At 33.2% G+C, this 57671-nt stretch carries 48 protein-coding genes, 1 tRNA gene and 1 pseudogene (1 of these 50 cut by a window edge); 28 read left to right on the top strand and 22 right to left on the bottom strand.

Annotated features, from left to right (window positions below; translation table 11 throughout):
* From lip (CM54_RS09200) to CM54_RS09190, 3 genes are all read left to right on the top strand, one after another.
* A protein-coding gene (gene lip, locus CM54_RS09200; protein WP_030058830.1) for a YSIRK-targeted triacylglycerol lipase crosses the window boundary here: on the top strand, nucleotides 1-2170 show its 3' portion. 161 nt of this gene lie to the left of the window's left edge; the window shows 2170 of its 2331 coding nt (coding positions 162-2331); its start codon lies off the left edge, out of view; its stop codon occupies nucleotides 2168-2170.
* A 234-nt stretch (nucleotides 2171-2404) separates the two neighbouring features.
* A complete protein-coding gene (locus CM54_RS09195; protein ID WP_002434924.1) occupies nucleotides 2405-3745 on the top strand; it encodes a sugar porter family MFS transporter in 1341 nt (446 codons plus the stop codon).
* A 171-nt stretch (nucleotides 3746-3916) separates the two neighbouring features.
* Nucleotides 3917-5626, top strand: coding sequence for an ABC-ATPase domain-containing protein (locus CM54_RS09190; protein ID WP_037550720.1), 1710 nt, complete (start codon nucleotides 3917-3919; stop codon nucleotides 5624-5626).
* A gap of 220 nt (nucleotides 5627-5846) precedes the next feature.
* On the opposite strand, the gene CM54_RS09185 is transcribed toward CM54_RS09190, so the two are convergent.
* Entirely contained in the window at nucleotides 5847-7505 is a 1659-nt protein-coding gene (locus CM54_RS09185; protein ID WP_037550716.1) for an FAD-binding dehydrogenase, read from the bottom strand.
* A gap of 224 nt (nucleotides 7506-7729) precedes the next feature.
* Between CM54_RS09185 and CM54_RS09180 the strand changes: the two genes are divergently transcribed.
* Both CM54_RS09180 and CM54_RS09175 read left to right on the top strand, forming a co-directional pair.
* Entirely contained in the window at nucleotides 7730-8152 is a 423-nt protein-coding gene (locus CM54_RS09180) for a MarR family winged helix-turn-helix transcriptional regulator (RefSeq protein WP_030058836.1), read from the top strand.
* A 42-nt stretch (nucleotides 8153-8194) separates the two neighbouring features.
* A complete protein-coding gene (locus tag CM54_RS09175) occupies nucleotides 8195-8689 on the top strand; it encodes a MepB family protein (protein WP_030058838.1) in 495 nt (164 codons plus the stop codon).
* 2 nt (nucleotides 8690-8691) lie between these two features.
* Here CM54_RS09175 and CM54_RS09170 read toward each other — a convergent pair whose 3' ends face one another.
* A complete protein-coding gene (locus tag CM54_RS09170; RefSeq protein ID WP_037550714.1) occupies nucleotides 8692-9840 on the bottom strand; it encodes an MFS transporter in 1149 nt (382 codons plus the stop codon).
* Between the two features lie 125 nt (nucleotides 9841-9965).
* On the opposite strand from CM54_RS09170, the gene CM54_RS09165 reads away from it, so the two are divergent.
* The 5 genes and pseudogenes from CM54_RS09165 (at nucleotide 9966) to rarD (ending at nucleotide 14028) form a co-directional block, all read left to right on the top strand.
* Nucleotides 9966-10781, top strand: coding sequence for a LysR family transcriptional regulator (locus CM54_RS09165; RefSeq protein WP_030058841.1), 816 nt, complete (start codon nucleotides 9966-9968; stop codon nucleotides 10779-10781).
* Nucleotides 10782-10936: 155 nt separating this feature from the next.
* Nucleotides 10937-11446 carry a YfiT family bacillithiol transferase gene (locus CM54_RS09160; RefSeq protein ID WP_030058842.1) on the top strand — a complete coding sequence of 170 codons (510 nt, stop codon included), beginning with the start codon at nucleotides 10937-10939 and terminating at the stop codon, nucleotides 11444-11446.
* 209 nt (nucleotides 11447-11655) lie between these two features.
* A complete protein-coding gene (locus CM54_RS09155) occupies nucleotides 11656-12645 on the top strand; it encodes a DUF418 domain-containing protein (protein WP_030058843.1) in 990 nt (329 codons plus the stop codon).
* 96 nt (nucleotides 12646-12741) lie between these two features.
* Entirely contained in the window at nucleotides 12742-12951 is a 210-nt protein-coding gene (locus CM54_RS09150) for a zinc ribbon domain-containing protein (RefSeq protein WP_002434976.1), read from the top strand.
* Between the two features lie 175 nt (nucleotides 12952-13126).
* Nucleotides 13127-14028 (top strand): annotated as a pseudogene (gene rarD / locus CM54_RS09145) (EamA family transporter RarD).
* A gap of 75 nt (nucleotides 14029-14103) precedes the next feature.
* Here rarD and CM54_RS09140 read toward each other — a convergent pair.
* Entirely contained in the window at nucleotides 14104-15522 is a 1419-nt protein-coding gene (locus CM54_RS09140; RefSeq protein ID WP_037550712.1) for an anion permease, read from the bottom strand.
* Between the two features lie 178 nt (nucleotides 15523-15700).
* Entirely contained in the window at nucleotides 15701-16165 is a 465-nt protein-coding gene (locus CM54_RS09135) for a bacillithiol transferase BstA (protein ID WP_030058850.1), read from the bottom strand.
* Between the two features lie 155 nt (nucleotides 16166-16320).
* On the opposite strand from CM54_RS09135, the gene CM54_RS09130 reads away from it, so the two are divergent.
* On the top strand, nucleotides 16321-16890 hold the full coding sequence (locus CM54_RS09130; protein ID WP_030058852.1) for a tubby C-terminal domain-like protein: 570 nt from the start codon (nucleotides 16321-16323) through the stop codon (nucleotides 16888-16890).
* 174 nt (nucleotides 16891-17064) lie between these two features.
* Here the strand turns inward: CM54_RS09130 and pcp are convergent, their stop codons facing one another.
* Both pcp and trhO read right to left on the bottom strand, forming a co-directional pair.
* A complete protein-coding gene (gene pcp, locus CM54_RS09125; protein WP_030058854.1) occupies nucleotides 17065-17703 on the bottom strand; it encodes a pyroglutamyl-peptidase I in 639 nt (212 codons plus the stop codon).
* 125 nt (nucleotides 17704-17828) lie between these two features.
* Entirely contained in the window at nucleotides 17829-18791 is a 963-nt protein-coding gene (trhO, locus tag CM54_RS09120; protein WP_030058856.1) for an oxygen-dependent tRNA uridine(34) hydroxylase TrhO, read from the bottom strand.
* Between the two features lie 414 nt (nucleotides 18792-19205).
* Between trhO and CM54_RS09115 the strand changes: the two genes are divergently transcribed.
* Nucleotides 19206-20183, top strand: coding sequence for an SMP-30/gluconolactonase/LRE family protein (locus CM54_RS09115; protein ID WP_030058858.1), 978 nt, complete (start codon nucleotides 19206-19208; stop codon nucleotides 20181-20183).
* A 167-nt stretch (nucleotides 20184-20350) separates the two neighbouring features.
* Here CM54_RS09115 and CM54_RS09110 read toward each other — a convergent pair whose 3' ends face one another.
* On the bottom strand, nucleotides 20351-20866 hold the full coding sequence (locus CM54_RS09110; protein WP_002434930.1) for a YceI family protein: 516 nt from the start codon (nucleotides 20864-20866) through the stop codon (nucleotides 20351-20353).
* 249 nt (nucleotides 20867-21115) lie between these two features.
* Here CM54_RS09110 and CM54_RS09105 point away from each other — a divergent pair, with 249 nt between their 5' ends.
* Nucleotides 21116-21640, top strand: coding sequence for a VOC family protein (locus CM54_RS09105; RefSeq protein ID WP_037550710.1), 525 nt, complete (start codon nucleotides 21116-21118; stop codon nucleotides 21638-21640).
* 303 nt (nucleotides 21641-21943) lie between these two features.
* Here the strand turns inward: CM54_RS09105 and lqo are convergent, their stop codons facing one another.
* Nucleotides 21944-23476: an L-lactate dehydrogenase (quinone) gene (gene lqo, locus CM54_RS09100; protein ID WP_269320000.1), complete on the bottom strand. Its 1533-nt coding sequence runs from the start codon at nucleotides 23474-23476 to the stop codon at nucleotides 21944-21946.
* 320 nt (nucleotides 23477-23796) lie between these two features.
* Nucleotides 23797-24291 (bottom strand): tubby C-terminal domain-like protein, encoded by a 495-nt coding sequence (locus CM54_RS09095; protein ID WP_023350936.1) that lies wholly within the window; start codon nucleotides 24289-24291, stop codon nucleotides 23797-23799.
* Between the two features lie 362 nt (nucleotides 24292-24653).
* On the opposite strand from CM54_RS09095, the gene CM54_RS09090 reads away from it, so the two are divergent.
* The 3 genes from CM54_RS09090 (at nucleotide 24654) to pbp4 (ending at nucleotide 27952) form a co-directional block, all read left to right on the top strand.
* Entirely contained in the window at nucleotides 24654-25172 is a 519-nt protein-coding gene (locus CM54_RS09090; protein ID WP_023350937.1) for a GNAT family N-acetyltransferase, read from the top strand.
* 253 nt (nucleotides 25173-25425) lie between these two features.
* Nucleotides 25426-26559 (top strand): polysaccharide deacetylase family protein, encoded by a 1134-nt coding sequence (locus CM54_RS09085; protein ID WP_231469460.1) that lies wholly within the window; start codon nucleotides 25426-25428, stop codon nucleotides 26557-26559.
* 226 nt (nucleotides 26560-26785) lie between these two features.
* On the top strand, nucleotides 26786-27952 hold the full coding sequence (pbp4, locus tag CM54_RS09080) for a penicillin-binding protein PBP4 (protein WP_030058870.1): 1167 nt from the start codon (nucleotides 26786-26788) through the stop codon (nucleotides 27950-27952).
* 431 nt (nucleotides 27953-28383) lie between these two features.
* On the opposite strand, the gene CM54_RS09075 is transcribed toward pbp4, so the two are convergent.
* The 4 genes from CM54_RS09075 to CM54_RS09060 form a co-directional block, all read right to left on the bottom strand.
* Nucleotides 28384-28971: a TetR/AcrR family transcriptional regulator gene (locus CM54_RS09075; RefSeq protein WP_002435036.1), complete on the bottom strand. Its 588-nt coding sequence runs from the start codon at nucleotides 28969-28971 to the stop codon at nucleotides 28384-28386.
* Nucleotides 28972-29313: 342 nt separating this feature from the next.
* Entirely contained in the window at nucleotides 29314-29808 is a 495-nt protein-coding gene (locus CM54_RS09070) for a TetR/AcrR family transcriptional regulator (RefSeq protein WP_231469439.1), read from the bottom strand.
* A 765-nt stretch (nucleotides 29809-30573) separates the two neighbouring features.
* Entirely contained in the window at nucleotides 30574-32829 is a 2256-nt protein-coding gene (locus tag CM54_RS09065; protein ID WP_030058872.1) for an ATP-binding cassette domain-containing protein, read from the bottom strand.
* Nucleotides 32830-32878: 49 nt separating this feature from the next.
* A complete protein-coding gene (locus CM54_RS09060) occupies nucleotides 32879-33664 on the bottom strand; it encodes an arylamine N-acetyltransferase (RefSeq protein WP_030058874.1) in 786 nt (261 codons plus the stop codon).
* Between the two features lie 408 nt (nucleotides 33665-34072).
* Between CM54_RS09060 and lip (CM54_RS09055) the strand changes: the two genes are divergently transcribed.
* A complete protein-coding gene (gene lip, locus CM54_RS09055; protein WP_037550705.1) occupies nucleotides 34073-36442 on the top strand; it encodes a YSIRK-targeted triacylglycerol lipase in 2370 nt (789 codons plus the stop codon).
* Between the two features lie 185 nt (nucleotides 36443-36627).
* On the opposite strand, the gene icaC is transcribed toward lip (CM54_RS09055), so the two are convergent.
* The 4 genes from icaC to icaA are packed head-to-tail and all read right to left on the bottom strand — an operon-like array spanning nucleotide 36628 to nucleotide 40061.
* Nucleotides 36628-37701, bottom strand: a complete 1074-nt coding sequence (gene icaC / locus CM54_RS09050) for a polysaccharide intercellular adhesin biosynthesis/export protein IcaC (protein ID WP_002454230.1) — start codon at nucleotides 37699-37701, stop codon at nucleotides 36628-36630.
* Nucleotides 37694-38557: an intercellular adhesin biosynthesis polysaccharide N-deacetylase gene (gene icaB / locus CM54_RS09045; protein ID WP_030058879.1), complete on the bottom strand. Its 864-nt coding sequence runs from the start codon at nucleotides 38555-38557 to the stop codon at nucleotides 37694-37696. Before icaB ends, icaC begins: the two co-directional genes overlap by 8 nt.
* Nucleotides 38554-38859 (bottom strand): intracellular adhesion protein IcaD, encoded by a 306-nt coding sequence (icaD, locus tag CM54_RS09040; protein WP_023350944.1) that lies wholly within the window; start codon nucleotides 38857-38859, stop codon nucleotides 38554-38556. Before icaD ends, icaB begins: the two co-directional genes overlap by 4 nt.
* Nucleotides 38823-40061, bottom strand: a complete 1239-nt coding sequence (gene icaA, locus CM54_RS09035) for a poly-beta-1,6 N-acetyl-D-glucosamine synthase IcaA (RefSeq protein ID WP_030058883.1) — start codon at nucleotides 40059-40061, stop codon at nucleotides 38823-38825. Before icaA ends, icaD begins: the two co-directional genes overlap by 37 nt.
* Before the next feature lie 165 nt (nucleotides 40062-40226).
* On the opposite strand from icaA, the gene CM54_RS09030 reads away from it, so the two are divergent.
* Both CM54_RS09030 and CM54_RS09025 read left to right on the top strand, forming a co-directional pair.
* Nucleotides 40227-40787: a TetR family transcriptional regulator gene (locus tag CM54_RS09030; protein ID WP_030058885.1), complete on the top strand. Its 561-nt coding sequence runs from the start codon at nucleotides 40227-40229 to the stop codon at nucleotides 40785-40787.
* 537 nt (nucleotides 40788-41324) lie between these two features.
* The gene (locus tag CM54_RS09025) at nucleotides 41325-41969 is read left to right on the top strand and encodes a hypothetical protein (RefSeq protein ID WP_030058887.1); all 645 of its coding nucleotides are present in this window, start codon (nucleotides 41325-41327) and stop codon (nucleotides 41967-41969) included.
* Nucleotides 41970-42231: 262 nt separating this feature from the next.
* On the opposite strand, the gene CM54_RS09020 is transcribed toward CM54_RS09025, so the two are convergent.
* Nucleotides 42232-42321, bottom strand: a tRNA-Thr gene (locus tag CM54_RS09020).
* A 99-nt stretch (nucleotides 42322-42420) separates the two neighbouring features.
* The gene (locus tag CM54_RS13055; RefSeq protein ID WP_002435053.1) at nucleotides 42421-42552 is read right to left on the bottom strand and encodes a hypothetical protein; all 132 of its coding nucleotides are present in this window, start codon (nucleotides 42550-42552) and stop codon (nucleotides 42421-42423) included.
* A 382-nt stretch (nucleotides 42553-42934) separates the two neighbouring features.
* Between CM54_RS13055 and CM54_RS09015 the strand changes: the two genes are divergently transcribed.
* Nucleotides 42935-44104: an MFS transporter gene (locus CM54_RS09015; RefSeq protein WP_002434998.1), complete on the top strand. Its 1170-nt coding sequence runs from the start codon at nucleotides 42935-42937 to the stop codon at nucleotides 44102-44104.
* Between the two features lie 80 nt (nucleotides 44105-44184).
* Here the strand turns inward: CM54_RS09015 and CM54_RS09010 are convergent, their stop codons facing one another.
* From CM54_RS09010 to CM54_RS09000, 3 genes are all read right to left on the bottom strand, one after another.
* Nucleotides 44185-44562, bottom strand: a complete 378-nt coding sequence (locus CM54_RS09010; protein WP_037550702.1) for an iron chaperone — start codon at nucleotides 44560-44562, stop codon at nucleotides 44185-44187.
* A 12-nt stretch (nucleotides 44563-44574) separates the two neighbouring features.
* Complete coding sequence (locus CM54_RS09005; protein ID WP_030058891.1) at nucleotides 44575-46110, bottom strand: bifunctional metallophosphatase/5'-nucleotidase; 1536 nt, start codon at nucleotides 46108-46110, stop codon at nucleotides 44575-44577.
* A gap of 168 nt (nucleotides 46111-46278) precedes the next feature.
* Nucleotides 46279-47838 (bottom strand): Gldg family protein, encoded by a 1560-nt coding sequence (locus CM54_RS09000; RefSeq protein WP_030058893.1) that lies wholly within the window; start codon nucleotides 47836-47838, stop codon nucleotides 46279-46281.
* A 234-nt stretch (nucleotides 47839-48072) separates the two neighbouring features.
* Between CM54_RS09000 and CM54_RS08995 the strand changes: the two genes are divergently transcribed.
* From CM54_RS08995 to CM54_RS12940, 8 genes are all read left to right on the top strand, one after another.
* Nucleotides 48073-49038, top strand: a complete 966-nt coding sequence (locus CM54_RS08995) for a phosphate/phosphite/phosphonate ABC transporter substrate-binding protein (RefSeq protein ID WP_030058895.1) — start codon at nucleotides 48073-48075, stop codon at nucleotides 49036-49038.
* 119 nt (nucleotides 49039-49157) lie between these two features.
* Entirely contained in the window at nucleotides 49158-49931 is a 774-nt protein-coding gene (gene phnC, locus CM54_RS08990; protein ID WP_030058897.1) for a phosphonate ABC transporter ATP-binding protein, read from the top strand.
* Nucleotide 49932: 1 nt separating this feature from the next.
* Nucleotides 49933-50739: a phosphonate ABC transporter, permease protein PhnE gene (gene phnE, locus CM54_RS08985; protein ID WP_002435050.1), complete on the top strand. Its 807-nt coding sequence runs from the start codon at nucleotides 49933-49935 to the stop codon at nucleotides 50737-50739.
* Nucleotides 50736-51545 (top strand): phosphonate ABC transporter, permease protein PhnE, encoded by an 810-nt coding sequence (gene phnE, locus CM54_RS08980; RefSeq protein ID WP_002434989.1) that lies wholly within the window; start codon nucleotides 50736-50738, stop codon nucleotides 51543-51545. Before phnE (CM54_RS08985) ends, phnE (CM54_RS08980) begins: the two co-directional genes overlap by 4 nt.
* 192 nt (nucleotides 51546-51737) lie before the next feature.
* Nucleotides 51738-52388: an SDR family oxidoreductase gene (locus CM54_RS08975; RefSeq protein ID WP_030058899.1), complete on the top strand. Its 651-nt coding sequence runs from the start codon at nucleotides 51738-51740 to the stop codon at nucleotides 52386-52388.
* Nucleotides 52389-52728: 340 nt separating this feature from the next.
* Nucleotides 52729-54057: a membrane protein gene (locus CM54_RS08970; RefSeq protein ID WP_030062705.1), complete on the top strand. Its 1329-nt coding sequence runs from the start codon at nucleotides 52729-52731 to the stop codon at nucleotides 54055-54057.
* Between the two features lie 494 nt (nucleotides 54058-54551).
* On the top strand, nucleotides 54552-55280 hold the full coding sequence (locus CM54_RS13095) for a KxYKxGKxW signal peptide domain-containing protein (RefSeq protein ID WP_197018902.1): 729 nt from the start codon (nucleotides 54552-54554) through the stop codon (nucleotides 55278-55280).
* Nucleotides 55183-57671, top strand: a 2489-nt coding sequence (locus CM54_RS12940) for a lectin-like domain-containing protein (RefSeq protein WP_331280361.1), incomplete at its 3' end; no start/stop codon positions are given. The genes CM54_RS13095 and CM54_RS12940, both read left to right, overlap by 98 nt.

The raw sequence follows: 57671 nt of genomic DNA, 5'->3' as shown, positions 1-57671 counted from the left end.
AGATAATGAAAATTTAAGTGAGCCACAAACGAATGATCAAAAAGATAGCCAAACAGTAGAAACTAAGAATGATACTTCATCAGCTATACATAAAGATGAAACACAAAACCAAGCGCAAACAAACACTGCGAACCATCCATCAAACAATGATAATCAATCTAATGAAGACCTAACGACAGATCAATCTACTTCGGAACAGACAGATAAAGATCAATCAAAAGAACAACCAGTTGATAATCAAACTACAGAAGATAAACAATCAAAACAAGATATTAATCAATCAAACTTACAAAAGCAATCACCTGAAAATAATGATGGACAAGAAAGTAAAACTCAACAAGATACAGTCAATAAGCAGGAAAGTGCAGCTGTAACGACACCTGCAAAAGAAAATCAAGATAATAAGCAGCAAAATTTAGATGAAACTGCTAATAAAACAACACAAGAGTCAAGTTCAGAAGTAGCAAAGGTTCGTAATAATGAGGAAACTGCAAAATCTGAAGATACTCAATCAGATAATGAAAAAGAGCAAACAACCTCTGAGGACGTGAAAGATCAAGCATCTTCATATGAAAATACATTAGAGTCTTCTCAAAATAATAAAGCTGATGCAACAACACCTAATAACGACAAAGATAAAACAAATAAAACTCAACCAGAGCAACGTAATCATAAAGTATCAACTTCAACTCAAAATAAAGAATTAAATCGTGAAACAACACAGCAATCTAAAGATAATGAACAACAAAGCGATGTTGCAGAAAAAGAAGCTCCAGTAGAAGCTTTAAATAATGATCAACAGTCAAATTCATCTCAAAAAGATGCAAAAGATAAACAACTTAAAGTAAATGATTTAAAGAATGATAAAGCGACAGACCATTCTTCACCTAGTGACAAAGATGATCAATCTAAAAAAGGATTAAATACGTTAACACGCAATGCGATTGCTACACCTAAAAAGAAATCAGCACAACAATCTGAAACAAAAGTTAAAAAGCAAGGCGATAAATCCTTCCCACAAATTCAATATAAAAACCATGATCCAATCATACTTGTTCATGGCTTCAACGGATATACTGCAGATAATGGTCCAGTACTAGGTCATAACTACTGGGGCGGTAAACGAATTAAACTTACACAAGAGTTAAGAGCTAAAGGTTACAACGTTAGTGAAGCGAGCGTGAGTGCATTCGGCAGTAACTATGATAGAGCCGTGGAATTATATTACTATATTAAAGGCGGTACAGTTGATTACGGTGCTGCACATGCTGCTAAATACGGTCATGATCGTTATGGTAAAACATATGCTGGGGCGTATCGCGATTGGAAGCCTGGTCAAAAAATTCATTTAATTGGTCATAGTATGGGTGGACAAACTGTTCGTTTACTAGAAGAAATGCTTCGAAAAGGTAATCCTGAAGAAGTTAAATATCAAAAGAAACACGGTGGCGACATTTCTCCTTTATATAAAGGTGGCCAAGATAACATGGTTTCTTCAATCACGACATTAGCAGCACCACACAATGGTACTCATGCAGCTGATATCGGCAACGAACCATTTATTCGCCAACTTGCATATGATTACGCTAAATTCCAAGGTAGTAAACATTCAAAAGTTGACGTAGGTTTAAAACAATGGGGTCTTGCTCAAAGAGACGATGAAACGAATGCTGAATATCTAAAACGTGTTAAGAATACTAGTAAGATATGGAAAACGAAAGATAATGCATTCTATGATTTAAGTCGTGAAGGTACAAGTAAGTTAAATCACCATACGTCACTCAATCCAAATATTGTATATAAAACATACAGTGGGGAATCAACAAGACCAGCATTGAATGGTAGACAAAAAGCTGATATTAATATGGGTATGTCCTATATCGTTACAGGCAATGTGATTGGTAAAGTTCCTGAGAAAGAATGGAGAGTGAATGATGGCTTAGTTTCAGTTGTTTCAGCACAACATCCATTTAACCAAGCATACACACCTGCAACGAAAGATATTAAAAAAGGTGTATGGCAAGTAATGCCTGTAAAACATGAATGGGATCACGGTGATTTCGTTGGATCAGATGGTACAGAAGCACGTATTTCAGTAGATGATTTAAGAGCATTCTGGGACAGCATTGCTGAAGAAATTGTTCAAAATGAAAAAGTAACAGATAAATAACGTTTCAATATATGCACGTCGTTGATATAGAGGACCTTTATCTTCGGCGTGTTTTTTTATGTAAGAAGCTATATGAAGATCGCAATCAAACAACACGATATATTGTGTCTAATTATATTTAATATCTAAAAGACTAAATAAACTAGTCGTAATTAAATTTTAATAAATTATAAATTGAAACGCTTTCATTTTAGGCGTATAATTGCTTTAGTTTTTAAAAAAGGGATGATTTACATGAAAGTGAATAAGTATTTAATATTCATATTGGGAGCATTGGGAGGTTTATTATACGGTTATGACAACGGTGTAATCTCTGGTGCATTACTTTTTATACATAAAGATATACCTCTAAACAGTACGACAGAAGGGATTGTCGTATCATCCATGTTAATTGGTGCTATTATCGGGGCAGGAAGTAGTGGTCCATTAGCCGATAAACTAGGACGTCGTCGTCTTGTAATGTTAATTGCCGTCGTCTTCATTATTGGTGCATTAACACTTGCATTCTCTACAAATCTTGCACTTCTAATTGTGGGACGATTGATTATTGGTTTAGCAGTCGGTGGTTCTATGTCTACAGTACCAGTGTATCTAACTGAAATGGCCCCTACAGAATATCGTGGCTCACTCGGTTCATTAAACCAATTAATGATTACTATTGGTATTTTAGCAGCATATCTTGTGAACTATGCATTCGCTAATATTGAAGGTTGGCGTTGGATGCTTGGTTTAGCAGTTGTACCATCAGTGATTCTACTTATTGGAATTTACTTTATGCCTGAAAGTCCAAGATGGTTACTTGAAAATAGAAGCGAAGAAGCGGCTCGTAAAGTTATGAAGATTACTTATGACGATAGCGAAATTGAAAAAGAGCTTAAAGAAATGAAAGAAATCTCAGCTATTGCTGAATCATCATGGTCAGTAATAAAATCGCCTTGGTTAGGTAGAACACTTATTGTAGGTTGTATCTTTGCGATATTCCAACAATTTATCGGTATTAATGCGGTTATCTTCTATTCTTCATCTATCTTCGCTAAGGCTGGTTTAGGTGAAGCGGCATCTATTTTAGGTTCAGTTGGTATAGGTATAATTAATGTTCTTGTTACAATTGCAGCATTATTTGTAGTTGATAAAATTGACCGTAAGAAATTATTAGTCATTGGTAATATTGGGATGATTGCATCACTTATCATCATGGCAGTATTGATTTGGACAATAGGTATAGCATCGTCAGCGTGGATTATTATCTTATGTTTATCTCTATTTATCGTTTTCTTCGGTATTTCATGGGGACCTGTGTTATGGGTCATGTTACCAGAGCTTTTCCCTATGCGCGCTCGTGGTGCAGCAACTGGTATCTCAGCATTAGTGCTTAATATTGGTACATTAATTGTGTCATTACTATTCCCAATTTTAAGTGATGCGTTAAGTACCGAATGGGTCTTCTTAATCTTCGCTGTAATTGGTATACTTGCAATGCTATTTGTTATTAAATTCTTACCTGAAACACGTGGACGTAGTCTTGAAGAAATTGAACATGATTTACGCGAACGTACAGGCGCTAAAACACATTAAAACATCTAAATTACACTCCGTTTTCAATTTATGATTGAGAACTTGGAGTGTTTTTTTAATTTTAAGTATGCGCGCATAGTTTAATTATTATTAATGAAAAGAACGTTTAATAGTTTTCATGTTCAGGGTAAAAAATGAAAGTTGGAAATATATTGAATGGAGGTGTCTATCTTGAAAAGTGCTCAAGCGCTAGAACGCACTTTAAAGTCATTAGATGGGCAAAAATATGGTGCCTATAAACGTACGAAAGGTGTGTATGAATTCGATCAATTTAGACTTGCTATAGACCATGTACAAGTCGATCCGTTTGCACCACCTTCTAAAATGAGATGTATCGTAGCTAGGGATGAGGCAGGCATACCTGATCAATTATTAGATGACAAATATAAACGTATTGCTGTGAGTGATTTCTTAACGCGAGCAGTGCACAATAAGGTGAGAGAGCTAACAAAAAAGGATAAAAAATCTGGGAAGATACAAATCGATCGCTGTGGACAAGAGATGTTAGAGCGCACCTCTGTGGTGATTAATGATACTGACATTGAAGCGCGTATCGAAGTGGGATTACCTGCAGCAGGTCGTAAAATTCTTGGTAAAGCAGCTGCACATACAATTATCGATACCTTACCAGAAATTGTTGATCAAGCATTACACTATCAACATCTTGACCATTCTAAACTTCAAGATCAAGTCAATCTCATTAAAGATCAGATGTATATTCGAGAAGAATTAGACAAACGCAACCTTGTTTCGTTTGTTGCTAACGGCGCAATCTTACCTCGACAAAGTGGAGTATCTGACCGTCCTATGCACCACGCTATTCAGTTTCAAAGTCCAGAAAAATTTGAGATTCAATTAGACTTGCCTAGTGGAAAATCTATTAAAGGTATGGGCATACCTAAAGGAATTACTTTAATCGTAGGTGGCGGTTATCATGGTAAATCCACATTACTCGAAGCACTTGAGCGTGGTGTATATAATCACATTGACGGAGATGGTAGAGAGTATGTCATCACACAACATGATGCGATGAAGATTCGTGCTGAAGATGGCAGAAGTATTGAGAAAGTCAATATTCAACCATTTATCGATCACTTGCCAGGTAAGAAAGATACTACGGAATTCTCAACAGAAAATGCAAGTGGCAGTACGTCTCAAGCAGCAAATGTGATGGAGGCTTTAGAAGCTCAGACATCGCTTTTACTTATCGATGAAGATACATCTGCGACGAATTTTATGATTCGAGACGGACGTATGCAAAAGTTGATTGCTCGTGAGAAAGAACCGATTACACCATTTTCAAATAAAGTTAAACCATTATACGAGGATTACGATGTCTCAACAATTCTTATTGTTGGTGGCTCAGGAGATTACTTTGATGTGGCTGACCAAGTATTAATGATGGATGAATATCATTTGAAAGATGTGACAGTTGAGGCAAAAGACATCGCACAATCTACAGGATATGAAAGACTTGATATGTCCAACAGTGAATTTGGTAGCATTCCGTCTAGAGTCCCTCTTAAATCTAGCTTCAATAAGAAAGGCAAAGATGGTCGTTTTAAAGCTAAAGGGCTTCATGCAGTTACTTATGGTAAAGAACCTATCCAAATCTCTGGTTTAGAGCAACTTGTCGATGATAGCCAGACTAATAGTTTAGCAGTGATGTTAGATTATCTTAACAACGAATTACTCAATGATAATGATACATTGATTGAAGCAACAGATCGTTTATATCAACGTATTGAAGCAGAAGGTTTAGAAGTTATTTCACATCATCAAGGTCACCCAGGTAATTTAGCCTTACCACGTAAACAAGAGTTGATAGGTACAATTAATAGATATAGAGGATTACACATTCGTAGCGATAAAACTGAATAGAGATAATGATTAAGCGTATTGTTAAATCTCACTTTGTTGAGTAAATTAACAATACGCTTTTTATGGTCCATTATGTATGCTATTTATCGCTCGGTTTTTCGCATCGTTGATTTCACTATTATCTTAAATTAGAAATAAAATTGCGAGTAAAAATTCGAGGAGTATAAAACCTAAAAAAAGGTTACCCATATCCTAAATGAGTAACCTTGATTTCAAAATATTATAAGTTATGTTTATCGATACCTTCAGCAGCTCTAATACCACTAAAGATACAACCACCTAAGAAGGTACCTTCAAGTGCACGATAACCGTGAAGACCACCGCCACCAAAGCCAGATGCTTCACCAGCAGCATATAATCCTTGTATAGGTTCACGTTGTTGGTTGATAGCACGTCCATCTAAATCGGTTTGAATACCACCTAGTGTTTTACGACTAATAATGTTAAGTTTTACTGCAATTAATTTACCACTTTGATTACTTAGGAAAGGTTTAGGTTTTGCAGTTCGTACAATTTTATCTCCTAAAAACTGTCGTGCATTATGAATAAATGCTACTTGAGGGTCTTTACTAAATGAATTGGTAATTTGCAAATCACGTGATTTAATTTCAGCTTTAATATCTTCGTATTTTAAAAGATCATCATCTACGAGTTCATTCATTTTCTTAACGAGCGTGCCTAAATCATCGGCAACCACAAAGTCTTCACCTTTTTCCATAAATGCATTCACTGGTGAAGTCGCTTGTTTGCTTAATCGCTCTTTAATTAACAACTGAATGTCTTTGTTAGTTAAATCTGGATTTTGTTCTGAACCTGATAACACAAACTCTTTTTTAATGATATCTTCAGTCAAAATAAACCATGAATAGTCATATCCTGTTTTCATAATAGTTTCCAACGTGTGTAAAGTATCAAAACCAGGATAATCTGGTGCAGACATACGATGTCCTTCAGCATCAAACCACATTGATGAAGGACCAGGAATGATACGAATCCCATGTTGAGTCCAAATTGGACTATGGTTTTTAACGCCTTCTGTATAATGCCACATACGATCTTTATTAACGATGTTGACGCCTGCATTTTCAGAAATACCAATCAAACGTCCATCAGTAGAGTCTGGCACACCTTGAATCATATGTTCAGGGGCTTGGCCTAGACGTTTAGGCCAATACTTCTTAATTAATTCGATATTTGCCCCAATACCGCCTGATGTAATAACAAGATGTTCGACATCATATGAAAATGTATCAATCACTTGTCGAGAGGAAGGGGTGCCACGTTCAACATCACTATCTTCGAGAATATTCCCAGAGATATGGCGTACTTGATTATCTTCAATGTCGATAGATGTGACTTGATGTCTAGGTAAGAAAGTGACGCGACCTTCTTGCTCTTGTTGAAGGACATAATTACTAAATGGTTCTACAAGTCCAGGGCCTGTTCCCCATGTAATATGGAAACGAGGAACTGAATTACCGTGACCCGATGCTGAAGCGCCACCACGTTCAGCCCAACCTAGAATTGGAGTTAATTTAACGCCCATACGATTTAAGTAGTCTTCCTTTTCATATGTTGCGAATTTAACATAAGCTTTTGCCCATTGTTCAGCCCAATAGTCCTCTCCATCAAGACGGTCAAACTGTGCTGAGCCTAACCAGTCATTGAGTGCTAATTCATAAGAATCTTTGACACCATAACGACGTTGCACTTTTGAATTGACTAAGAATAAGCCTCCGAATGACCAGTATGCTTGGTCACCAATAGCTTGTCTAGGTTCTTGGTCGATTAAAGTCACATGGTATCCCTTCTTAAGAAGTTCCGTTGCAGCTACGAGACCACTTAAACCGGCACCGATGATATGTACAGTTTTAGTCATGAATATACTCCTTTATAAATTTTCAATTTTTATATGTAATATGCACAAGTTAACACATATTTTATCATTAAGTTCCCTTGACGTATAACCTTTATATGAAAATGAACACCACTATTGTGAACTTCATTTTCAAATGAATAAAATAATCCATGTTTATTTCTACAAAAGAAGCAACAATGTATAATAAGAATTAACCAACTAAAGACATCAATGGAGGTGCAAGAATGACACAAATCAACGGAATAGACGAGTGGGTTGAAGTTACAGAATATTTTCGATACATCGAGGACATGATTGAGCGTAATTTCAAACAAAACTATGGTGTTAGTTTAAGAGAGTTCTATGTACTTCATGAATTATATAAAGCGAAAGACAAAAAGTATAAAATTAATGATTTAATAAAAGAAGTGAAATTGAGTCAGAGTGCGATGTCGCGTCTCATAGATCGACTGCGATCTCCGAAGAAAGCATTAATATGTAAGGATATAAGTGATGAAGATCAACGTGCGACGTATATTTATCTTACAGGCAAAGGCAATTCTATTGTTCAACAACTCATGAAAGATTATAGAAAGTTAATTAGCAAAGTCGATATCGAAAGTATTGAACGACAAATACAAAGAGCTAAACGTGCTAATTTATCTTAAGTCATAATAGCGTTAATTATTAAACAAAAGGTGCGACTGTAAATGACATTTAAGTCTGTTCAATTGATGGAAGATTTAGTGAGAAATTTAAATATAAACTTTGAAATATATGCTAATGAAAAATGGAATAAAGAATATGAAGCACTTGATTTGAGTATTAATCATATAAAATGTAAAAGCAGATTAGCTAAGAAAACGAATAAAAAACAGGGATATTTCGTAACATTATGGACTAAAGATTCGATGTCAGTTAATCAACCATTTGAGTATGCTAATTTTCCTGAGAAATTAATAGTAAATGTGATTGATAAGGACAAACTTGGCCAATTTATCTTTCCAAAAGATGAATTATTAAAACGAGAGATATTAAGTAATCATTTTAAGAAAGGTAAAATGGCCTTTAGAGTTTATCCTAGTTGGGTTACACACTTAAATTCTACTGCCCTAAAAACGCAAGCATGGCAGAGTAAATATTTTATAGACTTAACGGAAAACATTGATAAACAGACTATATTAAGGTTATATGGGGAGATATGAATTTAAAATGACTGCTTTTTATCTATTAATATATTTGTTAGTTGGACTAATAAACCAATACCACAAATAAAAATAGATAGATAAACTAGCATGTTTATATTGTGAGTGATAAATAATAATGAACCACATAAAGCTGATCCAATACTACTTCCCAAGTAATTAACTGAGCTATTTAATGCTACTGCAGTCTCACCATAACTTTTATAATTTTTAATAAGTATATGTTGTTGAGGAGCCTGTGTAGCCCAACCCATAGCGCCCCAAAGTAAAAAAGGGAGGCAGCTCGCGATAGGTGTGTGGATTGAGATAGGTAGAAGTATGAAGCTAAATAAAAGAAGTATCATTATACTTAGCACAATTAGGTTAGTAAACTTAAACATATCTATAATAAACCCGATACTAAAGCTTCCTATCAAGCCTCCAATACCCCACAACATCAAATAAGTAGTAAGAGAATAGATACTTTGATAATGTTCAACAATTTTACTTAAATAGGTATATAAACCTAAACTAGCGATTGCTGCACACACTGTAACTGTCATTATTCGAATAATATGAGGATGTATAAATAGCTTAAATCTTTCTTTGATACTTGGTGGAGTCGGGGCAAATATTGCTCTAAAGTGAATAGCTATAAGTACACACGTTAGGGTACTTATTAAGACAATAAATAATAAAGTGACTCTCCAAGAGCTTAAATTTGATATTTGGATACCTAAAGGTACCCCGATGACAGTACCTATACTCAAGCCTCCAACCACAGTCGCAAGAGCTTTCCCTCTATTTTTATTCTCTACTAATTGACTGCCTGTACTAACTGCCATTGGAGAAAAGATGCCTGCACCTAATCCAGCAATTGCTCTTGCCAAGAGATAAATAGGTAAATTAACTGCCAAAGATGTCATGATGTTCGCAAAAATAAAGATGATTAGAGCGAATATAAGTGTTTGCTTAACATTAATTTTAGCTAAAAAGATAGAAAATAATGGCGCAGAAATTGCAAATACAAGTGTAAATATTGTTACACCTTGTCCGATTGCAGTACTTGATTGATTTAAACTTCTACTCATTTCAGGGATTAAGCCTGCGACGATATAAGTATCCATACCTAATGAAAACATTCCCAAGGCTAATATTAGTATTTTCTTCATAATAACCTCCTGTGCAAAACTAAATAGTTTTTAATAATGTAAATTAAGGTTAGTATTTAAATATAAAACTTGGAATAATAAAAGAGTTTCATGGTGTATTAACTAAAAGTTTCAAGGGGATTAATATGGAGACAGATTATATTAGAGATATATTGGAAGTGGCTAAATATAATAGCTTTAACAAAGCATCAGAGGTAATGAATATCAGCACGCCTGCAATACGAAAAAGAGTTACTTCAGTCGAAAATGAATTAAATCAACAAATATTCATAAGAAACAGAAAAGGTGTGTTCTTAACTAAAGAAGGTCAATCAATACTAGAGAAACTAAATAAAATTTATGAAGAAGTTGAAAAAGTAAAAATTAGTAACTCACAGATAAACAAAAGAGACATAAAAGTAGGATTACTTCCGAGTATTAACCCACATAATATTAAAAAAATTGAAGAAACTGAGGATTTGAATTTTCAATATATAATTAATGATAATACAGCTAGCTTGATAGAATCATTAAAAATTAAAGAAATAGATGTAGCTATTGGCGATATCGGTAACATGTCGATAAAGAACTTTTATGCTCAAAAGTTTTATGAAGAAGATTACTTCATAGTCTATTCTGAAAGACGAGAAAAGTTGAATAATTCTTTGTTAAATCTTGGTAATGAAAGAATTTACATTCAAACACCACCATGTGACACACTGCATTTTTTAAACAAAGTTTTAAAAATTAAAGAAGATCTATTAGTTTACAACGATTATTTTGAGACAATTTTAGCCAATGTCTCTGCAAATAAAGGTATAACTCTTTTACCAGAATCATACTTGGATAAGGTAAGTGATAACCTTAATTATATAAAGCTTGAAGAATACGTACGTGAAATAGGTCTCATATCATCTAGTGAATCGTTAAACGCGTATGTAAATGAGATATTAAGCAATTAGTTTATACAAAGATTTCAGCGTAAAAGCAAACATTATACAAAAGTTTTAATGAAAATTATATCTATGATAAATGCCTTATTCGGTAAAGTGTAATCTTTCTTTCGCTCAAATTATTCCTTATACTAGATGTGTAATTATGAAAAGGGGTGGAGGATATGGATGTTAGATTTCCTATAGGAGAATTAGAGTTACCGAACAAAGTAACTTTAGTTGATGTGAAACAATGGATGAGTGAAGTAGAAACATATATTGATCAACTAAAAAATGTTGTTGATGACCTATCAGATGAGCAACTAACTAAAAAATATCGAGAAGGTAGTTGGACAGTCAGACAACTTGTACATCATATTGCAGACTCTCAAATGCAATTATTTAGCCGCTTAAAGTTAGCTTTAACTGAGGAACACCCATCAGCACCTGAGTTTGACCAAAATCAGTGGGTGGATTTAGCAGACTCAAGTTTACCTATCGAAATTTCTATACAATTACTAGATGCCCTAAATCAACGTGTTGTTGCTATTGGTGAAAACGTATCAAACTCGGACCTTGAAAGGAAAGTTAATTTAGAGGGAACAGATGACTTAACCGTAGCATTCTTATTGGCTAAATTATCATGGCATGAGCGTCATCATCTAGAACACATTAAAATTGCACTTTCAAATTAAGACAGAGGGTTGTCTAATAATATAACGAGAGTCAAAAGGATGGGACAATATTGTCTTATCCTTATTACAATGATGTATTAATATTACTCTTGTTTAGACGCACTTTGAACAAACCTTTCATCTATGAAAGAAACTAACTGCAAAATGTAAGATTAGGTAAATGCACGAAATTTTTCAGCCTCCTATCATAAAGATAAGGAGGTTATGTTATGGATAAGAAGCGTATAGTTGAGTTAGATATTATTCGAGGCATAGCGATTTCAGTCGTTCTTTTTGCAAATGTTTCAGAAGTATTGCCCATTTTCGAAGATGAAAAGAAACCTCATTTTACAAGTCTAGATTATATGATTAAACAATTTTTCTCACTATTTATAGATGGACGTTTTATTATGTTGTTTACTTTATTATTTGGTATCGGAATGGGCATATTTATGAATAATGCGCGTAAAAAATCACTTTCACCGTTAAAGCTGATGTTTAGACGTTTACTCTTTCTATTTGTTGTAGGTATCTTTGGTATGATTTTATCATTACCATACGCAGAATATGCAATATGTGGCGCTGTCATCATGTGGTTATTCTTGTTACCTCAAGCACGCTATAATTTATGGATTTCAATTCTTACACTATTAAGCATCAATATCATGACATTTGTAGATACGAATTCCAACTTATATTTAATTGATGCAATGGCAGTGATGCTATTTGGGATGTACATGTCACAAAGTGGTATGATTTATAGATTTAAGCACCATCGTAAGTTTTTCTTAAATACATTCCTTATTTGCTTAGCAGCTATTATTGTTTTAATCGGAATAAAGTATATTGGTTCTAATTTATCATGGATGAATATAGAAGACTTAGTCACACCATTCCAAACGCTCATTTACTTCATAATACTATTATTCATTACTGATAAAGAGAGTGTTCAACGTCTTTTAGTACCTTTTGAAAAGTTAGGTAAAACAGCGTTTACGAATTTTATGGCTCAAATGTTATTACTATATTTCTTTATAAGATTTGTGTTCCCATATAATCATCCAACACCAATTCAATCAATCTGTATTGCGCTACCTATCCTCATAATAAGTATGTTAGTGACACATTGGTGGCTTAAACGTTATCGTCAAGGCCCTCTTGAAGCGTTGTGGCGTAAATGGACCTATAAAAATGTACCTAAGAAAGTAAAAAGTCGCTAAAAAAACTAATTCATACAGTCCCTATGAAGAATAGTGTTTCATAAACCTTTCAATGTGTAATAGGTTAATTAATAAGAGAATTAAGGGGGAATAAAAATGACTGAAGAAAAAGGTTGCGTGAAGTGTGGTCATACGGAAATAGAAGAAGGAACACTATCTGCTACAGGATCAGGTTTATCGAAAATGTTTGATGTTCAGCACAATAACTTTAAAACAATCACATGTACGAATTGTGGTTATACCGAGTTTTACAAAGAAAGTGCTAACCGTGCAAGTGACTTCATAGACTTATTCTTTGGGGGATAATCATTTTTTTGAATCCAAATCTCATGCGTTATTAATTAAAATTCATTTTTTACCAAATATCTTTAAACAGATTTGTATCATTCATAGTAAAGAATTAGTAAACTAAATAAGCATACTATAAAATGAGCTGAAATAACGCTCATTTTTTATTTTACATAAAGTGAGGGGGCTTCTAATGACATCTGAGTATAAAAAGGGAATATTTTTTGCGTTGGTGCTTACGTTTTATGGGGGATACTCCCTATTTATTGGGAACTTATAGATCATATTGGTGCATTTGAAATTCTTGCTTTTAGAATTATTTTCTCAATGATATTTATGATTCTTCTGCTTGTAGTAGGGCGCAAACAACGAGAGGCGTTCCTTAGAGATGTGAATCAATTATTTACACATCCTGTACAACTTGTAGCAATTATTGTAGCGGGATATGTAATCACGATAAATTGGGGAACTTTTATTTGGGCAGTAACAAATGGGCATGTACTTCAATCAAGTTTAGGTTATTATATTAATCCACTTGTCAGTATCGTGCTAGCGCTCATTTTCTTAAAAGAGAGATTTAACAAATTTGAATGGTTAGCCATCATCTTTGCATTAATCGGTGTACTCTATATGACTATTAAAATAGGGGAATTTCCATTCGTATCTATCATGCTCGCCTTATCATTTGGTTTGTATGGACTCCTTAAAAAGATTGTACATATCGATGCGATTAGCAGTATAGCGATAGAATGTATTGTCACTGCGCCAGCGGGAATAATTTATGTTATCTACTTATGGCAACAACATCACATGACGTTTGGATTTAATATGTCGTCATTTTGGCTTGTCTTCTCAGGGGCAGTAACAGCAATCCCACTAATATTGTTCTCAGCAGGAGCGAAACGTATACCATTATCACTTACAGGTTTTATTCAGTATGTAGGACCAACAATTATGTTTATTCTCGGCATTTTCGTCTTTAAAGAAAAGTTTGATGTCCATCAATTAATTACATTTATATTTATATGGATTGGAATTATTCTATATAGTATTTCGCAATATATGAATATTAAGAGAAATCCAATTGCGAAATAAACGCTTCGTTAAAAAGTATATTAAATAAGAAAAGAATCGCTCATTTGAGCGATTCTTTTTTATCATGTTCAAAAATTACATCATTCCAATTAATTTCATCCATAATGAACCTAATCCAATCCAAATAATAAAGTAAACGATACCGAGTACAAGGTTCATAAGCCACCAACGTTTCTGTGATACATAGCCAGAAGCATAAAGAATTGGTGCTGGACCACTACTATAGTGCGTAGTTGAGGCTAGTAAATTACCGAAGAAACCTAACATCAATGCACTGAATAACTGTGGCGCACCAGCTGCTACTGCAACGCCAAGTAACGCGGCATACATGGCACTGACATGTGCAGTTGCACTCGCAAATAAATAGTGTGAGTAGAAGAAAAATAGAATGAGTAAAACTAACACGATTGGCCAACTAAAGCCACCTAAACTATGTGCGATGAGTTTACTTAACCAAGGAATAAATCCTAATTTATTTAATTGATCTGCCATTAATACGAGTACCGAGAACCAAACAAGTGTATTCCAGGCACCTGTTTCATTTAATATATCTTTCCAATTTAATACGCCTGTAAGTAAGAGAAGAGATAACGCGATAAAGGCTGTTAACGTCGCATCAATATTGATAAAGCTACCAGTTATCCAAAGTATTAACGCTACGATAAAAATCCCAATCATAAATTTCTCAGCTAATGAAATTTTGCCCATTTCTTCTAATTGATCAGTAGCCCACTTTTTAGCGTTAGGTGTTTCTTTAACAGTTGGAGGGTACATTTTATAAATAATGAATGGGACAACTATTAGTGAAATAAGACCAGGAACGATAGCTGCAACAAACCAATTCATCCAGGTAATATGAACATGAGCGGTCTTCTCAGCTAAACTTTGAGCGATAGGGTTACCTGCCATTGCAGTTAAGAACATAGCTGCCGTAATAAGGTTACCTTGGAACTCTGTAAATATTAAAAATGCACCCATCTTTCTCTCAGTGCCGTCTTTAGGTGTTGAACCAAATGATTCTGAGAGAGATTTAATGATAGGGAACATTATTCCACCTGCACGAGCAGTGTTACTAGGTGTTGCTGGTGCTAAAATTAAATCTACACCTACAAGAGAATAAGCAAGACCTAGCGTCTTCTTACCAAATAATTTTACGAATTGAAGCGCAATACGTCGGCCGAGTCCTGTTTTAACAAACCCTCTTGAAATGAAAAAGGCCATAGCGATAAGCCAGATACTACTATTACCAAAACCTTCAACAGCTGATTTTGTATCCATGATGCCAACGAGTACCATAATCGTAAAGCCAATGATAGATACAGCACCGATTGTCATAGGTTGCGTGATACATGCGATAATTGTAGCCACAAAAATTGCAAACATATACCAAGCTTGGTCATTTAAAGCATCAGGTTTAAAAGGGGTGAGTGCCCAAATAATCAATCCTACAACAATTGGAAGTATGAATTTACGATATTTAACCGTATTCTCCATCGTCACTTTCCTTCTTTCTATCTCAAATTAAACTTTTTACATTTCAATCATAGTCTTCTGTAAATGAGATGTACAGACCTAAAAGAATATTAATGAGAAAGATTATCAATAAAATCACTATACTTGTGAAAATCAAAAAATCCGATAGCTTAATTATTTAGCTATCGGATGAATACCATTATTGTTCAGCTTTTAAAACACGAGTCATTTCTTCAATTTTACCTGCATGTAATGGGATGTGTAATGCATTAAGCACTAAAAGTTCTTCTAATGTTTTACAACCTGCGATAGGCTGGTCAATTTCTTTTTTGAGCTCTTTATCAGTTAAATGTGTAGCTCTTTCAGGTAACGTTTTAATGTCATTTAAAATGCTTTCGATTGAAGGAACTTCATCATATCCCCAATCTGATGGCTTAGTTCCAGTTCCGAACAATTTACTATATTTATCAACATCAATAACTTCTTGATTACCCATTGCGAGTGCTTCTTCAAACACAGTTAGTACGTGACCATATTGCCAATGTAGTGTATTTGGGAAGACACTGTCATCTTTATCTAATACTTTCATAACATCCCATTTATCATAAACATCTCTAATATAACTTACACCAAAGTCTATAACGTCATAAACAGTTTTAGTCATTTTATACACCCTTTCAAGTGATTTCTAAAAAAATTGCTTGCAACATGTATCTACCCGCTTTTAAAAATGACTACGCATATAATAACGAAGCTATTTGAATTCATATGTAGACTTTGTTTATTATAAAAGTAAACAAAAGGAATATAGGTGAAATGATGTATAAATACTTTAAGAGAAATCGTTTCTCAACGAAAAGTTCTGATATTAAAGATGATTCTGGAAAAATAGTCGGTACCATTCAGAAAAAATTTAATAATATTTTTCAACGGTTGGTTAGTTTTTTTACATTAGGTTTTAAATTTAATCGATTCGTAATTTATGATCATAATGGTGATGTAAAAGCGAGTGTCAAAGTAAAAACGATAATGGCGCAAAAGCGTTTTGATGTTACATATGTTTCAAATAACGGGGAATCACAAGTTTTATTTGATAAGCAAAGTAATGGTCGTGGAGAAACTTATGGAATATTGAAATTTGATGGTAGAATCCTCAATATTCATTCAGACGTGAATAAATATACAGTGATAAAAGATTCTAAACAAGATAAAGAAATCGCAAGTTGGAAACAAAATGGTGACTATGCATATGTTGAGGGGAAAAGTGAGTTATATGAAAAGAATCATTTATTATTTATATTAATTTTGCATTCTTTCGCGAATGTTCATGTATCGCACAGTATTCTGAATCCATTTAATCCAGATACTACTGGCTCCCCAATTATATAGGATGGGTGAAAATTAGTACCATGAGTAGTTTGATTTTGGTGGGGGCTTAGCCTATTCAGGCTTGGTTGTAGAGTGGAACGTACCTACCGCTTAAAGATAATCTAAAATGTAAATAGCGATGAAGGCCATCATAAAAATAGGCATTCATCGTTTATTTTAATATCATAAATACAATTAGTGCGTCTCACCCATAGCAACTTTAATATCTTCTTCTCGTGATATCGCCTTGATAGCAGAGGTTAATCCTTTCGTGATTGTATCGATAGACATTGATGGTTTCTCAGGTTTATCAGTAACTTGTTCTGGAATGTAAGGTACATGAATAAAACCAAACAGTAAGTCTGGATAAGACATATCTGCTAAATAACCTAGTTGATATAATATATGATTACATACAAACGTACCCGCAGTATTTGATAATCTGGCAGGTACTCCTGCTCTTTTAATAGCTTCTACCATTTTTTTAACAGGTAAATTTGAGAAATAAGCCGGCGCGCCGTCTTCTTTTATTACTTTATCAATAGGTTGGTTGCCTTTATTATCTGGAATACGAGCATCATCAATGTTTATCCCTACGCGCTCAGGTGTAATTTCGAAACGACCTCCAGCTTGACCAATTGCTAGAACAACGTCATAAGTGTCTTCTTTTAACGCTTTACAGATTACGTTTTTAGATTCATGAAAGACGGTGGGAATTTCTAATTTAGTGATGACATGTTCGCCGATGTGCGTATCAAGACGATGTACGGCTTCTAAAGCAGGATTTGTGGATTCGCCATCAAATGCATCAAACGCAGTTACTAATATTTTCAAACTCAACGCCTCACTCTCAAATTCAATCATTTAGTTCCATTTTAAAATGATTTTTCACATAAAAACAACTCCGCTACACCTATGTAAGGATAGCGAAGTTGGCATATAAACACTTCAATGATGACTTAAGCGTGGGCATGCTCAGGAACGTCTTTAAAGTTCTCTAGGCGACGATTCCATTCTTCATTACTGATATCATGTTTTGCAACATAACGATTACGTTCATGTTTCGCACAGTCGTATGAGCATGCGCCTAAGTATTTTTCTTCATTTTCTTCAGATACAAGGATTTGTTTATTACATTCTGGGTTAGCACAGTTGATGTAACGTTCACATGGTGTACCATCGAAATGCTCTTTACCAATAACTGTTTTCTCAACTTGGTTAACATCTACACTTATACGTTCATCGAAAACGTACATTTTACCATCCCAGTATTCACCCTTAGTTTCAGGGTCTTTACCGTAAGTCGCAATGCCGCCATGTAGTTGGCCTACATTTTCGAAGCCTTCTTTAACTAACCAGCCAGAGAATTTCTCACAACGGATACCACCAGTACAATATGTCACGATATTTTTACCATCTAATTGATCTTTATTGTTGCGAATCCAATCTGGTAAATCACGGAAACGTGTAATATCAGGACGAATTGCACCACGGAAGTGTCCTAAGTCGAATTCGTAGTCGTTACGTGCATCTAAAATAACAGTATCTTTATCTTCTAAAGCTTCTTTAAATTCTTTAGGTGAATAATATTTACCTGTAGTTACGCGTGGATCTACATCATCTTCTAAACCTAAAGCAACGATTTCTGTTCTAGGTCGAACGTGCATTTTCTTGAATGCATGACCTTCAGCTTCATCAATTTTGAATGTTAAATCAGCGAAACGTTCATCCGCATGCATATGTTCGATATATTTATCTGTGTCTTCTTTTGTACCAGATAAAGTACCATTAATGCCTTCTGTAGAAACTAAGATTCTACCTTTTAAATTATTTTCTTTACAGAATTCTAAGTGCTCTGACGCAAATGTTTCTGGGTCATCAATTGTTACGTATTTATAGTATAAAAGTACTCTATAATCCATTCTTACATTCTCCTCTTTTATTTCTTCTCTATATATGGGGCGATGATTTATAAATATTATTTTGTAGACAAACTAACATGACATAAACAAACTGTTAGAAAATCCTTCTCAATCGAGAAGTCGAAATGCATAAAACGTTGATGAGTGGTAAAAGGGCTTGTCTAAAGTCTGATATTAATACTGTTTACATTTTTTCCATTATAATATTGTACCAAAATGATAAATAGTTTCAATATGCTAGCTTATAAATCATTATTAAAGTTGATATTTTTTGAAAATGCAATCAAATATCGCGACATTTTTTAAGAAAATAAAATATAAAAATAACCGTTATAATACCGCTCTAATGACAATTAAGTTGAGTTCTTATAAAATGGTATCAAAGTTTAAATGAGAGAAAGAGGGGATTAGACGATGGCTATTCAAGATTTACCAACTTTAAAATATACAGGGAAATCGGCAAGTGTTGCACCAATAGTGTCTGAAAATGAGTTGCAAACAGTGACTGCAGAACCTTGGGTTAAAATTTCGGATAGAGGATTACAATTAGAAGGCTTAAATTTCAATCGCGAAGGCAATTTATTCTTATTAGATGTCTTTGAAGGTAATATTTTTAAAGTGAATACATCTACCAAAGAAGTGACTCGACCATTCGTGTCTGAAAAAGCGAATCCAGCAGCTATTAAAGTTCATAAAGATGGACGTTTATTTATATGTTATTTAGGCGACTTTAAGACGACAGGTGGTATTTTCTCAACTACTGAAGAAGGCGAACAATTTGAAGAAATTGTTTCTGAATTAAGCACAGAATACTGTATTGACGATATGGTATTTGATAGTAAGGGTGGTTTCTACTTCACTGATTTCAGAGGATACTCAACAAATCCTCTAGGCGGTGTTTATTATGTATCACCAGACTTCAAGACAATTACACCAGTGATACAGAATATCTCAGTTGCAAACGGTGTCGCATTAAGTACTGATGAACGCGTATTGTGGGTGACTGAAACAACTACAAATCGTCTTCATCGTATTGAATTAGAAGAAGATGGTGTGACTATTGCACCATTTGGCGCAACGATTCCATATTACTTCACAGGTCATGAAGGGCCAGATTCATGTTGTATCGATAGTGATGATAACCTTTATGTGGCAATGTATGGTCAAGGTCGTGTCTTAGTCTTTAATAAAAAGGGTTACCCAATTGGTCAGATCCTAATGCCAGGCCGTGATGAAGGTAAAATGCTACGTTCAACGCATCCACAATTTATTCCAGGTACAAATCAATTGTTAATTTGTACAAATGATATTGAGAATAACTCTGAAGGCGGTTCAATGATTTATACGGTCAATGGATTTGCAAAAGGTCATCAAAGTTATCAGTTTCAATAGATGCAAATTTTTAAGAACAAGTTAATGATTAAAGATATAAATAAGAAGTCGGGTGATAGCCTTTCAATAAACAACCCCTCACTATAAGCGATGATAGTGAGGGGTTTAACTCATTTATAATTGTGTTTTACTATTTAAGAGATAAAATGATGGATATGTTCATTTTGTTAATCTTCTAAACTGAATTCAGCTGATGCTTCAAATTTTACTTCTTTACCTAACATTACGCCACCAGTTTCTAATGCTTGGTTGAAGCTCATGCCATATTTTTCACGGTCAATTGTACCTGTAACAATAAATCCTGTTACTTGTGAACCGTTCATTGGATTTTTACTAATACCATTAAATTCAACATCGAAAGTTTCTTCGTGTGTTTCACCTTTAATAGTTAAATCGCCCGTTACTTTGTTCTCTGAAATTTCTTTTGTTTCAAATGTCCATTTGTCGTTTTCATCTGTTGCGAAGAAGTCACCAGATTTCAAGTGATTATCTCTATCTTCATTTTGCGTGTCGACTGAGCTTGGAATGATAGTTGCAGTTGCTTTAAGTGAACTTAAGTCGTTAATATCTCCATCTAATTGAACATCATATTGGGAGAAAGTACCTTTCACTTTAGATACCATTAAATGTTTGATTTGGAATTGAATATCACTATGTGCTTGATCAAATGTGAATTGAGTCATTATTACATTACCCCTTTTTCATAAGTTTTTAAGTATAATAATTATACCTGATATAATTATTATAAAATCTTTTGCTCAAGTTGCAATCAATAAGTTCTCAATATACTCATTTTTGAAAAATAACTTCTATTAAACATTTACCCATTTTGAGTCATTGTTAGCTGTTATTTTTATAAAAAGAGATGTGTAAAACTTTATTATCTAGGGAATATTCGTTGTGATAAACAATTTCTAAAGAGGTGAAGAAATATGAAAGATATCTCAAGAGGTATCTTTCATATTGGTTTAACTGTACCGGATATAGAGGAAGCCACTGAATTCTTCAAAAAGGGTTTAGACGGAAAGATTGCCTATGATAGTCAAAGAAAAGATGAGAAACCACGTGGTGGTAAAGATGTAGAAAAAATATTGGGCATGAGTAAAGGTGCTCAAATCGTACATAAACGGATGATGGTATTTGGGAATGGTCCAAATATTGAGATGTTTGAATTCCAAAATGCAAAGCAACGAAAACCTGAAGCACTTCAAGATATTGGTTATACACATTTATCGTTTTATGTAGATGACTTTGAAGTGGCTGTAGCCAAAGTAAGATCAGCCGGTGGAGAACTTATTTCTGAGCCTCATAGTAATACGAGATATGAAGACACCGAAGGGAATCAAACAGTATATGTTAAAACACCATGGGGAAGTCTCATTGAATTACAAACCGTTCCAAATGGATTTTATTATCCTCCAGATAATGAAGCGGAACTCTTTACGCCAAGTGAATAATATGTATTAATTTTAACTTTTTATTATGTGAAACTGAGATAGTTCATCTGTCTCAGTTTATTTTTATAAAAAATAATTTTATAGATAGTAAAAGAATGAGTGTGTATAACTAGTGATTATCAAACTATACATAAAAACCCCCTTCAAAGTGGCTCTCTTTGAAGGGGGTAGGGGAAATAAGGTTAATTTAGTTTCAACTTTTTGTTACTTCTAACTTTTACAATATTTATTAAGGGTTTTGGGGTCAGGGGAGAGCCCCAAGTAAGGACTTTAATATTTTATATTTTACAGGGAAAGGGTTAATTATTTAGATTCATAATAATTTAATTCTAAATCTTTTGATGTTTGTTTACGAGTTTCTCTCATTAATTGAACATCATTTATAAGTGATTGACCATATGAAGGAATCATATTTTGTAATTTAGGTTTCCATTCATTTTCGTAGTCAGCGAAGTTTCGTTCTAGAACTTCTAACGCTACAGAAACTGAAGTTGATGCTCCTGGTGATTCTCCTAATAATGCAATAACTGAGTGATCTTCAGAGTTCACAACTTCTGTACCGAATTGAATGAATCCTTTACCGTGCTCAGGCGTATCTTTGATAACTTGAACACGTTTACCTGCAGTGTATAATTGCCAATCTTCGTCACGAGCTTCAGGGTAGAACGTGCGTAAGTGGTTCATACAACCTTCTTTTGTCATCAATACTTGGTCGATTGAATACTTGATTAAAGGTAAATTTTTAACTGCAGATGCAAGTAGTGTTGTAATGTTGTATGGTTTTACAGATTTAAATAAATCTAAGTTAGAACCATTTTTTAAGAATTTAGGACCGATATTCGCAAACGGACCAAATAATAATGTTCTTTCACCATCAATATAACGCGTATCAAGATGAGGTACAGTCATTGGTGGTGTGCCTGGTGGTTCTTTACCATATACTTTAACGTCGTGTTCATTAATGACTTCAGGGTTAGTACAAATTAAGAACTGACCGCTAATAGGGAATCCACCAAGGCGTTTGCTTTCAGGGATACCAGTTTTTTGTAATAGTGGAATAGCGCCACCACCAGCACCTATAAAGACGTAATCCGCGAATACAGTTTCCTCTGAACCATTGTTACGGTTTCTTACTTTCACTTCCCAGATGCCGTCTTGACGTCGGTTGAAATCAATGACTTCATGATTATATTGAACATCGGCATTAGGATGTTGCTCAATATTTTTAGCCATTTTACGTGTTAACTCACCATAGTTAACATCGGTACCTTCGTCAATTTTGCTAGCTGCCATGATTTCATTGCCAGTACGACCTTTCATCATCAATGGCATCCATTTTCTCATTTCTTCGATATCTTCCGTATATTCGATGTTGTCAAACATAGGGAAGTTACGCATCGCTTCGTAACGGTCTTTTAAGAATTCAACGTTATTCTTACCTCTTACGAAACTAATGTGAGGAAGTGGATTAATAAATTCTCTAGGGTTATCAATGTTGCCACTTTTCACAAGGTGTCCCCAGAATTGCTTAGAAATCTCAAATTGTTCATTGATTTCTTTCGCTTTTTCTATATCAATTGAACCATCCGGTTGTTGAACTGTATAGTTCAGTTCGCATAACGCAGCATGTCCAGTACCGGCATTGTTTCTTTCGTTAGAACTTTCAATACCTGGACGATCTAAACGTTCATAGAGTTTGATGTTCCAATTAGGTTCTAATTCTTTAATCATAGAACCGAATGTCGTACTTAAGACACCAGCGCCAATAATAACTATGTTTTTTGACTCATTGTTAGCCATTTTTTGCTCACCTTTCTTAAAACAGAACTCGTGCAAAAATAATTAAATTATTGCGCTGAGTCTTATTATAATTGCTAACAATCTATAACAAAAATACATATTTTCAATAATACCTATTCCATTTTGTAATAATTTAGACATAATATGCTCATTGATTAGACACAAATTAGGAGTAGAACTTGAATTTAATCATATGTCCTACTCCTAATAAATGAGAAGATGGCTACCATAAGTTGGAGCCCCGTCAGCAAGAAGGGCTAGAATTGAAAGAAGCTTGATATAAGCACATTTTCAGTACAACCATCTACAGCATATATATTAAAAAATAAGACTGCGACAATCATTTATGCACAGCCTCAAATTTTATTCATTAATGCATGAGAGAGTATGATTAATAACTCTTCTATTGGTTTACTACTTTCATCTAAAATATGGAAGCTCACTTGTCCTTCATTTTTAGCCCAATGAGATAGTTTTTCATTCTCATAATTCGTAATAGTACATGTTTCTGGGCTCGTCTTTTTAATAAAATAATCTTCATTATCATAAGTGAATTTAACCGGTTTGTTCACCAATGTGAACTCTTTCATCTCAATATGAGTACCTCTGTAATTACAATGAATCTCTCTAAAGTTTCTAAAATTTGGAATACATTTAGAAGTAAATATTACATTTTTCTCTAAATCCCTAACGACATAAGAGGTATATATTCCTGCTTGAGGAATAATAATGTCTAATCCTTTAATAAAGGGGTTAGGGTACGATTTACGTATGTATAAATAGGGATTCCCATCGTCATACATCGTTTTCCATCTCGTATCAAAGTAATTGCTGAGTGTATAAGTAATCATCCTTCATCAACCTTCGATTTGTAAATTTTCATTATAAATACATTCCCTATTTTTAGGAAAATAAAAACTAAAATCATAAATTTTTTTAAATTAAATAGATCTAAATAAAATAAAACACTATACGAGATAGTTTAACGAGCGTGGCTATGTCGTCGCATAGAGTTTTAATGTGTAAATGAGTTAGCTAAAAATTTCTCATTAAGTCATACATTTGTAGGTGAGGGTGTGAGGCTTAGGTTTGTCTGAGGTAAGACATCCTGCATGCTAGCTCAACGTTGAATTTATGACTAGTTTTAAATAAAAGGTAGAAAAAAGGGTATATGCTAAAAAGTCAGTAATAAACAAATTGAGGTGGTGAGTATATGTTAGAAACCGATAGACTTTACTTATTAAAACCAGATATTGAGCATCTTGATGCGCTTTTCCAACTACATACGAATAATGAATCAACAAAATACACTCCTAAAGGTATACACGAGAACAAAGATATTACTAAAGGATTTATAAAAGGTTGGAGAAGACATTGGGAAGAAAATGACTTTGGATACTTTATGTTAATAGCCAAAGATACTGGAGAATTAGTAGGGATGAGTGGTTTTGAATACCGCACCATTAATTATCAATTATTCTTAAACTTGTATTATAGACTTTTTCCAAAATATACAGGTGAAGGATTAGCTACTGAAGCAATCGAAATGATATCACGATGGATGAAACAATTTGATGCAGTAACACCAAAACTTATACGAACGAATCAAGTCAATGAATCTTCTATTAAGCTTGCCGAACGTTTAGGATATGAATTAAATGATACGTGGAATAATATTATAAATGATGGGGATCGTTGTTATTTTAAGCAACAGTTAAATGTTCCTTTGTAAATATTTACGTTATTGAGTGAGATAATTTTTATCTCGCTCTTTTTTTATGCGTATTCAAATCATTGTTTAGTAAGCCTGATACATAGATATATGTTTAAACTCATTATTCGTTTGAACTCTTAAAGTGAATATAAAGCGATAGTTTTTTATATTAACATTAAATCAAAATAAAATTAAGATATATTTAATAATATTGTACACCCCATTAATGTTATATTGATTATTGTATGATGATATTAATTTGAGGGATGAGATAATGAGAAAGACTTTATATTTATTTTTTGTTTCTATTGTGTTGATGGTATTCATTTTAGAAGGATGCTCAAAACAGAAAGATTCTCACACTGAAGATAGTGAAAATGAAAATATATATGCAAGTCATCAATCAAAAATGACTAAAGATTGGCAAACATACGATGGTGAAATATACCATATCTTTTATCATCCACTTATTACTGACGCTAAAGTGGCATTTTCGGGGAGCCCACAAGAAGCCAAAGGTAATAACGACTGGATGATTACAGCTAACGAATTTAAAAAATCTCTAGAAGAGTTACATAAAAGAAATTATATTTTAATTGATCCACACGATGCTTATGATTTAAAAGCAAAAACGATAAATAAGAAGAAGTTAAAATTACCTAAAGGTAAAAAACCATTAATACTATCTATCGACGACATGAACTATTATGAGTACATGCGTGGAAAAGGGTATGCCGACAGATTAGTTTTAGATAAAAACAAACATGTTGTATCAGAAACGAAGCAAAAGAATGGCAAAGTAACACATTCTAAAGACGATGATATCGTTCCAATATTAAATGACTTTGTTAAAAAACACCCTGATTTCTCTTTAAATGGACAAAAAGGTGTAGTTGCATTAACAGGATATAATGGCGTTTTAGGATATCGTACAAATGAAACAGATAGTAAGCATTATAAGGACCGTAAAGCTAAAGCAACAGAAGTAGCTGATGCTATGAAAAGAGATGGTTGGACATTTGCCAGTCATTCATATGGACATATTAATTTTGAACAATCATCTTATGAAGGAATTGTTAAAGATACAAAACGTTGGGAGAAAGAAGTGACACCAATTATAGGTAAAACTGATTTATTTATTTTCCCCCATGGTGCACAAGATAGAGATACGCCAGCATATAACTATCTGATTAAAGAAGGTCACTTTAAATATTTGGCTGGAGTAGGACCTAATAACTTTACCGATGTTGAACCAGATAATGTATATCAAGATAGAGTTGCAGTAGATGGTCTGAACTTATACGATTTTAAAGATAAATTAAAGCCTTTTATGAATCCTGAGAAGGTTTATGATAAACAAGATCGCAGTTACTTTAAAGGGAATAAAGATTATCAACAAGAATAAATATTCGTTAATAAGATGAAGTTATGCGAATTATTTACTTTCATAATTTCATTCAGATAATTACTCATAACAAGTAAACAGGCTAAGACATTAACGTTATGTCCTAGCCTGTTTTACATATGCGCGTGTATTCGGTATTTTTGAAAAGTTGAGTAAAACTTGATATAAGTATATGTAAAGTACATAAACTAACAAGAATATTAGAAAAATGAAATCAGGTGATACGATGTTTCGAAGAATACTATATATAACAGGCACGATAGGATTAACATCATTACTTTTAACTTCTCAAAGTTATGCAGTAGAAAAGCCCACACCTCTAGTCAATAAAGAAGAAAATGCTAATATTTCAACTCAATATGAACCTCAATCACTCACGCTCACTACAAAGCAAGGTCAAATTTTATACAATTACAACGAAAATAAAAAAGTAGATCCTGCCTCTTTAACTAAAATGATGACAATGTATTTAACATTGGATGCAGTTAAATCAGGAAAAATACATATGAAAGATAAAATAAAAATCACATCTAAACAAGCGCAATTATCTCAAAAGTCTAACCTTTCTTCGGTACCGTTAAAAGCAGGACAAACATATACTGTTAAAGATATATTGAGCCAAACAGCTTTAGCTTCAAGTAATGCTGCTGCTTTAATTCTAGGCGAAAAGGTATCAGGTTCGACTTCTACTTTTACAGATAAAATGAATCAGCAGGCTAAAACATTTCACATGAAAGACACACACTTTACAAGTCCAGCTGGAGCAGATACTGAGTTGTTAGGATCTAGCGCACCTCAAAAGTATAAGAAACAAGGGAAGACTTCCAGTACGTCTAAAGATATGAATATCATGATGTATCACATGATCAAAGAGCACCCTGAAATACTTAAAACCACACAAAATAAATCAGATACACAAAAAGGACAATCATTTGAATCTACGAATTTATCTTTGAAAGGTCAGCCGAAATATTATAAAGGGACTGACGGACTCAAGACTGGTACGAGTGATTCCGGATATAGTTTAGCTTTAACCAATAAGCAACATGGTTTGAGATTAAATGAGACGATTTTAGATGTTACACCATATCCTAGTGAAACAGCTAAATTAAATCGTAATGAAATTGCGAATGATATGATGAAATATTATCGGAAGCAATATGAATATAAAAAGGTGTTATCTAAAGGTGAACATCAAATTGATGGCAAAAAATACACAGTAAAAAAAGACTTATATGACGTCGTACCTAAACATAAAAAATGGTATATTGCGATTAATGATAAAGGGAATGCTTACGTTCACTATCAACGACATTTTCTAGATGGCGCTTCTTATCCATCGGTAAAAGCTGAAAAGAAAAGTAGTGGCTTATTTGGATGGTTATCGCATTGAATAATGCGATAACTTTTTTATTGATCTACAAAAGCGCTATATTTTATTTATTACTTATGATTGCCAAAAGTGTGGTGCATTGACTATAAGACACTCGATGAACGTTCAACATGATTACGCATAGTGTCCGCACTATAATGAAAATAGCAATACGTGTCTTTAATGCCTTTTAAACTTAATAAAAGGATAGCAAGTTAAAGAAACGTATTGAAAGAGGGCATGAACCTCGGGTTGTTCCTAAAACAAATTCACCCAAAACTAGACGTAAAAAAGCCATACAAGGAAGACCTTGGATGGCTAGACATTAATGATTGAAACCTCTATTATAGTTTCTTCTGAAGATTCATAATCATTCTTGATAAATAGATGAGGGATTGCAAAACTATCTTTATATAGATGTGTTTTCAATCCCTCTCTTTTATGAATATAGTTTAGAACTTCTTTATATTTGTTTCTCTGATACCATTGATTATTTTAACTACCTCTATAGTTAACTCATCAACAGATCGTTCTTGACCTTCTTTAAGCCAAGCATAAATGATACGTAATATACCACCTGCTATAAATTCTTTATAAACTTCTAAATCAATAGTGAAACGTATACCGTGCCTTATGTCGAAATTAACTTGTCTCTCTACACCTTTATAAAGTTGCGTATAGACGATACGTGTCACTTCATCATAATACGATATAGTAAAGATACTTTGAATCGTTTCTCGATTTTCAATTAAAAAATAAAGCGTATCTCTAACGATATTTTCAAAATATGATTTAGGCTGTTTGACTAATAAACTCTCTGAATGAGATTCATGCAAACTATTGGAAAAGTTGGCTAAGACTTGGTTTAATAAATCGTATTTATCACTATAGTGACGATAAAAAGTAGAGCGTCGTACCATAGCACGATCACACAAATCTTGAACTGTAATCTGACTAAAATTTTTAGTTTTAAGTAATTCTAAAAATGAATCCATTAGAGCACGTTGTGTCTTCTTAACACGTAAATCATTGCTATTCATTATTGTTCACCTCATTAATCGGACACTTCAAAATCTGTGTGACTTAAGCGACATTTTTTGTATTTTGGCTACTCAATAAAATTGAAGCCGATGTATAATTATTGTTAGTTAAAGTCTCTGACTTATTAATTAACTAAAGTATAGTTATAGTTTACTACTATTATATGTGATAACAAAATATATAATTTAGTTATACAAATATTTATTCGTAATTAGAGAAGGGTTGTTAAAATATAAGAAGGAGATTTTAAATGATCAAGTCAGTATTCACTTGGCTTTTATGGGAAAGCATTTAATCGAGAGGGAATCATGACGAACATAATTATTCATCATGATTTCCTCTTAATTTTCACCTTTAGTATGATAGTTATGCACGCCATCAAGTAGGGTCACCATTTCTTTAGTTAACTCATTGATCGAACGTTCTTGACCATCTTGAATCCAAGCATACATTGTTCTCAATATTCCCCCGGTTATAAATTCAGCAAGTATTTCTATATCGACATCGAACTCAACGCCGTGCTGTATTTCAAACTGTATTTGTGCTTTCATCCCTTCATATAATTGTTTGAATATAATATCGGTCACTTCATCATAAAGCGCTAATGTTAATACATTTTGAACAATAGACTTATGATTATATAGATATTGTAATGATTCGTGAATGACCTTTTCGAAATGAGCTCTAGGATTCTCAGGGTTTAATGTTGAGAAATGCTTCTCTCTTACTCTGAAAATTAATTTTCGTATTAATAACTTAAGCAAATCGTATTTATCATCAAAACGTCGGTAAAACGTTGAACGTCTTACGAGAGCTTTATCGCACAAATCTTGCACTGTTATTTGATTGAACTCTTTTGTTCTTAAAGTTTCAAATAAAGCATCTAATAGAGCTTTTCTGTTTTTTCTACACGCAAATCTTTACTCTTCATTATACACCTCTAAAAAGAGACATTTTTGATTAAATGTCACATAAGTATCAGATAGCTTAATTTGGATATACATTGTTTGAATTTAAGTTGGTATAATAACTTTTGTAATAATAATTTAATTAACATGTTCAAAGCAATGGTATTACTATGTAAGCCATACTAACTCATTTAATTGGGCTTTGTGGGTTAGTATGTTTTGTGTGGTAATTAGAGTATACTTTTTTATTTTTCTCAAAATCACTTAAACAGCTTAATTGCTGTATCCCTAAATTTTTGTGTATTAATGTAGTCAAGTATCTCTAGTTATTGCGTGTGTAAAGCAAAATGCTGATCGTTATCGATTGGTATTTTGCTTTTTTTGTGGATTTTTAAAAAATGTATCGGTGAAAGTTTTAATATTTATAAGTATTTAATAAATATATGTATAACTACTTTTAGAATAATATATCCAGTAGATTCAAACAAGGCGAATCGTCCCTTTGACCACATATTTCACAGGTTTTTTTAAAATTAATATTTTACTCAAGTGCAGAAGGAATACATCATTATAAAAATGTTCACTTGATGAACGACAATATATTAAACAATAGTAAATTTGAAAAATTTAGATATAGAATAAAATTTTAGCTCGACGTTGATTAGATGATAAATCATCGCCGAGCTTTTTCAGTTAAAGGATATATCTTTTTAAGTGTTTAGCGGTTACTGAATTTTTAATATTTAAAAGTCCCGCAGGCTGACCACTATACAATAGTTGTCCACCTTTATCTCCAGCATAAGGGCCTATATCGATAAACCAGTCAGCTTGTGTCATCATCGTTAAATTATGTTCGATAAGAATAACCGTGTTATGATCGTCAATTAAATGATTGAAGCAATCAATCAGTACAGGTAAATCATCTTCATGAAGCCCCGTCGTTGGTTCATCAAAAATAAAAATATAATCGTGTACATCTTCAGTTAAATAGCGACTTAGTTTAACGCGTTGAATTTCACCGCCTGACAATGTATCTAAAGATTGTCCTAATGTCATATATTGAAGTCCTGTGTTAGCCAACGCTTGAAGCGGACGAGTGATACTGTCTTGACCTTCAAATTGAGAGATGGCTTCACTTACAGTAAGGGCAAGTATATCTGCGATAGAATATCCCTCTACCTTCGCCTGTAATACTTCAGGGCGATATCTTGTGCCACCACACATCTCACACACTTGAGAAAAGTCTGGCATAAATGCGAGTTCGGTCTTAAGTACGCCTTTACCATTACATTCAGGGCAAGCGCCCTCAGAATTATAGCTAAACATACTTTTCTTCATACCAGTATGTTGACTAAAGAAACTTCTTACCTCATCGAAGATATCTAAGTATGTGAGTAAATTAGAGCGATTCGATGCGTGAGGCGGTTTCTGATCGATGAAGATAGCACGTTGCTCTTGTTCAAAGGCTGCTGAGATAAGGGAACTCTTACCTGAGCCAGCCACACCAGTAACTACGGTCATCGCATGTTTTGGTAATTGAGTTGAAATATGATTTAAATTGTTACGTGAAATATTCTCAATATTAAACATGTCATGAGTTGCTCTAGGATGGTCTTTAAGTTGATGTGTTCTGTTTAAAGCTTGACCTGTGCTCGTCTGAGATGTGAGAAGGTCTTGATAACTTCCTTCAAACATAATCTCTCCACCATCTTTGCCTGCATTCGGACCTATATCAATAATGTGGTCAGCCGTTTGAATAACATCAGGGTCGTGTTCAACAACGATCACCGTATTACCTTTTTGTTTAAGTGATTCAATCATGTCATTAATTCTCTGAATATCTTCTGGGTGAAGTCCTACACTCGGTTCATCGATGATGTAAACTAAATCACTTAATGGACTATTTAAATGGCGAATAAGTTTTATCCGTTGAGATTCGCCACCGGAAAGCGTTGTCGTTTCACGAGATAACGTTAGGTAATTCAAACCTATATAGCTTAATGCTTGTAGTTGTTGTTTTAAAGGTTCGATAATCACTTTTGCTGTGTTTGAATCTATTTTTTCTAGAAAATGAACAGCCTCATCAATGGGTAAATCTGTAAATTCAGCAATGTTTAAGCCATTGATTTTACAACTCAACACTTTATCATTAAGCCTTTTACCATGACATGAAGGGCAATCATGCTTAGTAACGACTCGATCAATATCAGCTTTGAAGCGTTTCTTCTCAAAGTTATCATTTAGTAAGAAAGAGCGTCTGAAACGATGAATTAGACCTTCAAATTTAGCTGTTCTAGGCCAATTTGATGGCGGATTCTTCAACTTTGTAGGTTCTGTATATAAAAAAGTATCCAATTCTTCTTTTGTATAATCTTTTAACTTTTTATCATTATCAAATAGACCTGTATAAAGATATCTTTTACCTCGCCAACTATCGGGTCTAAACGACGGGAATTTAATGGCATCTTCATTGAGCGATTTATCAAAATCAAGTAACTCATTTAAATCAATGTCTTCAACATAACCTAATCCTGAACATGTTTCACACATACCTTTCGGATTATTAAATGAGAAAATATCAGAATAACCAACAAAAGGTTCTCCTATTCTTGACCATAACAATCTCACAGAAGCATAAATATCAGAAATAGTTCCTACCGTCGAACGTGAATTACCACCTAGGCGTTTCTGATTAATAATCATTGCAACGGGAAGGTGATTGATTTGATCGACGTCTGGTTTTTCATATTGTGTGAGTTGATGTTGAACATAACTTGAGTATGTTTCATTTAATAGACGTTCAGATTCAGCAGCAATGGTATTAAATACTAGTGAAGACTTACCTGAGCCTGACCGCCCTGTAAATACAATTAATTGATGTTTCGGTATATTAACATCGATATTTTTTAAATTATTTTGTCTAGCGCCTATGATTTCAATTTGTGACATGGAATTCACCTCATTACTTAATACATACCCCAGGTACACTAAAATATTACTACTGTTCAAGTCTATCAATCGTGATATTAAGATTAAAATATTTCTTTAGAAAATACTTATAATTGTCGGACGATACCTCACATTTTTCTTTAGAACTTTGTGAAGTTAACGTAAGACTTTGATGTGTCATCGTCGCACGTCCAAATGACTGTGGTTGTGTGATTAATAGCTGCTTAACAAAGATAGAGTTTGGATTACTCTCGTTATAAATGATTTTATCGCTGAAATCTTGAATTGATTGACGCTCTAAGTAGGCGTGATATAGAGTAGTCCATTTATTATTTTTCAATTTTTGAACATGATAGCAGTCTTCTTTGTCAAAAATTGCGCGAAATTCTCCATTGATATCAGAAATACTCACTGGTTGAGACGGATGTGAAATCGGGATTGCATGTAGAGGTAAGTCACCAAACCCAACGTCTGTCACATAATAAGTATCATTTAAAATTGTGTATAAAGACATATGTGAGCCTTCTAAAGCAACACCGCCATCTGGAGTATGAACTGTTCCAGAAGCTCGATGGACATCAAAACCTTTTTTCTCTAAGTACGTTCCGAACAAGTGGTTCATTTCATAACAGAACCCACCGCGATGTTGGTTTATAACTTTGTCCAATAAATCATTAATATTAACAGAGATAGGAACTTGATTTTGAACGTTAATATTTTCAAACGGAACAGTCATCATATAACGTTCCATATAATAATCTAGCGAGGCTTTATCAATATTGTTATAACGAGAAGAATCAATATTTAAATAGCTTTCAAACTGCGATAGTTCCATATTTCATCCTCCTACAATTTTTATTTTCACACTCATCTCTATTTTAAAAAAGACACCCATTAATATGTAAGTTTATAGGTTTAATCGGCTTTATAATGCTTGATTTAATTGTGTATAATTATTGACAAAACTGCAATTATCTCGTAATATTTGTTTTAAATTAAATTGAAAAGAATAGTGTTTTGATTCTTATATACTTTTTATATAAAGAGTGTGTGAGAAAAATTTTTCATAATAATTGAAAACGCTTTCTGAACGATGGAAAGGATGGTCATTATGGAAGCTATTAAAGCGATATTTAGCAAGATCTTTGAATTATTACCACGCGCAATCGTAAATCTATTTATTTAGAAATACGCTATTGTGGAGTTCATTTTTCAAAAATAAACAAATAGAGAGGTGCTTACTATGAAAACAAGACAAAACAAGTATAGTATTCGTAAATTTAGTGTGGGGGCATCATCCATCTTAATCGCAGCTTTATTATTTATGGGTGGAGGCTCAGCACAAGCGGCCGAACAAAATCAGGAACAGGGAAATCCTGAGAAGGCAACAGCACAATCTATTGGGGATGAAAATGAAGATTCAAATGGGCAACAGGCGACAGAGGATGACGCGTCTCAATCAGCTAAAGAAACTACGTCTGAACAGCCAAATGTTGAAAAAGATAATAGCGAAAATGCTAATGATAATCAAACAAGCTTACATAATGAAAATAATCAAAACACTGAACAACAAGATTCAGAAACTGAAGAACAAAATTCAGCACAAAATACAGAACAAACGAAGTCTACTGAAGAACAAGGTAAAGAGGAACAAACTTCTGCACAAGATGCAACTCAAAATTCAACTAAGTCATCAGATGAACAAGTGGAATCTAGTGAGGATTCACAAGTAGATAATAGTAAAAAGGACGCAAAGCAAGAGGATGCTAACCAAGCGGACTCAAAATCTGAACAAACAGAAGAACAAACGGATGTTCAAACACAACCAACAGAAAAATCTGATGAAGATAAATCAACTCAATCTAAACCAGAAGTGAATCAAAATCAAGAAAGTGAAAAAGATTCATCTGAGACTCAAGATAATCTAAAACAAGACAATCCAAAAACTGAAGATAAAACAGAAGAAGTATCAGATTCACAAAAAGATTCACAAAAAGTCACTCAAAATAACCAACAAAAAGACGACTTATCTTCAGATAAAGAGACAACTCAATCAGACAGAGCAGTAAAAAATCAAGCTAAAGATGAAACTGAAGCTTCTCAAACTGATAAAGATCAAACTCAAACTCAAACTGCGACTGCAACTGCAACAAAACCAAAAGCATCACAACAAGATAAAGAAAATGATGCAGAAGAACAGCAAAAAGTGTCAGCGCAAGACGAAGCAACTTCAGAAGAGACTCCAGCTGAAACAGATAACCACAAAACGCAAGCATTGAGTGTAAGTGACAAAGCAAATCCTAAATCTGAGAAAGATGAATCATCTAACAATGATAAAGATTCTAAAGATGGATTAGGTACGCTTAAGAGTAATGCTGTAGCTACTACAAATAAAAAATCTAAGCAACAAACAACGAAACAACAGAAAGATCAAACAAATAAAGCGGCTAAACAAAGCCAATATAAAAATCATGATCCAATCATCTTAGTTCACGGTTTCAATGGTTTCACTGATGATATCAATCCTTCAGTGCTTGCACATTATTGGGGCGGCGATAAAATGAATATCCGTCAAGATTTAGAAGAGAATGGTTATAAATCTTATGAAGCAAGTATTAGTGCATTTGGTAGTAACTACGATCGCGCAGTTGAACTATATTACTATATTAAAGGTGGCCGTGTAGATTATGGTGCCGCACATGCTGCGAAATATGGTCATAAACGTTACGGTAAAACATATGAAGGTGTATACAAAGATTGGAAACCAGGCCAAAAAGTTCATCTTGTCGGACATAGTATGGGTGGTCAAACAATCCGTCAATTAGAAGAGTTACTAAGAAACGGAAATCCTGAAGAAGTTAAATATCAAAAAGAACATGGTGGCGAAATTTCTCCATTATATAAAGGTAATAATGACAATATGGTTTCTTCAATCACAACTTTAGGTACACCACATAATGGTACGCACGCATCAGATGAATTGGGTAATGAAGCGCTAGTACGTCAAGTTGTGTATGATTTAGGAAGAGCATTCGGTAATAAAAACTCTCGCGTAGACTTTGGATTATCACAATGGGGTCTTAAACAAAAACCAAACGAATCACGTATTGATTATGTGAAGAGAGTTCAAAAATCTAAATTATGGAAATCTAAAGATAATGGTTTCAATGATTTAACTCGTGATGGTGCGACTGACCTTAACCGTAAAACATCATTAAATCCTAATATTGTTTATAAAACATATACAGGTGAATCTACGCATAAAGGTCTATTTGGTAGACAAAAAGCAGATTTAAATCTTTTCTTCCCATTCACGGTAACTGCCAATGTTATTGGTAAAGCTAAAGAGAAAGAATGGAGAGAAAATGACGGTTTAGTATCAGTTATTTCTTCTCAACATCCATTCAATCAAAAATATGTTGAAGCTACAGACCAAAATCAAAAAGGTGTATGGCAAGTGACACCAACTAAACATGACTGGGATCATGTGGACTTTGTTGGACAAGATAGCTCAGATACAGTACGCTCAAGAGAGGAACTACAACAATTCTGGCATGGACTTGCAGATGATTTAGTTCAAAGTGAAAAACTGACATCAACTAAAAAAGCATAACGATGAAACATGAATTTTAAAAATTATTTAAAAAGGAGTGAATCCAATGACAGGTGATGTATTTCAATTAATCGGCTCATTTTTCAAAGTCTTAAAAACATTATTCTCATAATGAGATAACAGCTTTACATAAAGCCTCCCACAGAGATCCAGTTATTATATCTCTGTGGGAGGCTTTTTCAACATTAGTGTGATTTCCAACTAGGTTGATAGTTATTAAATTGTAGCTTATACGGTTGTTTGCCAATAACAAATCTAAAAATATAAAATTCTCTTAACATCATGCCAACACCAATACATATTCCGATAATCATTAACAAGGAAACCGCTAAGAAGACGACCGTGTTATCTTCAAAGATATTGGTATAAGCAAATAGTGAATCTAAGATAATTGGATGTAATAAATAGATGAAAAACGAAAATGCGCTTATCATTTGAACCGTGTTTAATAGCATCGTTTTAAAATGCGCACAAATGCCAATAAGCACAAAGAACATAATACTATTGTATAACGTAAGTGAATAAGTGAAGCTTGTTACATTCCAATAATCATCACCTGAAAGTGCTATAAATAATACATATGAACCTAAAGCTAACATAATCATGATAACGAGATATTTTTCTAAGAATGATAGGACACGTTGATAGTTATATCCTATGAAACCACCTAAAAAGAAATAAAAAATCCATCCTAATATCATCGTATTTTCACTTAAAGGATAGTAATGTTTTACAAATGTATGGAAAGCATCACTATGATTAAAGTAGTATAAAAATGTTTGTTGTACTACAAATGCTAATACTAATAATATCTTACTGTTAAACAGTTTATAATTAATTTTATAAATTAAGTAAGATAATATGAAGAATTGCATGATGATAATGATGAAATAACCGTACCATTGCCCTAATATTACATTTTCAAAAAATTGCTTTTTGAAAGAAGAAGCAGTCAATAATGATTCACTATAACTATAGAATAATCCCACTAATAAATATGGAATAAAGATATATTTGAACCGAGAAATCAAATATTGTACGCTTACAGATTTATAATTTAATGTTGTTAGCAACTGTGATAATACAATAAAACTTGGAGTTCCAAAGATAACTATATTCCGAATATAATATTGTAGAACAAGAGAACTCCCTGACAAATGTTCATGTTCTAGTGTGATTTGAGTTAATAAGTGTGTCACTATAATAATGATGCAAATAAAAGTACGTAAATATACTAATTCAAGTCTATTTTTATTCATGGAAACCGTCCCATTTCTTAATTAAAGTTTCGAATGCGTCGTTACTTACTAAAATACGTGGAATTTTATAATTATTATCATGAGGAGTGACTGCTTGCTCCTTCAATGTAAATCCGTATTTCATACCTGCATCTTTAGAAGCTTGAATTTTACTATTATTGATTAGACCGTAGGGGTAAGCAATGGCATGTTGTGTTTTACCAAACTTCGATTTTAGTTCATCTTCACTTACTTCAATGTCTTTAATAGCAGACACATTAGACGCCTCTAGAAATTTAGATTTATTTCCTTTCTTAAGAGAATGTAAATCATTCGTGTGTGTTTCAAAGTCCCAAAGTCCTGAACGATACATTTTTGATAATTGAGGCTGCGTGATCATATCCAAATTATGAAAATTCTTCTCTCCAACGTGTCCTGTAATCACGAAGCCAGTTGCAGGAATTTTATATTTTTTTAGTACTGGATAAGCATTTTGATAAATTGTCTTATCCATATCATCGAAATTTATCCATACGCTACGTTTTGGAAACTTCCCTTTCTGTTTATACTTCAAAAACTCTTTCAAAGTAAGAAACTTTGCATCATGTTTCTTAAGCCACTTGATTTGTGATTCAAATTCTTTATCTGTCACACTATAATTTTTAATTTCCTTACTACTAGAGAAAATCGTAATAAAGTCATTTAACGGGTCATTTTTTCTCACTCTGTGATAGTTTAACGCTAAAGCGCTATTCTTCTTATACTTTAACTTCTTGTGGTCTTCATCGGCTTGTGCATAATGATGAAAGCTAGGTGTTACATTCGTCATTACTAACATCACTACTAAGCTAATGAAGATGAATTTGAAAGGTTTCATACTTCACGACCTTTCTTAATTTTTTGGAAAATCAAACTAAATGTGAAGAATAGGAAAATGATAATTGAAAATAATCCCATTAATTCAAAGATCTTATAAATTTCAATATTCTCCACGTTAAGAGCGATACGTATTGTTATCACACTTTCCACTTGAGAATTGATTAGCGTTCCGATATATACAATCATAACGACTACGCAATAAATCCAAAATGCACAAGATATCGCAATGAATAAGCTCTCCCTAACTATATTCAACGACGATTTTACCGTTGGATATTTCCTCTGTCTGGGCTTGACCATGTAGCATAGCCACCTTTCTTTCTTTTTAATGCTTTAGGAAATGCGAAAATGACAACGGCGGCATTGATAATCCAATAGATTGTCGGATACCAACTCACAAATATTAAACCAGCGATATTTTTCTTTTCGTAGCGACTGTCTATAAACAAAGCAACTGTAAATTGAATAATATTGATAAAGGTCATCGTAAATGATGATAGGAAAAATATTGAAAAACTATACTTCAAATATGTGTAATCTAAGAAGTTTGCTGTCATTAATAGAAATGCTAAGTACAGCAAAATCATATAAACCCAAATAATTGAAACTATTTGTTCAAACATGAGGATATAGAGCGATAATTTTTTAGATTTCATTGTTGCCCAAAAATCTCTTAATAGAACTTCATGTCCACCTTGAGCCCATCGCAAACGTTGTTTCCATAGCCCCCCAACCGTTTCAGGTACTAACATCCAACACATGGCACGTGGTTCATAATTAATACGAAAATCTGCAAGATGCAGTTTCCACGAAACAGCAATATCCTCAGTAATCATATCAGTATCCCAATAACCAACTTCTTTAAGTGCACTTTTTTTAAATAATGTAAACACTCCAGAAATAGTATTAATGGCACCAGCAAGTGATTGACTACGTTTGATACATCCAATTAAGCTTGCGTATTCTATCGTCTGAATTTTCCCCAATATAGAACTTTTATTACGTATACGTGGATTACCTGTAACAGCACCTAGTTTAGGATCTTGTTTAAAGTTATCCATCATATAATATGGCGCATCTTGATTAACGATTGTGTCTGCATCCAAACACATGACGTAATCATATGAAGAATGTTTGACGCCTTCGTTTAAAGCGTTAGCTTTTCCTCTATTTACCTGTAAATCAACAAATTTAAAGTCGTGATGTTGCTTCATCTCATAAATAATTTCAGCGGTATTATCTGAACTACCATCATTTATGATGATGATTTCTTTTTTTGGATAGTTGAGAGCCAACACATTTGAGAGTGTATCTCTAACAGTTTCGCTCTCGTTGTAACAGGCCAGCAAGAAAGAGATACCTTCAATCTGGTCCTTGTTTTTAGAGATTACTTTCTTCTTACTAAAAGGAAATTCTTTAGTGAAAAAGTAATAAAACGCCCCAACAATCCAGTAAATGGACATAAAAATGGGGTAAAAAAGTAAAAAGTTAAAAAATTGCAACTTATCTACCTACCTTTCGTTAGTTAGGCTGTATCGCATATACTAATCGAAAGTGTTTCAATTTGCAATAGAATGTTGTTATACTTGAACAGTAATATTTGTAATTTTAACTTAATTTTCCTGTAATATAACGAATTTAAATTAAATAAGGGGGAGATTTTAGAATTGAAGAATAAGATTATTGATAATGCAATAACCTTATTTTCTGAAAAGGGGTATTACGGTACTACACTTGATGATATCGCTAAAAGTGTAAACATCAAGAAAGCGAGTTTATACTATCATTATGACAACAAAGAAGAAATTTACCGTAAAAGCGTAGAAAACTGTTTTAATTACTTTAAAACTTTCATTCTTGAGAGCAACAACGATTCTAACTACTCTATAGATGGGCTTTACCAGTTTTTATTTGAATTTATATTTGATATTGATGAAAGGTATATCAGGTTATACGTCCAATTATCCAGTGCACCAGAAGAGTTATCTTCAGAGATCCATAATCATCTCTTAGGAGTTAATGAAGTGCTAGATAGTGAAATTATAAAATATTATGATTCCTCCAATATATCTATGGGTAAAGAAGATTTTCAAAATTTGATACTCCTTTTTTTAGAGAGTTGGTATCTGAGAGCGTCCTTTTCACAAAGATTCGGGGTTACTGAAGAAAATAAGAATTGCTATAAAGACCAAGTATATTCTTTATTAAATGTGTTTATAAAAAAATAATTTTGGTAACTAGTATGTAATAAATCTCTTATTTTTATAAGGAATTGCATTGCATATTTTTTTGAAACCAAAAAATAGTTGACAATATATATAAAAATTGAGACTCTAAAGTTATAGCTAATAAAATTCGAATTTTATACAATTACTTGGAGATTTGAATAATTCAAATTTAATAAGAGTTGTTCATAAGTGTGATTTTAGTATTTCAAAATTTGATCGTGAACCTAGTTATAGTTAAGTTAAAATTATAGAGGCTTAATTAAGATTGTTAAATTCATATATAATCGAAAACAGCCTATAAACATGAGTCATAGACATTTAGTTAATAAAATTTATAATATATTTGAGCATCTACAATCGTCATTGTGGGTGCTCTTTTTTTTTAATTTTTAAAAATAAAAGTTAATTAAGCAATTTAATTACAAGTCAATGATGTAAAAATATGGTAAAAATTATGTAACATAAATGAAATAATTAAAAATCTGTGATAACGTAGAATATGTAAAATTCAAAATTTCTGAAAGGGGTTACAGTTTAATGAAGAAAGTCACTTTATTAAGTAGTGCAGTATTAGCAGGTACGATTGCTTTATCAGGCGTAACAGGAGTAGCAAATGCGAGCGACTATCATCATGGCAACTTCGCTACTTATAAGGAAAAAGTTGAATCACTAAAAAAATTAAAAAAAGATGGAGCTATTAGTAATAAAGAATATAAAGGTAAAATGGAAGCTTTAAAAGAGTTTGATAAACAAGGACGTACGAATATGGGATCTAGACCATATGGTGGTATGCCTCCTAAAGGTATGACTAGTGAGCAATACAGTGAATTAGAATATAATGTTGGTAATGCTAATGAGATGCCTAACTCAGTATTTAACAAGAGAATCGATCGTGAAACACAAAAAATTGCAGATAAATACAAAACAACGATTTATGCACCTCAAAAGACGTTCAAACCTCATACTCAACAAACTAAACAAGGGGACCGTCCATACGGTGGTGTAGCACCTAAAGGAATGACAAGCGCTCAATATGCAGAATTAGAGAAAAAAGTAGGAAATGCATCACAAATGTCTAAAAAAGCATTTGCGAAAAAAGTAGACCAAGAAACACAAAAAATTGCAGATAAATACAAAACAACGATTTATGCACCTCAAAAGACGTTCAAACCACATAAATAAATAATCACAAAAGTAAACAATGTGATTTAATTAAGTAAGCCATAGTGTGTAACATTTAGATAAGGACCATGAAGATAATTTTCAAAATTATGTTTCTGACCCAATTCTAAAAACATGCTATGGCTTTTTATATAATAGAAAACTAATCTTAAAATATATACCATATAATAGAAGAAACACGTTCAATTTGGTTTTGCAAAATCAAATTGCAAACAAAAAAGGGCAGGTTCTTGTAATAAGAACTTGCCCTTTAATAAAGTAGCGGAGGGAGAAGGATTTGAACCAACGCGAGCTAAAAGCTCCTACCAATCACGAATGATTGGCCTCTTAAGCCAGACTTGAGTATCCCTCCAAAATCAGAACATTAACTATTATAAAACGCTCATATTCTTTTGTAAAGAGAAAATGTTATTTTCTTTAAATTTATGTAAATACCAATTTCATACACTCATTAATTCCATTGTTTAAATACCTTAACTAGACCAATAATTAAATAGTAAATAAGATCTATAATAATATCCACGAACCACCAAAACCATTCAAATTTTCGTTTTTTCTTTTTCTCTGTGGGTGTTGAACTCATTATTCTCCTCCTATTTTAATACTGAAATAAACATAACAGTTACAGTGTGATTTTTCAAAAGTCGTCGTTAATATTTATTTCAATAGGGAAGATAAATATATAATTGGAATGTGCTGTCACAAAATCGACAAAAATTATGAATATGCATTTCAATTTATCTATATTAAAAAGTATTTTAATTAATCATTTTACAATTGGCTTAATACCACGTTATCTAAAATTGTCTTAATTTTATTATAATGAAAACAAAATGAAAGCTTATGATACTTGAGTTTAAACTCAAAAATTAATTTCTAAATACCTCTTCACAAGTACCATAATTTTTTATAGTATATCACTCATGTTGATTTTTTGAGAAAAAATAATAAGGGAGGAAGCAAAAATGAGAGAAAACAAAATGATGTTCTTCATATTCATGTTAGGAACTTTCACAGTAGGTATGGCAGAATATGTAGTGACCGGTTTGTTAACACAAATTGCTGACGACATGAAAGTCTCTATTTCAAGCGCTGGCTTACTAATAAGTGTCTATGCAATTAGTGTAGCTGTGATTGGTCCATTCATGAGAATATTCACTTTAAAAGTGCATGGACATCGATTATTGCCTATTCTAGTGGCTATATTCATTGTCAGTAATTTAGTGGGTATGTTAGCTCCTAATTTTAATATACTGCTATTATCTAGATTGATGTCAGCAGCAATGCACGCGCCATTCTTTGGTGTATGTATGAGTGTAGCGGCTGCGGTTGCTCCTCCCGCTAAGAAACCACAAGCAATTGCCTTAGTTCAAGCTGGGTTAACTATCGCGGTAATGATTGGTGTGCCGTTTGGTTCATTTCTTGGTGGATTCGCAAATTGGAGAACAGTATTTGGTGTAATGATCCTATTAGCTATCATTACAATGTTAGGTATGATTAAATTTGTTCCAAAAGTATCATTAAGTGCAGAAGCCAATATTGCTAAAGAATTAAAAGTATTTAAAAATCCACATATCCTTATAGTTATTTCTATCATTGTATTTGGATATAGTGGCGTATTTACAACTTATACTTTTATGGAACCAATGATTAGAGATTTCTCACCTTATAAAGTGGTAGGCCTTACAGTGTGTCTATTTATGTTTGGTCTTGGTGGCGTTATCGGTAATTTAGTTACTGGAAGTATTCCAGAACATAAATTAACTAAAAATCTCTATCTTACGTTTTTATTATTATTCATCACAATTATTTTATTTGTTACTGTTGTGCATAACGCAGTTTTAGCGTTAATTGTATGTTTCATGTTTGGTTTTGGAACTTTTGGTACGACACCATTACTCAATAGTAAAATTATATTAAGTGCTCATGAAGCGCCACTACTTGCAAGTACATTGGCTGCATCAGTATTCAATGTAGCGAATTTCTTAGGCGCAATCATTGGTTCGATTCTATTATCTATAGGTTTACCATATATTCAAATTACATTTATTTCAGGTGGTATCATTATTCTAGGTATCATTCTTAACTTTCTTAATAATATTTATGAAAAGAAACACATTACATTCAATGATTAATTAAAAAATGCCTGTTCGCTATCCTTAGCGAGCAGGCATAATTGATTTAATATAAATAAACTCACATCATAAATCACTCTTTACTTATGATCTCTCCAAAATTTCGTATAATCTTTTTTCTCTTCCATATTTAGTTTAATCATGTCACCGATTAAATCATAATCAATCTCTTGGTTCCATTTGATTCTAAATAAATTTTCAGTTTGTGTGTAACCAGCGTTAGTTACACGTTGCTTAAATTGTTTCAAACAAGCTGCTTCAGGCATAATTGAGAAATGTTGTTTGGCTTTGCTGAAGGCAATTATAAACGTTTCGTTGTACGTGTACATTGGTTGATTCCATTTCACTACTGGTGTTAAATCTGAATATTGTGTTTCAATCCATTCAAATAAGTGTCTCAATTTTTCACGATGCGCTTCATTCTCGATGTCATTTATAAAAAGGTTAAATTCTGACATAACTTGCACCTCTCATTTTACGACTTTGAAATTTACAACTTTAGGTATATGACTTAAGTCGTTAGTTGATAAGTAATTGATTAATAGTTGTGCGCCTTCAATTTGGATGTCTTTAATGATTGGTTTATTTTCATACATATTATAATTACCACCACCAACAGCACGATAATTATTGACGCAAATAGTGTAGCTTTTATGTTCATCTAAAGGCTTCCCATTCACAAATAAATCACTCACTCGTTCTCCTAGAGCACGACCTACATGAATCGTATAATCTATTCCCGCAAAGATATCATAATTAAAATGTTGAGGTTTTGGCTCAAGGAAGTCTGCGCTCACACTTATTTCCTCATCATGTAAATCGAAATAAGCAGCTGACCGTTCAATAGCTAATTTAATATCACGACCTGTAAGTTCGATTACTTTAAATGTGTTAGGAAATGGATAGTTGTTGATGATATCACGCATAGTCACATCTTTATCGAAGCCTTTAGCAGAATCGAAAAGGGCAGTACAGGTAATATCAGCGCCACTACTTTCAAGTAAAATGTAGTTTAGTAAATTAATAAACGGATGAGGCTTAACTCTAGCATCAAAAGCATTCTCAACTCGCATTGAAGTAGGTAAAGTTGCAACTTTCTTATCTAGCCAATCTTCTAAATGAACTCTTAAATTTTGATCTTGTTGATTTATTTCAAAACTTGAACAATCCTCGACATCTAATAAGTGACAATTCTCTATTTGAACGTCATTGTCATGTTCAATATTTAAGACGATTTTTCCAACTTTAGTCCCTCTTGTACCAGGCTGTATGACGGCAGTTTGATTGTAAATGGTAGCAATATCACGATGTTGATGACCAGTAATTAATACATCAATGTCATCACTGAATAAACGCAAAATTTCAGAAGCTTCATTTTCTCCAGTCAGAGCTTCCGTAGGCTCACCAGTTTCTAAATCACGTTCAAACCCACCATGATAACTTACGACTACTACATCACTTTGTTTTCGCAATTCAGGTAATTGGGAAGAAAGAGTTTCAACAGCACTTTGAAATGTCAAAGTTTCAATGTATTCAGGCTGTTCCCAATGTGGAATAAACTGCGTTGTTAAGCCAATTACACCTATAGTTAACCCCTGACTTTTTATGTAAGTGATACCTTGCCCTGTAAACGGTTCTCCATTTTCTAAAATATTCGCACATAGCATAGGATAATCAAGCTGATGTATGGTTTGTTTAAGATACTTTAGACCGTAATTAAACTCATGATTTCCAATTGTACCGAAATTAAAATTTAAACGATTATAAATATCGGTTAATGGACGACTAGTAGCTAATTCAGAAACTAAATAGTTACACAAAGGGGAACCTTGTAAAAAATCGCCGTTATCTATTTTTATACTGCCGTCATAGTGAGAGCAGTCTTGTTCAATGATATGATTAGCTTTTAATAATCCCATGGGTAATTCAACATCACGATGTGAGAAGTCAGTTGGAAAGATAAATCCATGCACATCACTTACAACATAAAATGCTAATTGAGTCATCCACCTAGAACCTCCTTTGATAAAGAAAAGGTTGGGACTTTAAAAGTTTAAGCTTTGGGAAACTAATTTATGATGTCCCAAAGCGGGATTTTAGCAGTAAAACTTATGGTTCTGCTTCAATCCTAAAACTTTCGTCCCGACCTCTTTTTAAATATTATATCTATAGTGTTAATGAATGTCTGTAGTTGTAACTACTTTTTTACCTTGTTTGAGTCGAATATGAGCACCATTAATATCTTCAGAAACTTTAGCAGTAAGTGTTAATGTTGCTTCTCCATTACTATCCGTTTTAACAGTTTGATCTTTACTATAGCCTGGTTGACTAAATTGGGACCCATCTGATGAGAAGCTACCGATTTGTTTACCTCCATCTTTATAAATACCAACTGTTAAATTATTAATTGTACTATTTGCATCATAACCTTTAAGTTTTACTGTTACTTTAAATGGATGGTTGGGCTGAATACTTTGAGGTAGGTTGAATTCAGCGTTACCAGTTTGGTCATGATGTGAGTTGCTATTGTCATTAGAGCTACTTTCATCATTATTATCAGAACCACTTTGCGAACTACCGTAACTACCAGGTTTAAAAGTTGAACGGTCATACCATTTATAGCCTTTTTCTGGCTGTGACCAAGGTTCATGTTGAGGTTCAGTGGAATTTTCAGGTTTTTCAAAGTTTAATAATGGGGTTTTATTATCAATTTTGACACCTGTATCCTTCATTGATTCATGGCTATCTGATTTTCCTAACCAAGTTGTGAGATTTTTTAAAAGTGTTCCATTATCCTGTTCTTTAAAGCCATCATATGTTTTTTTCGATTTGCCATTATCTTCACGTTGATATTTAGGAGAACTGTCTTCTACAAGTGAAGTATCTCCAATAAATGCAGCTTTACCTTTACCAACTTTTGAAATAGCTATGTAAGGTCCTTCTTTAGTACCGCCACCACTATAAATACCTTGGTCTACGGCGTGAGACCATTTTTGTTTATTAGATAAGTTTTCAGGCATATATACGATACCTTTAGCTTTATCAGGATCAGTAATAGCTAGAGTTGAACCAGAATGCATAGATACTGATTTCACATCTTTAGTAATTCCAAAGCTCTCTTTACTAGATACAATATTCTGAGTATTTAAATCGCCTAATGCATTGTATCTAAAGCGAACGCCGAATTGATTAGAAAGCCAATCTGAGCTTTTCACACCTTGCATTGCTTTAGAGTTTTTCTCTCCACTATTCATATCTTTTGTCATATCTTGGTAAGCACCACGACGATATCCATTCATAGATTCGGATGAATCGATTCTATTTAAATTTCTATCTGCATTGTAGTGGTCTGAAATAAATATGACACTACCCCCACGTTTTACAAAGTTAACAATAGCTTGTTGTTCTTTCTCTTTAAATGGATTATTAGCTTCCGGAATTACTAAAATATGAGCATTTTTAAGTGTTTCATTACTAATATTTGCTTCTCCATCTAATTCTTTAACGTTATATCCTTTGTTCTTCATAGAATCTGCATAATCTGAAAATGCACCGTCAGTTACCCAGTCAGCGGCACCAGCTGTTTGTGCATGAGAGTTATCGAAAAGCACGGTTTGGTCAGATTGTCCCGAACTTGAAGATGTAGATTGTGTCGTTGCATGAGCTGATTGAATCGTAGTTACAGAAATGGCAGTAGCTAAAACAGTTGAACTTAACACTTTAAATAATTTCATCTCTTTATTTACTCCTCATTAAAAATGTATACCTTTCAAAATTATAGTATAAAAATTGGAGGGTAAGTAGAGACTTAACGATATTTTTACAAAGCCTTAGTAATTAATATAAAGTTTTTATAAATTTAATTAAAATTAAATACTCATTACTTATTAGATGTGCTAATCTATAAATATGGTTTCTAAAATATACATATTACACTAACTTATATTGTGAAGGGGACAGTTATGAGAATGAAGAATTTGAAGTTTTTAGTTGTACTTGTATTATCGGTAGTTATCTTTGCGGCAGCGTGTGGGAACTCTAGTTCATTAGATAACAATAAGAAAAGTTCAGATAGTGGATCAGATTCTGGTTCAAGTTCGGGAGATTATAAACCTAAAGAATTAACTGTACAGTTCGTACCATCTCAAAATGCAGATAAACTCGAAGCGAAAGCCAAGCCTTTAGAAAAGTTATTATCTGATAAATTAGGTATTCCTGTAAAAGTATCAGTATCAACGAATTACAACACAATTGTTGAGGCAATGAAGTCTAAAAAAGTAGACGTTGGTTTCTTACCACCAACTGCTTATACTTTAGCTCATGATCAAAAAGCAGCAGACTTATTACTTCAAGCACAACGTTACGGTGTTAATAAAGACGGTTCATCTAATAAAAAATTAGTGGATGATTACAAATCTGAAATCTTAGTTAAGAAAAACTCAGGAATTAAAAGCTTAAAAGATTTAAAAGGCAAGAAAATCGCACTACAAGATGTAACTTCTACAGCTGGGTACACATTCCCATTAGCTACACTTAAAAAAGAAACAGGTATCAATGCTACAAAAGATATGAAGATTGTAAATGTTAAAGGTCACGATCAAGCTGTTATTTCTTTATTAAATGGTGACGTTGATGCAGCTGCAGTATTCCAAGATGCACGTACTATAGTTAAAAAAGACCAACCAAATGTCTTTAAAGATACTAAGATTTTAAAACTAACTGAATCTATTCCTAACGATACAATTTCAGTACGTCCGGATATGGATAAAAAATTCCAAGAGAAACTTAAAAAAGCATTTAAAGACATCGCTAAATCTAAAAAAGGTCACAAAATCATTAGTGAAGTATATTCACACGAAGGATACACAGATACAAAGGATTCTAACTTCGATATCGTAAGAAAATATGAAAAAGAAGTTCAAGACATGAAGTAATCAACCATACGATAAATTGAATAGAGTCAAAAAATAGAAAAGCTAGGAGACTGAATGAAAGATGATGATATCAACTATTCAGCTTCTTAGCTTTTCTTTATAAAAGAAGGGTGTTTGTTATGAGTCAAATTGAATTCAAGGATGTTAATAAAGTATATCCTAACGGGCACGTGGGGTTAAAAAATATTAATTTAAACATTGAAAAGGGTGATTTTGCAGTTATTGTTGGTTTATCAGGTGCAGGGAAATCGACTTTGCTACGATCTGTCAATCGCCTACATGATATTTCTTCAGGTGATATTACAATTGATGGACAATCCATTACGAAAGCGCGTGGCAAACAGTTATTAGAAATGAGACGTAACATTGGAATGATTTTCCAACATTTCAATCTCGTAAAACGTTCAACCGTACTAAGAAACGTACTAAGTGGCAGAGTGGGATATCATCCAACTTGGAAGATGGTACTCGGTTTATTCCCTAAAGAAGATAAAATCAAAGCAATTAACGCCTTAGAGCGAGTGAACATTTTAGATAAGTACGATCAACGCTCAGATCAACTCTCAGGTGGACAGCAACAACGTATATCAATCGCGCGAGCATTGTGCCAAGAATCAGCAATCATTCTTGCGGATGAGCCTGTTGCATCGTTAGACCCCTTAACAACAAAACAAGTTATGGATGATTTAAAGAAAATTAATGAAGAATTAGGAATTACAATCTTAATCAATTTACACTTTGTAGATTTAGCAAAGGAATATGGATCTAGAATCATAGGTCTTAGAGCTGGAGAACTTGTCTATGATGGACCAGCAAGTGAAGCGGATGATGATGTTTTCAATCATATTTATGGTCGATCAATTAATGAAGATGAAAAGTTAGGGGTGGAGTAAAATGGCAACACCTACATCATCAACGAGTAAATATGATCAATATTTAAATAAAAAGATGTCAATTAAAACAAGCTTTACAATTATTCTTATAGCGGCTCTCATCATATGGAGCTTTATTTATACAGGTTTTAGTATTGGAGATTTAATGATAGGTATTCCACAAATTGGTGCATTCTTTGGACAGATGGTACCACCAGATTGGAGTTACTTAGATCAAATTACGAAACCAATGTTAGATACAATTCGTATGGCAATTGTAGGCACATTCTTAGGGAGTATTGTATCAATACCTGTAGCTCTTTTATGTGCAAGCAACATCGTTCAAACTAAATGGATTGCTATTCCAGCACGATTTATTCTCAATATTGTACGTACAATTCCAGACTTACTTTTAGCAGCAGTGTTTGTTGCGGTATTTGGTATTGGTCAAATTCCTGGTGTTTTAGCATTATTCATATTAACTATCTGTATCATCGGAAAGTTACTATATGAATCATTAGAAACAATTGAACCAGGACCTATGGAAGCTATGACGGCTGTAGGAGCAAATAAAGTTAAATGGATTGTCTTTGGTGTTGTTCCTCAAGCAATTTCTTCATTCATGTCATATGTTTTATTCGCTTTTGAAATTAATATTCGTGCATCGGCAGTTTTAGGACTTGTAGGTGCAGGGGGTATTGGATTATTTTACGATCAAACTCTAGGTTTATTCCAATACAAGAAAACGGCAATGATTATTTTATTTACTCTCCTCATCGTTGTCATTATTGATTTTGTAAGTTCGAAAGTGAGGGAAAAATTAGCATGAATGAACAAAAATACAAACTCAATTCAAAGAGATATCGTGAGAGAATTATAAAAAATTGGATTATTGCAGTTATTGTAGCAGCGATTATTATTTGGGCATTTGCAGGTATGCCAGCTTTAGAATTAAAAAGTAAATCGATTGAAATATTGAAGTCCATATTCAAAGGCTTATTTCATCCAGATCTAGGCTACATATATATTCCTGCCGGTGAAGACTTACTTAGAGGACTATTAGAAACATTTGCAATTGCAGTAATAGGGACATTCATTGCCTCTATTATATGTATTCCATTTGCTTTCTTAGGTGCAAGAAATATGGTGAAGTTAAGACCAGTAACTGGCATAAGTAAATTTATCTTAAGTATTATTCGTGTATTTCCAGAAATTGTAATGGCACTTATCTTTATCAAAGCCGTAGGACCAGGTTCATTCTCTGGAGTACTTGCATTAGGTATTCACTCCGTTGGAATGTTAGGAAAACTTTTTGTTGAAGATATTGAAAGTTTAGATTTTAGTGCTGTTGAATCATTAAAAGCTAGTGGTGCTAATAAAACTAAAACATTAATATTTGCAGTGATACCACAAATATTACCTTCATTTATATCATTAATTCTTTATCGATTTGAACTAAATCTACGTTCTGCCTCTATTCTAGGTCTAATAGGTGCAGGAGGTATTGGTACGCCGTTAATCTTTGCACTCCAAACACGTTCATGGGATCGTGTGGGGATCATCTTAATAGGATTGGTGATTATGGTTGCGATTGTCGACCTAATTTCCGGTGCTATCCGTAAGCGTATTGTTTAGTCATTTTATCTGAAAATAAGTATGCCTACCGTATAAAAAGTTATGAATCATAAAGATTTATAATAAGACGTCAGGTATACTTATTTTTTTAAAGAAAAAGAGTTTTACGAGCGTAAGCACATGAGTTGAGTGAGAATGACACGCATGTTAATATGCATGTGCATATAAAATTCGAGGAAGGAGCTTTTAATGATGAGTGTACTAGTAATTGGTTCAAATGGTGCAGTGGGCAGAAAAGTTATTTCGCAATTAAAAGACACTGAACATTCCTCTGTAGCACTTGTACGTAAAGAGGAACAAGTAAGTGATTTAAAAGAACTAGGTGCAGATAAAGTCGTTGTCCAAGATTTAGAGGAAGATTTTTCAAGTGCTTTTGAAGGCGTAGATAGTGTCATATTTACAGCAGGTTCAGGTGGTAGTACTGGTGCAGATAAAACTTTATTAGTAGATTTGTGGGGAGCTAAAAAAGCTGTGGACTACGCTACTAAACATCAAGTGAAGAAATTTGTTCATTTAAGTGCTACTGATAGTGTTGAACCTGATAAAGAAACTGATGTAATGAAACCATATGCTGTAGCTAAACATTTCTCAGATCTATATATTGAAAATTCAAATTTAAATTATACCATTGTCCACCCTGGTCCACTTCAAAATGAAGAAGGTACAGGTAAAATTGATGCTGAATTAGATATCGCAAGAGATCCTAATAGCTATACAATTCCTCGCGAAGACGTAGCAACTGTATTAATCGAAGCTCTTGATGCGTCAGCAGTTGAAGGTAAAGATATCTTCATTCAAACAGGTCAAACTGATATTAAGGATGCAATCAACAATATAAAATAAGTGATATATACTACCCGTTCAAAGTTCATAAAACATTTTGAACGGGTTTTTAATTTAAGGTTATTAGACTTATGTTGAATCATGGTAGTGGTTATTAAGTATTCGTGTCCTAACAACTCATGATATAATTATAGAAAGCTATTTAATAAAAATAGAATTATAAAATTATTGAATATATAAAGTTTAACCTATCTTTAAATGTGAAAGTAGGTTTGAGATCAACGATAGATAAAAGATTGTAATATTTATAGCGTATAAGTTATAGACTTAAGTTCCCAATTTACATTTTCCAAGAGCATCATAATAGAATTTACAACTAGAAGGTTTGGAGTACATTTAAATGAAACGTTTTTTAAAAATACATAAACATACTCTAAGAGAAAATACATTGATAAGTCTTATTTTTATAATGAGTTTATATAATAAATGGTTGCTACTTTTAGCGATTATTTTATCGGTTCTCTTGTTAAAAAGAGGAATACTTGGAGTGATCCAACTTATTTACCTCTATACTACAAGAAATTTAATGATTTCATTTTTCGATACGAGTGATAGCGCGTATGATCTTACATATGCGATTTACATTCTCATTTATGTTATAGGAATATTTTTCTTAATTAGACATATCAAACGTTGGGTGAGAAGCTATCTGATATTTACCTTTGCTCTAGCTTCAATCACTTTGATGCTAATTTATATCATAATGTCTTTGATTACATCTAATGATCCTCTTTATTCAATAACTAAACTCATTAATTACTTTATTCCATTAATCATTATTGTTACTTTAGTTTATCTTATCAAAGAAGTAGATGAACTTATTAAATGGCTAGCGAATCAAGTTGTAACATTCATTCTTTTTACATTAATACCTTTAGTGATGTCATTAATAAAAGTTCTTTCTCAAGAACAATCATTTAAAGGGTTCTTCAATGACTCAAATACGTTTGCAGTCTTTCTTATATTAGGTTTATTAACTCTCATTATTTCATCTATGAAATATCATAAATTTAACTTCTTCGTCATGTTTGTTATGATGTCGGGAATTTTTGAACTTTATGTAACTCATTCTAAGTTGGCATGGTTTGTATTTATAGTATGTTTATTTCTCTCTTTATTGCTTTTAATTTTGAAAAAGCGTTATAAATATTTAACGATTCCCTTAATAATTTCAATAATCATATTAAGTATCTTTCAACCGTCAATTCATTATTTAATTAAAAGCTTTGTGTTAAATGGTAACTCAGTTAAGAGTGTTTTAATGCCAAAGGATAATCAAATTAAAAATATCGAGAATGTGCTAGAAACACATATGCTTATGGGGAATGGATTTGGTATGTCATTGCACGGTTTGACTAAAAATAGTGATATAGTCGCAGGGAATATGGTTTTTGAACTTATGATGTTTACTGGGGTAATTGGTTTAACTTGTTATGTGATATATGTATTAAAAGTTATGCTTTTAGCCACATATATGTTTAAACTCACGTTTGTGCTCTTTATAGCAACCTTACTGACTAATACCATAGAAATCGTAATGTTTAACGCAATAAATATCGGTGCTCTTTGTTACATTCTTTGGGGGATTTATCTCAAGGATGGTTTACATAAGGATAGTAAGAATAAAATGGTTAAAAAATCTTTAGAGGTTGATAAAAGAAATATATAATCAAGGTTGTCCTATATACATTTATTTATTAATTTGAAATTTAAATAAATGTATATGTCTTTAGATAAATTGCCAATAATCTAATGAAAAACAATAAAGTCGGCTTGAATCCCTATGTATCAAGTCGGCTTATTATATACATTTTTATGTATATTAATACATCAAGCTAAACTTATTTTATAGCTGAAAACGATTTAAATCCTAATTGATTTACCTATAAAATTAATATAACGCTTTCATAAAAAGAATTTAATTTCAATAGTTATGAGGTAAAATTTTTGTTTATTTTTCGAAAAAACATGCTTATCTAAGCGTCTCATTACACCTAAAGTGTATAAAGATACCGTAACGATATTTTTAAAATTTAGTTATATAAATATTGTGTTAAATTGGTTGCTTTTTACATATAGCGGGTTATATACTTAAGAAAATGAATATTTATGGTATGAATAACTATTTTTTACAAATTTTTAGGGATAAGTGAGAGGTCGATTATGTCAAAAAAAGAAAGAGATTTTAACAAGAGTCTTGGCCAAGAAAAAGCCCGGGTCAAACTCTATAAGTCCGGTAAAAACTGGGTTAAAGCGAGTATTAGTGAATTTGAATTATTAAGAACAATGGGAGTGCCTTTTTTAAGTAAAAATATTAAAAAAGAAAGCCAAACTAAAGATAATAAAGGTAGTAGATTCAAGAAGAATGCTGCTAAGACAACGGCCCTAGTCGGCGGAGCGTTCACATTCAACATGCTTCAAGATCATCATGCGTTAGCTGCTTCTGAGACGCCAATGACTTCAGAAATTTCATCTAATAGCGGAACAGTTGCCAATCAAAACTCTACTACTATAAGAAATTCGCAAGCAAAGGTAACGAATAACACAACGTCAAATTCCACGCAGCAAAGTAGTGAAATCAAAAATTCTACTACTAAAACATCATCATCAGAAGTGATAAATAAAAACGAATCTAGTAGCGAAAAAGCTGTAGAAAACAATCAAAATAGTGAAAGCATAAAAAAAGAAGCTAGTGAAAGTACGAATAAAGCACAAAATAGCGAACAATCTAAATCATCTTCAGAAAAATCTTCTATAAGTAAATCAACTGTTTCAAATACATCATCCACGAATAATGACAAAAATTCCCAACAACTTAAGAATACATCCACATCAGAAAAAAACTTCTCAGGAATCTCAACAATTAAAATCAACATCAGAAAGTTCAAATAATAAAAAAGAGGGTCAATCTACACTCACTCAACATAGCCAAACAGCAACTCAAAAAGATACTAGTAATAACCAAGCAAGCACTCATACTTCAGAAAAGCCGACTATTAATAAGAACTCTCAATCAGCAAGTGAATCAACGGCCTCTAAAGTAAGTAACTTGCGAACATTCAGTCGAATGAGTGTCTTTAAAACATTGGCAGCTACACCAGCTGCTTCTACAACAACTACTGCGTCAAGCGTATCTTCAAATTCAGTAGTAGTAACTAAAGATAACTTTAACGATCATATGAATGTTTCAGGTTCAGCGACTTTTGATAAAAATACAGGTATTGTCACATTAACGCCAGATGTGAATAATGTGAAAGGTGCCATTAGTTTAAATACACGGTTAGATTCAAATCGTAGTTTTCGTTTTACTGGTAAGGTCAACCTTGGTAGTAGATATGAAGGACATAATGAAGGAACAGGTGATACTGCTATCGTTGGGGGAGACGGTATAGGTTTTGCCTTTTCTCCTGGTAACCTAGGTGAGATTGGTAAAGAAGGTGCAGCTGTAGGAATAGGTGGATTAAAAAATGCATTTGGTTTCAAATTGGATACTTACCATAATACTTCACAACCTAAAGGGGATGCCAAAGCTAATAAAGATCCAGGTAGTATGATTGGGAAAGGTGCCTTCGGTGCGTTTGTCTCAACAGATCCAAATGGAGTTGCGACAACTGATGAAAATAGTGCATCTCCTTTAAAAGTGCAACCAACGGATAACTCTCTCCAAGATTTTGTGATTGATTATAATGGTGACACAAAAGTTATGACCATTACATATGCAGGTCAAACGTGGACTAAAAACATGTCCGACTGGATTAAAAGAAGTGGTTCTACGACGTTTTCTTTATCAATGACTGCGTCTACAGGTGGGGCTAGAAATCTTCAACAAGTTCAATTCGGTAAATTTGAATATACACAATCTGCTACGGCACAAGTAAGATACGTGGATGCTAAAACAGGTAAAGACATTATCCCTCCTAAAACATATGCTGGTGAAGTTGATGGCAGTGCGACTATTGATAAACAAATCGATGCAATGAAGAGTAAAGGATATAACTATTCTGGTGTGGATAGTACTGGCGCACCTAATTATACAGACAGTACAGGTACAGTTAAATTGACTAATGCCGGTCAAACTATCATTTACAAATTTAATGATGCACAAAAACCGACGATTAGTGTCAGTAATCCAACTATAGAAGTAGGGAAACCTACGTCACCAATTAGCGTTACAGTTACAGATAATAGTTCAGATCCGGTTAAAACAACTGTAACAGGATTGCCAGATGGATTATCATTTGATAGTACTACTAATACCATTACAGGTACACCTACTCATATAGGTACAACGACTGTACAAGTGCATTCTGAAGATTCAACTGGTAATGCTTCAGATAGCAGCTTTGTCATTACAGTTAAAGATTCTACTGGACCAACGATTACACAGATTAGTAATCAATCATCAGAAGTTTATAATCCAATCAATCCAATTACGATTAGTACAACAGATAATAGTGGGACTAAAGTAGTTAGCGAAGTATCAGGCTTGCCTGATGGTCTTACATTTGATTCGAATACGAATACGATTAGTGGCACGCCAAGTAAAATGGGTAGTTTTACCATAACTATTACTTCAAAGGATGAGACTGGAAATACATCAACGTCTACATTTAAGTATGATGTTACTAGAAATAGTACTAGTGATTCCATATCTACTTCTTCAAGTAAAAGCCTTTCAACATCAAAAAGCAATAGTATAGCTAATTCAGAAAGCGCTTCAACAAGTAAGGCGAATTCAGAGAGTGCATCAACAAGTAAGGTAAATTCAGAGAGCGCATCAACGAGTAAGTCGGATTCAGAAAGTGCGTCAACGAGTAAGTCGGATTCAGAAAGTGCATCAACAAGCACATCAGATTCTCAAAGCAAATCAACGTCGGAAAGTGAGTCAAATTCAATCAGTGAGAGTAAATCAAAAAGTACAAGTATTGCAGATTCGCAAAGTAAATCAGCAGCTGAAAGTACGTCAAAATCAATCAGTGAGAGTAATTCACAAAAAGCATCAGAGAGTACAAGTAAGTCAGCAAGCACTAGCGTATCAGATAGTGAATCGGCTAATACAAGTACATCAACAAGTGAAAGTTATTCTACATTTATAAGTGATTCAGACAGTACAAGTATAAGTGATTCAAACAGTACAAGTACATCAACAAGTGACTCAATATCTGATTCAGGCTCACTAAGTGAGAGTACTTCCCTAAGTAACTCAAGAAGTGCGAGTACTTCATTATCTGACAGTACTTCAGGATCAATAAGTGCATCAGAATCTGCTAGTACGTCATTATC

It is taken from the genome of Staphylococcus sp. TE8 (assembly GCF_000692055.1).
Classification (GTDB): domain Bacteria; phylum Bacillota; class Bacilli; order Staphylococcales; family Staphylococcaceae; genus Staphylococcus; species Staphylococcus capitis.
This window is presented reverse-complemented; position numbering and strand designations above follow the sequence as displayed.

Bases quoted from the DNA above. Each gene is read 5' to 3' on its own strand.
- CM54_RS08970 (WP_030062705.1), top strand. From the start codon at position 52,729: ATGAAACGTTTTTTAAAAATACATAAACATACTCTAAGAGAAAATACA.
- CM54_RS09010 (WP_037550702.1), bottom strand. From the start codon at position 44,562: ATGTCAGAATTTAACCTTTTTATAAATGACATCGAGAATGAAGCGCAT.
- CM54_RS09090 (WP_023350937.1), top strand. From the start codon at position 24,654: ATGTTAGAAACCGATAGACTTTACTTATTAAAACCAGATATTGAGCAT.
- CM54_RS09105 (WP_037550710.1), top strand. From the start codon at position 21,116: ATGAAAGATATCTCAAGAGGTATCTTTCATATTGGTTTAACTGTACCG.
- icaB (WP_030058879.1), bottom strand. From the start codon at position 38,557: ATGAAACCTTTCAAATTCATCTTCATTAGCTTAGTAGTGATGTTAGTA.
- CM54_RS09015 (WP_002434998.1), top strand. From the start codon at position 42,935: ATGAGAGAAAACAAAATGATGTTCTTCATATTCATGTTAGGAACTTTC.
- CM54_RS09160 (WP_030058842.1), top strand. From the start codon at position 10,937: ATGGATGTTAGATTTCCTATAGGAGAATTAGAGTTACCGAACAAAGTA.
- CM54_RS09165 (WP_030058841.1), top strand. From the start codon at position 9,966: ATGGAGACAGATTATATTAGAGATATATTGGAAGTGGCTAAATATAAT.
- CM54_RS09115 (WP_030058858.1), top strand. From the start codon at position 19,206: ATGGCTATTCAAGATTTACCAACTTTAAAATATACAGGGAAATCGGCA.
- CM54_RS09185 (WP_037550716.1), bottom strand. From the start codon at position 7,505: ATGACTAAAACTGTACATATCATCGGTGCCGGTTTAAGTGGTCTCGTA.
- CM54_RS09170 (WP_037550714.1), bottom strand. From the start codon at position 9,840: ATGAAGAAAATACTAATATTAGCCTTGGGAATGTTTTCATTAGGTATG.
- CM54_RS09155 (WP_030058843.1), top strand. From the start codon at position 11,656: ATGGATAAGAAGCGTATAGTTGAGTTAGATATTATTCGAGGCATAGCG.
- CM54_RS09195 (WP_002434924.1), top strand. From the start codon at position 2,405: ATGAAAGTGAATAAGTATTTAATATTCATATTGGGAGCATTGGGAGGT.
- CM54_RS09005 (WP_030058891.1), bottom strand. From the start codon at position 46,110: ATGACTCAATTAGCATTTTATGTTGTAAGTGATGTGCATGGATTTATC.
- CM54_RS13055 (WP_002435053.1), bottom strand. From the start codon at position 42,552: ATGAGTTCAACACCCACAGAGAAAAAGAAAAAACGAAAATTTGAATGG.
- CM54_RS09110 (WP_002434930.1), bottom strand. From the start codon at position 20,866: ATGACTCAATTCACATTTGATCAAGCACATAGTGATATTCAATTCCAA.
- CM54_RS09135 (WP_030058850.1), bottom strand. From the start codon at position 16,165: ATGACTAAAACTGTTTATGACGTTATAGACTTTGGTGTAAGTTATATT.
- CM54_RS09025 (WP_030058887.1), top strand. From the start codon at position 41,325: ATGAAGAAAGTCACTTTATTAAGTAGTGCAGTATTAGCAGGTACGATT.
- CM54_RS09130 (WP_030058852.1), top strand. From the start codon at position 16,321: ATGTATAAATACTTTAAGAGAAATCGTTTCTCAACGAAAAGTTCTGAT.
- icaC (WP_002454230.1), bottom strand. From the start codon at position 37,701: ATGAATAAAAATAGACTTGAATTAGTATATTTACGTACTTTTATTTGC.
- phnE (WP_002435050.1), top strand. From the start codon at position 49,933: ATGGCAACACCTACATCATCAACGAGTAAATATGATCAATATTTAAAT.
- CM54_RS09175 (WP_030058838.1), top strand. From the start codon at position 8,195: ATGACATTTAAGTCTGTTCAATTGATGGAAGATTTAGTGAGAAATTTA.
- CM54_RS08975 (WP_030058899.1), top strand. From the start codon at position 51,738: ATGAGTGTACTAGTAATTGGTTCAAATGGTGCAGTGGGCAGAAAAGTT.
- lip (WP_037550705.1), top strand. From the start codon at position 34,073: ATGAAAACAAGACAAAACAAGTATAGTATTCGTAAATTTAGTGTGGGG.
- CM54_RS09075 (WP_002435036.1), bottom strand. From the start codon at position 28,971: ATGAATAGCAATGATTTACGTGTTAAGAAGACACAACGTGCTCTAATG.
- phnC (WP_030058897.1), top strand. From the start codon at position 49,158: ATGAGTCAAATTGAATTCAAGGATGTTAATAAAGTATATCCTAACGGG.
- phnE (WP_002434989.1), top strand. From the start codon at position 50,736: ATGAATGAACAAAAATACAAACTCAATTCAAAGAGATATCGTGAGAGA.
- CM54_RS08995 (WP_030058895.1), top strand. From the start codon at position 48,073: ATGAAGAATTTGAAGTTTTTAGTTGTACTTGTATTATCGGTAGTTATC.
- CM54_RS09000 (WP_030058893.1), bottom strand. From the start codon at position 47,838: ATGAAATTATTTAAAGTGTTAAGTTCAACTGTTTTAGCTACTGCCATT.
- CM54_RS09095 (WP_023350936.1), bottom strand. From the start codon at position 24,291: ATGATTACTTATACACTCAGCAATTACTTTGATACGAGATGGAAAACG.
- CM54_RS09180 (WP_030058836.1), top strand. From the start codon at position 7,730: ATGACACAAATCAACGGAATAGACGAGTGGGTTGAAGTTACAGAATAT.
- CM54_RS09150 (WP_002434976.1), top strand. From the start codon at position 12,742: ATGACTGAAGAAAAAGGTTGCGTGAAGTGTGGTCATACGGAAATAGAA.
- CM54_RS13095 (WP_197018902.1), top strand. From the start codon at position 54,552: ATGTCAAAAAAAGAAAGAGATTTTAACAAGAGTCTTGGCCAAGAAAAA.
- CM54_RS09060 (WP_030058874.1), bottom strand. From the start codon at position 33,664: ATGGAACTATCGCAGTTTGAAAGCTATTTAAATATTGATTCTTCTCGT.
- pbp4 (WP_030058870.1), top strand. From the start codon at position 26,786: ATGTTTCGAAGAATACTATATATAACAGGCACGATAGGATTAACATCA.
- trhO (WP_030058856.1), bottom strand. From the start codon at position 18,791: ATGGATTATAGAGTACTTTTATACTATAAATACGTAACAATTGATGAC.
- CM54_RS09065 (WP_030058872.1), bottom strand. From the start codon at position 32,829: ATGTCACAAATTGAAATCATAGGCGCTAGACAAAATAATTTAAAAAAT.
- CM54_RS09140 (WP_037550712.1), bottom strand. From the start codon at position 15,522: ATGGAGAATACGGTTAAATATCGTAAATTCATACTTCCAATTGTTGTA.
- icaD (WP_023350944.1), bottom strand. From the start codon at position 38,859: ATGGTCAAGCCCAGACAGAGGAAATATCCAACGGTAAAATCGTCGTTG.